General features: G+C 68.6%; 48 protein-coding genes (1 of these 48 only partly in view). 30 read left to right on the top strand and 18 right to left on the bottom strand.

Features of this window, described 5'->3' with window-relative positions; translation table 11 throughout:
* The 4 genes from gspD to V8Z80_RS16920 all read left to right on the top strand — a co-directional run.
* On the top strand, positions 1 to 1605 hold a 1605-nt coding region (gspD, locus tag V8Z80_RS16905), incomplete at its 5' end, for a type II secretion system secretin GspD (protein WP_336062836.1).
* The gene (gspE, locus tag V8Z80_RS16910; RefSeq protein WP_336062837.1) at positions 1602 to 3092 is read left to right on the top strand and encodes a type II secretion system ATPase GspE; all 1491 of its coding nucleotides are present in this window, start codon (positions 1602 to 1604) and stop codon (positions 3090 to 3092) included. The genes gspD and gspE, both read left to right, overlap by 4 nt.
* Positions 3085 to 4290, top strand: a complete 1206-nt coding sequence (gene gspF / locus V8Z80_RS16915) for a type II secretion system inner membrane protein GspF (protein WP_336062838.1) — start codon at positions 3085 to 3087, stop codon at positions 4288 to 4290. Before gspE ends, gspF begins: the two co-directional genes overlap by 8 nt.
* Before the next feature lie 298 nt (positions 4291 to 4588).
* The gene (locus tag V8Z80_RS16920; RefSeq protein ID WP_336062839.1) at positions 4589 to 5782 is read left to right on the top strand and encodes a substrate-binding domain-containing protein; all 1194 of its coding nucleotides are present in this window, start codon (positions 4589 to 4591) and stop codon (positions 5780 to 5782) included.
* A gap of 173 nt (positions 5783 to 5955) precedes the next feature.
* Here V8Z80_RS16920 and V8Z80_RS16925 read toward each other — a convergent pair whose 3' ends face one another.
* From V8Z80_RS16925 to V8Z80_RS16935, 3 genes are all read right to left on the bottom strand, one after another.
* Positions 5956 to 7053, bottom strand: coding sequence for a GSCFA domain-containing protein (locus V8Z80_RS16925; RefSeq protein WP_336062840.1), 1098 nt, complete (start codon positions 7051 to 7053; stop codon positions 5956 to 5958).
* Positions 7050 to 7826: a hypothetical protein gene (locus V8Z80_RS16930; protein WP_336062841.1), complete on the bottom strand. Its 777-nt coding sequence runs from the start codon at positions 7824 to 7826 to the stop codon at positions 7050 to 7052. Before V8Z80_RS16930 ends, V8Z80_RS16925 begins: the two co-directional genes overlap by 4 nt.
* Before the next feature lie 141 nt (positions 7827 to 7967).
* The gene (locus tag V8Z80_RS16935) at positions 7968 to 8813 is read right to left on the bottom strand and encodes a hypothetical protein (protein WP_336062842.1); all 846 of its coding nucleotides are present in this window, start codon (positions 8811 to 8813) and stop codon (positions 7968 to 7970) included.
* A 177-nt stretch (positions 8814 to 8990) separates the two neighbouring features.
* On the opposite strand from V8Z80_RS16935, the gene V8Z80_RS16940 reads away from it, so the two are divergent.
* The gene (locus V8Z80_RS16940) at positions 8991 to 21608 is read left to right on the top strand and encodes a filamentous haemagglutinin family protein (protein ID WP_336062843.1); all 12618 of its coding nucleotides are present in this window, start codon (positions 8991 to 8993) and stop codon (positions 21606 to 21608) included.
* 293 nt (positions 21609 to 21901) lie between these two features.
* Positions 21902 to 22339, top strand: a complete 438-nt coding sequence (locus tag V8Z80_RS16945; protein ID WP_336062844.1) for a hypothetical protein — start codon at positions 21902 to 21904, stop codon at positions 22337 to 22339.
* A gap of 96 nt (positions 22340 to 22435) precedes the next feature.
* Here V8Z80_RS16945 and V8Z80_RS16950 read toward each other — a convergent pair whose 3' ends face one another.
* Genes V8Z80_RS16950 through gspH form a run of 4 tightly spaced genes read right to left on the bottom strand, consistent with a single transcriptional unit; the run spans position 22436 to position 24581 of the window.
* Positions 22436 to 23173 carry a prepilin-type N-terminal cleavage/methylation domain-containing protein gene (locus V8Z80_RS16950; protein WP_336062845.1) on the bottom strand — a complete coding sequence of 246 codons (738 nt, stop codon included), beginning with the start codon at positions 23171 to 23173 and terminating at the stop codon, positions 22436 to 22438.
* A gap of 4 nt (positions 23174 to 23177) precedes the next feature.
* Complete coding sequence (gene gspI, locus V8Z80_RS16955; RefSeq protein WP_336062846.1) at positions 23178 to 23606, bottom strand: type II secretion system minor pseudopilin GspI; 429 nt, start codon at positions 23604 to 23606, stop codon at positions 23178 to 23180.
* Positions 23603 to 24043 carry a hypothetical protein gene (locus tag V8Z80_RS16960; RefSeq protein ID WP_336062847.1) on the bottom strand — a complete coding sequence of 147 codons (441 nt, stop codon included), beginning with the start codon at positions 24041 to 24043 and terminating at the stop codon, positions 23603 to 23605. Before V8Z80_RS16960 ends, gspI begins: the two co-directional genes overlap by 4 nt.
* Before the next feature lie 31 nt (positions 24044 to 24074).
* Positions 24075 to 24581, bottom strand: a complete 507-nt coding sequence (gene gspH, locus V8Z80_RS16965; RefSeq protein ID WP_336062848.1) for a type II secretion system minor pseudopilin GspH — start codon at positions 24579 to 24581, stop codon at positions 24075 to 24077.
* Positions 24582 to 24703: 122 nt separating this feature from the next.
* Between gspH and V8Z80_RS16970 the strand changes: the two genes are divergently transcribed.
* The 5 genes from V8Z80_RS16970 to V8Z80_RS16990 all read left to right on the top strand — a co-directional run bounded on the left by V8Z80_RS16970 (position 24704) and on the right by V8Z80_RS16990 (position 28759).
* Positions 24704 to 25141 carry a type II secretion system protein N gene (locus V8Z80_RS16970; RefSeq protein ID WP_336062849.1) on the top strand — a complete coding sequence of 146 codons (438 nt, stop codon included), beginning with the start codon at positions 24704 to 24706 and terminating at the stop codon, positions 25139 to 25141.
* A gap of 92 nt (positions 25142 to 25233) precedes the next feature.
* The gene (locus tag V8Z80_RS16975; protein ID WP_336062850.1) at positions 25234 to 25857 is read left to right on the top strand and encodes a transposase; all 624 of its coding nucleotides are present in this window, start codon (positions 25234 to 25236) and stop codon (positions 25855 to 25857) included.
* A gap of 377 nt (positions 25858 to 26234) precedes the next feature.
* Entirely contained in the window at positions 26235 to 26918 is a 684-nt protein-coding gene (locus V8Z80_RS16980; RefSeq protein ID WP_336062851.1) for a secretin and TonB N-terminal domain-containing protein, read from the top strand.
* Between the two features lie 73 nt (positions 26919 to 26991).
* Entirely contained in the window at positions 26992 to 27630 is a 639-nt protein-coding gene (locus tag V8Z80_RS16985) for an RNA polymerase sigma factor (RefSeq protein WP_336062852.1), read from the top strand.
* A gap of 127 nt (positions 27631 to 27757) precedes the next feature.
* Positions 27758 to 28759 carry a FecR family protein gene (locus V8Z80_RS16990; protein WP_336062853.1) on the top strand — a complete coding sequence of 334 codons (1002 nt, stop codon included), beginning with the start codon at positions 27758 to 27760 and terminating at the stop codon, positions 28757 to 28759.
* An 18-nt stretch (positions 28760 to 28777) separates the two neighbouring features.
* Here V8Z80_RS16990 and V8Z80_RS16995 read toward each other — a convergent pair whose 3' ends face one another.
* Entirely contained in the window at positions 28778 to 29551 is a 774-nt protein-coding gene (locus tag V8Z80_RS16995; RefSeq protein WP_336062855.1) for a sulfite exporter TauE/SafE family protein, read from the bottom strand.
* 123 nt (positions 29552 to 29674) lie between these two features.
* Here V8Z80_RS16995 and V8Z80_RS17000 point away from each other — a divergent pair, with 123 nt between their 5' ends.
* From V8Z80_RS17000 to V8Z80_RS17010, 3 genes are all read left to right on the top strand, one after another.
* Positions 29675 to 30619: a LysR substrate-binding domain-containing protein gene (locus tag V8Z80_RS17000; protein ID WP_336062856.1), complete on the top strand. Its 945-nt coding sequence runs from the start codon at positions 29675 to 29677 to the stop codon at positions 30617 to 30619.
* Between the two features lie 120 nt (positions 30620 to 30739).
* On the top strand, positions 30740 to 32368 hold the full coding sequence (locus V8Z80_RS17005) for a Na/Pi symporter (protein ID WP_336062858.1): 1629 nt from the start codon (positions 30740 to 30742) through the stop codon (positions 32366 to 32368).
* A gap of 159 nt (positions 32369 to 32527) precedes the next feature.
* Entirely contained in the window at positions 32528 to 32848 is a 321-nt protein-coding gene (locus tag V8Z80_RS17010; protein ID WP_336062859.1) for a virulence factor, read from the top strand.
* Between the two features lie 33 nt (positions 32849 to 32881).
* On the opposite strand, the gene V8Z80_RS17015 is transcribed toward V8Z80_RS17010, so the two are convergent.
* A complete protein-coding gene (locus tag V8Z80_RS17015; protein WP_336062860.1) occupies positions 32882 to 33745 on the bottom strand; it encodes an oxidoreductase in 864 nt (287 codons plus the stop codon).
* 120 nt (positions 33746 to 33865) lie between these two features.
* Here V8Z80_RS17015 and V8Z80_RS17020 point away from each other — a divergent pair, with 120 nt between their 5' ends.
* Together V8Z80_RS17020 and V8Z80_RS17025 are read left to right on the top strand one after the other, a co-directional pair.
* Complete coding sequence (locus V8Z80_RS17020; RefSeq protein WP_155197055.1) at positions 33866 to 34819, top strand: LysR family transcriptional regulator; 954 nt, start codon at positions 33866 to 33868, stop codon at positions 34817 to 34819.
* A gap of 111 nt (positions 34820 to 34930) precedes the next feature.
* Positions 34931 to 35590 (top strand): DsbA family oxidoreductase, encoded by a 660-nt coding sequence (locus tag V8Z80_RS17025; protein ID WP_336062861.1) that lies wholly within the window; start codon positions 34931 to 34933, stop codon positions 35588 to 35590.
* A 49-nt stretch (positions 35591 to 35639) separates the two neighbouring features.
* On the opposite strand, the gene V8Z80_RS17030 is transcribed toward V8Z80_RS17025, so the two are convergent.
* Together V8Z80_RS17030 and V8Z80_RS17035 are read right to left on the bottom strand one after the other, a co-directional pair.
* Entirely contained in the window at positions 35640 to 36260 is a 621-nt protein-coding gene (locus V8Z80_RS17030) for a LysE family translocator (protein WP_155197057.1), read from the bottom strand.
* Positions 36261 to 36281: 21 nt separating this feature from the next.
* Positions 36282 to 36596: a DMT family transporter gene (locus V8Z80_RS17035; RefSeq protein ID WP_155197058.1), complete on the bottom strand. Its 315-nt coding sequence runs from the start codon at positions 36594 to 36596 to the stop codon at positions 36282 to 36284.
* 306 nt (positions 36597 to 36902) lie between these two features.
* On the opposite strand from V8Z80_RS17035, the gene V8Z80_RS17040 reads away from it, so the two are divergent.
* On the top strand, positions 36903 to 37847 hold the full coding sequence (locus tag V8Z80_RS17040; RefSeq protein WP_336062862.1) for an ABC transporter substrate-binding protein: 945 nt from the start codon (positions 36903 to 36905) through the stop codon (positions 37845 to 37847).
* 42 nt (positions 37848 to 37889) lie between these two features.
* On the opposite strand, the gene V8Z80_RS17045 is transcribed toward V8Z80_RS17040, so the two are convergent.
* The 6 genes from V8Z80_RS17045 to V8Z80_RS17070 form a co-directional block, all read right to left on the bottom strand.
* Positions 37890 to 39152: a TRAP transporter large permease gene (locus V8Z80_RS17045; protein WP_336062863.1), complete on the bottom strand. Its 1263-nt coding sequence runs from the start codon at positions 39150 to 39152 to the stop codon at positions 37890 to 37892.
* Entirely contained in the window at positions 39149 to 39691 is a 543-nt protein-coding gene (locus tag V8Z80_RS17050; protein ID WP_336062865.1) for a TRAP transporter small permease, read from the bottom strand. Before V8Z80_RS17050 ends, V8Z80_RS17045 begins: the two co-directional genes overlap by 4 nt.
* A gap of 32 nt (positions 39692 to 39723) precedes the next feature.
* Complete coding sequence (locus tag V8Z80_RS17055; RefSeq protein ID WP_336062866.1) at positions 39724 to 40731, bottom strand: TRAP transporter substrate-binding protein; 1008 nt, start codon at positions 40729 to 40731, stop codon at positions 39724 to 39726.
* Between the two features lie 105 nt (positions 40732 to 40836).
* Positions 40837 to 41826 carry a transketolase family protein gene (locus V8Z80_RS17060; protein ID WP_336062867.1) on the bottom strand — a complete coding sequence of 330 codons (990 nt, stop codon included), beginning with the start codon at positions 41824 to 41826 and terminating at the stop codon, positions 40837 to 40839.
* Positions 41823 to 42722: a transketolase gene (locus V8Z80_RS17065; RefSeq protein ID WP_336062868.1), complete on the bottom strand. Its 900-nt coding sequence runs from the start codon at positions 42720 to 42722 to the stop codon at positions 41823 to 41825. Before V8Z80_RS17065 ends, V8Z80_RS17060 begins: the two co-directional genes overlap by 4 nt.
* 11 nt (positions 42723 to 42733) lie before the next feature.
* Entirely contained in the window at positions 42734 to 43489 is a 756-nt protein-coding gene (locus V8Z80_RS17070; RefSeq protein ID WP_336062869.1) for an SDR family NAD(P)-dependent oxidoreductase, read from the bottom strand.
* Between the two features lie 136 nt (positions 43490 to 43625).
* Here V8Z80_RS17070 and V8Z80_RS17075 point away from each other — a divergent pair, with 136 nt between their 5' ends.
* From V8Z80_RS17075 to V8Z80_RS17125, 11 genes are all read left to right on the top strand, one after another.
* Positions 43626 to 44540, top strand: a complete 915-nt coding sequence (locus V8Z80_RS17075) for a LysR substrate-binding domain-containing protein (RefSeq protein WP_336062870.1) — start codon at positions 43626 to 43628, stop codon at positions 44538 to 44540.
* A 229-nt stretch (positions 44541 to 44769) separates the two neighbouring features.
* Positions 44770 to 45585: a hypothetical protein gene (locus tag V8Z80_RS17080; protein WP_336062871.1), complete on the top strand. Its 816-nt coding sequence runs from the start codon at positions 44770 to 44772 to the stop codon at positions 45583 to 45585.
* A gap of 3 nt (positions 45586 to 45588) precedes the next feature.
* Entirely contained in the window at positions 45589 to 46632 is a 1044-nt protein-coding gene (locus V8Z80_RS17085) for a tetratricopeptide repeat protein (protein ID WP_336062872.1), read from the top strand.
* A gap of 31 nt (positions 46633 to 46663) precedes the next feature.
* Complete coding sequence (locus tag V8Z80_RS17090; RefSeq protein WP_155197061.1) at positions 46664 to 47122, top strand: lysozyme inhibitor LprI family protein; 459 nt, start codon at positions 46664 to 46666, stop codon at positions 47120 to 47122.
* Between the two features lie 129 nt (positions 47123 to 47251).
* Positions 47252 to 48571: a histidinol dehydrogenase gene (gene hisD, locus V8Z80_RS17095; protein ID WP_336062873.1), complete on the top strand. Its 1320-nt coding sequence runs from the start codon at positions 47252 to 47254 to the stop codon at positions 48569 to 48571.
* Positions 48568 to 49335 (top strand): SDR family NAD(P)-dependent oxidoreductase, encoded by a 768-nt coding sequence (locus V8Z80_RS17100; protein ID WP_336062874.1) that lies wholly within the window; start codon positions 48568 to 48570, stop codon positions 49333 to 49335. The genes hisD and V8Z80_RS17100 overlap by 4 nt, the downstream gene beginning before the upstream one ends.
* Positions 49320 to 50345, top strand: a complete 1026-nt coding sequence (locus tag V8Z80_RS17105; protein ID WP_442951993.1) for a LacI family DNA-binding transcriptional regulator — start codon at positions 49320 to 49322, stop codon at positions 50343 to 50345. Before V8Z80_RS17100 ends, V8Z80_RS17105 begins: the two co-directional genes overlap by 16 nt.
* Before the next feature lie 82 nt (positions 50346 to 50427).
* On the top strand, positions 50428 to 51414 hold the full coding sequence (locus V8Z80_RS17110) for a Bug family tripartite tricarboxylate transporter substrate binding protein (RefSeq protein ID WP_336062876.1): 987 nt from the start codon (positions 50428 to 50430) through the stop codon (positions 51412 to 51414).
* Between the two features lie 31 nt (positions 51415 to 51445).
* Positions 51446 to 52231 (top strand): HpcH/HpaI aldolase family protein, encoded by a 786-nt coding sequence (locus V8Z80_RS17115; protein ID WP_155197066.1) that lies wholly within the window; start codon positions 51446 to 51448, stop codon positions 52229 to 52231.
* A 111-nt stretch (positions 52232 to 52342) separates the two neighbouring features.
* A complete protein-coding gene (locus tag V8Z80_RS17120; protein ID WP_336062877.1) occupies positions 52343 to 52792 on the top strand; it encodes a YaiI/YqxD family protein in 450 nt (149 codons plus the stop codon).
* A 31-nt stretch (positions 52793 to 52823) separates the two neighbouring features.
* On the top strand, positions 52824 to 53474 hold the full coding sequence (locus V8Z80_RS17125) for a LysE family translocator (protein WP_155197068.1): 651 nt from the start codon (positions 52824 to 52826) through the stop codon (positions 53472 to 53474).
* A gap of 159 nt (positions 53475 to 53633) precedes the next feature.
* Here V8Z80_RS17125 and V8Z80_RS17130 read toward each other — a convergent pair whose 3' ends face one another.
* Entirely contained in the window at positions 53634 to 53828 is a 195-nt protein-coding gene (locus tag V8Z80_RS17130; RefSeq protein WP_336062878.1) for a hypothetical protein, read from the bottom strand.
* 486 nt (positions 53829 to 54314) lie between these two features.
* On the opposite strand from V8Z80_RS17130, the gene V8Z80_RS17135 reads away from it, so the two are divergent.
* Both V8Z80_RS17135 and qatB read left to right on the top strand, forming a co-directional pair.
* Positions 54315 to 56195, top strand: coding sequence for a KAP family P-loop NTPase fold protein (locus tag V8Z80_RS17135; RefSeq protein WP_336062879.1), 1881 nt, complete (start codon positions 54315 to 54317; stop codon positions 56193 to 56195).
* Positions 56195 to 56961, top strand: the 5' portion of a protein-coding gene (gene qatB, locus V8Z80_RS17140) for a Qat anti-phage system associated protein QatB (RefSeq protein WP_336062880.1). Its footprint extends 97 nt past the window's final position; 767 of the gene's 864 nt are visible here — the first part of the coding sequence; its start codon is at positions 56195 to 56197; the stop codon falls past the right edge of the window. The genes V8Z80_RS17135 and qatB overlap by 1 nt, the downstream gene beginning before the upstream one ends.

A 56961-nucleotide genomic window follows, 5' to 3' on the forward strand; every position in this document is an offset into this window, starting at 1 on the left:
GGCGCCGGCGCGGCCGGCGGCAGCGGCGCCGCGGGCGCGACACGCACCCCGGGGCTGTCGGCCGGCGGCACCGGCGCGGCCGGCACCTTGCGCGGCGGGCAGGCCGGGCAATCCGGCCCCAACGGCCTGGTGGGCGGCTCGGCCCAGGAAGCCGGCGCGTTTTCGGCCGGCGGCGTCACCGTGATGGCCGACGTCACCACCAATACCCTCATCATCTCGGCGCCCGAGCCCATGTACCGCAGCCTGCGCAGGGTCATCGACGTGCTGGACCAGCGCCGCGCCCAGGTGCTGGTCGAAAGCCTGATCGTCGAGGTCACCGAGGACAACGCGGCCGAGCTGGGCATCCAGTGGATGACCGGCAACGGGCGCTGGTTCGGCGGCGCCGCGCTGGGCGGCTCGGGCGTGAACCTGGCCGGGCGCACCAGCCTGGACGTGGCGCCGCGCGGGCTGAACATCGGCGTGATCGACGGCACCGTCAACCTGCCCGGCGTGGGCGAGGTCCTGAACCTGGAGCTGCTGGCGCGCGCGCTCGAATCGCGCAGCGGGGTGAACATCCTTTCCACGCCCAACCTGCTCACGCTGGACAACGAGCCGGCCGCCATCATGGTCGGCCGCACCCTGCCTTTCGTCAGCGGCCAATACATCACCGACGGCGGCGGCGGCAGCAACAATCCCTTCCAGACCGTCGAGCGCGAGGACATCGGCCTGAAGCTGAACATCCGCCCGCAGATTTCCGAGGGCGGCACCGTCAAGCTCGACATCTACCAGGAGGTCAGCACCCTGGACGACATGGCCTCGGCCAACCTGGGCGGCATCGTCACCAACAAGCGCGCCATCGACACCAGCGTGCTGCTGGACGACGGCCAGATCATGGTGCTGGGCGGCTTGCTGGAGGACAGCGTGCAAAACGGTACCGACGCCGTGCCGGTGCTGGGCAGCATCCCGGTGCTGGGCGCCTTGTTCCGCTACGAGTCGCGCCGGCGCGTCAAGACCAACCTGATGGTCTTCCTGCGGCCCTACGTGGTGCGCGACGCCCGCGCCGGGCGCGGCCTGACGCAAAACCGCTATGACTACATGCGCCGCGTGCAGGCCAGCAGCCAGCCGCCGTCGCACCCCTTGCTGCGCGACATCCAGGGGCCCATCCTGCCGCCGGCCGGCCTGCCGCAGGCGGGCGCGGCCGATTACGACCTGCGGCCGGCGCAATGGGAACAGACCCGCCGCCAGATGCCGCCCGAGACCGAGTCCGCATCGGCGCTGCGCCAGGCGCCGGCCGGCGGCGCGGGCCAGGGCGAGCCCGCGCCGCAGCCCGTGCGCACCCGCCTGCCGGCGGGCCTGACCATCAGCGACGATCCCGAAGCCCTGTACGGCAGCGCCGCCAGCCGGCACAACGTGATCCAGTTCGCCCAGGTGCGCGAGCAGGCCGAGGCCCTGCGCATCGCCCAGCGCGCGCGCATCAGCGGCGTCAAGGCCTATGCCCTGAGCGGGCCGGGCGGCATGGATTACGTGGTGCGCGTCGATGCGCCGCGCGATCCCCGCGCCACCGACGCCACCGTGGCCATCCTGCGCGAGCTGGGCTACAGCCCCGAGCTGGTGGTGACGCCATGAACGCCGCCTTGCCCGATTTTTCGCGCCGGGATGCGCCGCCGGCGCAGCCCGAGGCTGCCGGCCCGGGCATCCTGCCGTACGCCTGGGCCCGCGCGCAGCGCGCCGTGGTGCTGCGCGCCGGCGAACAATACCTGATCCACACCTGTCCGCGCACGCCCGGCTGGGCGGTGGGCGAGCTGCTGCGCGAATACGCGCCGGCCGAACTGCGCCCGCTGGACGAGGCCCGGATGGACGCGCTGCTGGCCAGCGCCTACGCGCAGGCCGGCGACGCCGCCTCGGTGGTCGGAGAGGTCGAGAACGAGGTCGACCTGGACCGCCTCATGCAGGACATTCCCGAGGTCACCGACCTGCTGGATGCCTCGGACGGCGCGCCGGTCATCCGCATGATCAACGCCTTGCTGATGCAGGCGGCCGGCGATGGGGCCAGCGACATCCATTTCGAGGCCTTCGAGACGCATTCGGTGGTGCGCTACCGCGTGGACGGCACGCTGCGCGACGTGGTCCAGCCGCGCAAGGCCCTGCACGCGGCGCTGATCTCGCGCATCAAGATCATGGCGCGGCTGGACATCGCCGAAAAGCGCCTGCCGCAAGATGGCCGCATCACCCTGCGCGTGGGCGGGCGCCCCATCGACATCCGCGTCTCCACGGTGCCCACCGTGCACGGCGAGCGGGCCGTGCTGCGCCTGCTGGAAAAGAACGCCGGCCGATTGCAGCTGGCGGCGCTGGGCATGGCCCCGGATACGCTGGAGCGCCTGACCGGCCTGATCCGCCAGCCGCACGGCATCGTGCTGGTCACCGGCCCCACGGGCAGCGGCAAGACCACCACGCTGTACGCGGCGCTGGGCCAGCTGGACAAGAGCACCAACAACATCCTGACCGTGGAAGACCCGGTCGAATACGACCTGCCCGGCATCGGCCAGATCCCGGTGCACGGCAAGATCGGCATGACCTTCGCCGCGGCGCTGCGCGCGGCCCTGCGCCAGGACCCGGACAAGATCCTCATCGGCGAGATCCGCGACCTGGAAACCGCCCAGATCGCCATCCAGTCCTCGCTGACCGGGCACGGCGTGCTGGCCTCGCTGCACACCAACGATGCCGTCTCGGCCGTCACCCGCATGACCGACATGGGCGTGGAGTCCTTCCTGCTGGCCTCGACGCTGCTGGGCGTGCTGGCGCAGCGGCTGGTGCGCTGCCTGTGCCCGGATTGCAAGCGCCGCGAGGTGCTGGCGGACGGGCGCGCCGTCTACCGCCCGGTGGGCTGCGCGGCCTGCGGCCACACCGGCTATCGCGGACGCACCGGCATCCACGAGCTGTTCGTCATCGACGACGCCGTGCGCCGCCTCATCCACGAAGGCGCCAACGAGCAGGCGCTGCTGGCCGCGGGCCAAGCCAACGGTATGCGCACCATGCGCGAGGACGGCCTGCGCTGGGTCGAGGCCGGCGTCACCACCCACGAAGAAATCATGCGGGTGACGCGCGATGCCTGAATACCGCTACGAGGCGGCGGACGCCGCCGGGCGCATCGAGCAAGGCCGCCTGCAAGCCGACTCGCCGCGCTCGGCGCGCGGCGCGCTGCGCGCACGCGGCCTGACCCCGCTGGAGATCGCCGAGCAGGCGCGCCCGGGGCAGGGCGGTTCGTTATTGGCCCCGCGCCTGTCGGACGTGGACCTGGCCTGGGCGACCCGCGAGCTGGCCAGCCTGCTCTCGGCCAGCCTGCCCCTGGAATCGGCGCTGACGGCCACCATCGAGCAGGCCGAGAAGAAACACATCGCCCAGTCGCTGCAGGAAGTGTGCGGCCACGTGCGCGGCGGCATGCGGTTCTCCGAGGCCCTGGCCCAGCGCCCGCGCGACTATCCGGACATCTACCGGGCGCTGATCCACGCCGGCGAGGACTCGGGCGACCTGGCGCGCGTCATGGAGCGCCTGGCCGACTACCTGGAGGGCCGCGATGCGCTGCGCGCCAAGCTGCTGACGGCCTTCATCTATCCCATCATCGTCGCCGTCGTCTCGGTGTGCATCGTCATCTTCCTGCTGGCCTACGTCGTGCCGCAGGTCGTCAGCGCCTTTTCCCAGGCGCGCCAGGAGCTGCCCGCCATCACGCAGCTGATGCTCGCGCTCAGCGGCTTCGTGCGCGACTGGGGACTGCTGGCCGGCACCTTGCTGGCGCTGGCCTTCTGGGGCTGGCGCCTGGCGCTGCGCAATCCGGCCGCCAAGCTCGCCTGGCATGCGCGGCTGCTGCGCATGCCGGTGGTCTCGCGCTTCGTGCTGGGCGCCAACACCGCCCGCTTCGCGTCCACGCTGGCCATCCTCATCGACGCGGGCGTGCACCTGGTGCGCGCCCTGGAGGCCGCGCGCGACACCATGGCCAACGAACGCCTGCGCGCCGCCGCGCTGGACGCCCTGGGCCGCGTCAAGGAGGGCGCCCCGCTGCACGCCTCGCTGCGCGCGCAGAAGGTGTTTCCCTCCAATCTCATCCACCTGGTGGCCAGCGGCGAAAAAACCGGCGACCTGGCGCCCATGCTGGCGCGCGCCGCGCAGAACCTCTCGCGCGACCTGGAGCGCCGCGCCCTGCGCATGACCGCGCTGCTCGAGCCCATGATGATCGTGGGCATGGGCGGCGTGGTGATGGTCATCGTCCTGGCCGTGCTCATGCCCATCATGGAAATCAACCAGATGGTGCAGTAGGCGGCGCGCGCCGGCCGGAAAAAAGCTCGGGAGTCTCTTGAATTTTTTATGAACCCGAGTTGTTTAGCCCGGGTTCGGCAGGGCGTGCCTGGGAAGCGTTGTTTGTGCATCGACGCAGGACCGTCACACACCCGAACATTCTTCCTTTGGGTGTCACGTGGCAAGCCCAGAATTTCCCTACCGGTCAACGGATCGGCGAGCGGGGAAACCGCCCCGCGCACCTCCGGGTGCATGCATTCCTCATGGCAAGTCTCCCTTCGCAGTTTCTTTCAGCCTTTGTGCTCTATGGAGTTCTGAAATGAAAAAGCAATTTCAACTGAAGATGGTCTCGGCCGCCGTGGCCGTCGGCCTGATGGCCGCCGCCAGCGTGGCGTCGGCGCAAGTGGTCGGTGGCGGTGCGACGCTGCCCGAGCGCCTGTATGGCGCGACGACCGCCCCCACCGGCATTTTCGTGGAGCCCTCGCTGGGCTTCACGGATTTCAGCTACACCGGCGTGGGCAGCGGCGGCGGCAAGGCCGGCTTCCTGAATAACAACCCGGCCTCGATCAACAGCACCGCGCCGAACGTGCACTTCGCCGGCAGCGACTCGGTGCTGAGCGCCAGCGAGCTGAGCACCTACGAGGCGAACCGCCTCGCTACGTGGGGCCCGCTGATCCAGGTGCCGGCCGCCGGCACCTCGGTCGTGATTCCCTTCAACAAGGCCGGTTCGAACGAAGTCAACCTGCTGCCCGCCCTGATGTGCCGTATCTTCGCCGGCACCGTCGCCAACTGGAGCCAGATTCCCGGCTCGGGCCGCAGCGGCCCCATCACCGTCGTTTACCGCGCCGGCAGCAGCGGCACCACCGAGCTGTTCACCCGTTACCTGACGGCCGCTTGCTCGGGCGTGACCCTGACCAGCTCCACCCTGAAGCCCGATGCCAACGGCACGCCGCGCTTTGCCACCACCTCGACCTTCGCGCAGCTGTTCGTGAACAACACGCCGCCCGCCAACTTCATCGAGGCGACGGGCAGCCAGGGCGTGATCGACGCGCTGGGCGCAGCGGAAGGCCGGATCACCTACATCAGCCCGGACTTCATCGAAGGCCCGCTGGACGGCGACAACATCGCCCGCGTGCGCGGCGCCGCGCCGACCACGGAAAACGTGATCGCCGCCCTGGGCACCAGCGCGCCTCCCAGCGGCGCGGCGCGTGACAACCCCGCCAACTGGGTGCCGACCTTCGCCAACCCGAGCCAGGGTTACCCGATCGTGGGCTACACCAACTTCATCGTGGGCCAGTGCTACCAGAATCCCGCCGTGCAGCAGCGCATCCTCGATCTGATCGAGGCACATGTCTTCGGCGATTTCGATGCAAAAGTGGTGGAGCATCGCTTCATCCCGCTGCCTCCCGCCACCAAGGCTGCCATTCTGCAGGCCTTCGTGGAGGGGTCCGACGGGCGTAACCTGAACGTGGGCAACGCCACCGAGTGCAACGGCGTGGGCCGTCCTTCCTGATAAGGGGAAGGGTTCTGGCGGCGGGGCCGCCAGAACTGCTTTTTTTGTCATCCAAGGCCGATGCCCGCAAAAAGGGTGTCGGCCTTGGCTTTGTTCGGGCCTGTTAGCTTTTGCCTCGCGCACATTGCGCCGCTTGCGTGGCGCGTCGCGGCTGGCGCCGGTCTGCGGACGCCTTACGGGCGGTCCAGGGCTTCCTCGTCGCAGATCACGTCCACCACGTGCTGGGCGCGGCTGTAGAAGGTATCGGCAGCCGGGGGGGCTGTCGGGCCGGCTGCGGCGGCTGCCGCCTGGCTGCGGGCCGGGGCGGGCGCTGTTGCCGCCGCATGCTTCAGGAACAGCCGCATGACGTGCTTGACCCCTTGCTCCGTGACCGACCGCAGGTCGGGGGCATAGTATCGTCCGCGCGACAGGTTGGCCGTAATGATTTCGTAGGAAGGAAAATAGGCCACGTTGCCGTGCGATTGGACGATCCGTTCGGCCGCGACTCTGAGAATGGCCTTGGACAGGGTGGTGGACACGGCAACGTGCCTGTCTTCGGCGGTGGCCATGAGCGGCACCGGCGAGACGGTGAGGATCATGCGGGCCTTGGGGTTGACCTGCGCAAGCGCCGACAGGAACTTGCCCAGGTCGGCAACCACGTCTTCCACCTCGAAATTCACGAACTTGTGCCGCGCCGGGTCGAATTCGCCGGCGATGGTTCCCGGGCAGACCGGAAACGCAGCGCCGTCCTCGGCCGAGACCCAGCATTCCGTCAGGCCCAGGGTGAACACGAAGTAGTCCAGTTCCTCGAACATTCTCCGCACCGCGGCAAAGTGCTGCCTTCTGTGCGCCAGGTATTCGGTTTCGGTGGCGAAACCCCCGGGCTCCACGCCCGGCCTGAAGGGGTCGAACCAGCGGCCGGCTTGGGTCCATGCGTCTTCTTTCGGGCTGAACGTTCCGTATGCGCGATCGAAAAGCTGGGCCAGCTGGCGGGCCGTGTAGAGGTTGCCGAACCGCGCCGTGAAGGTGCCATAGCTGAATTCGGCGGCGAGTTCGGGCGGCGCTATGGGATGTGCCGTTTCGGTGACCAGGTAGGTAAATCCCGCCGCGGACATGTGCCGGGATATGTGCTGGGCGAAGCAGCTTCCCGCCGTTGCGACCTTATCCGACTTCTCGATCCGGAAAGGGAAGGAGACCACCGGATCGAACTGGTCCAGCTTCAGCTGCGAAACGCCCTTGCGCCAGAAGGTGTAGTCGGGCCTGTCCGTGTAGAAATGGCTTTTCTTGCTCATGCCGCGTCCTTGATGTCCGGGTATTGTCTGCCGTTGGCAATGGCGCTTAGCACCTTCAGCATCTCGCCGCCGTACCATGCGTTGCCGTGGGTCGCATCGTTGGCATAGGCTTGGGGAAGCAGGTAGCCGTCCCTGTCCATGACGGACGGCGGTGTTGCGACATACCCCACAGTGAGCTTGGCGCATTCTTCCCGCATCACGTCGCAGTAGGCAAGCCAGGTCTTTCTTCGCAAGCTGGCGGGGGCAATGTCAGGCACCTGCGCCGAGGCGCCATACTGTTCGCGGAATACCTGGCCCAGGTGCAGGCGGATGAAGTCGTCGTCGGCCTTTGGAGGCGGCGGCTCGATCTGGTACAGCGGGGCGTTGATGGCCTTGCGAGCCTGGGTCAAGGTCTCGATGCTTCGCTTGACGCCCGCGCTTTCCCGCAGGGCGGCCTTGACCAGCCCGTAAGTCAGGATTTCGGCCCCCGGGTCGAGCGGCAGGCCGGGGTCCTGGGGATGTATGAAATCGAAATGGCGCGGATGGCGCATGAGGCCGATGAGGTTGTGCTCGTTGCCGCCGACCCACGAGAACCAGAACTGCCGCGACGGCGGCGACCCCTTGTCGAAATGGTCTTTCAGCATTTGGCCATCGGAGACGCCTTCCTGCTTGCGCTTGCGCAGCTCGGCGGTATCGGCAATGACGAAATGATCGCTGGCCAGAGGAGGACCTTGCTTGGCCAATGCCTTCCGGAGGCAATAGGTGTGGCTGCGACCGAATACATGGATGTTCACGTTTTCTTCCTTGAATGAAACCCGTGTCGACCTGCGATCAGTTTGTAGCACGTCGGCGTAATCCGTTGCGCAATATACCCATCATCGCGCCGCGCGTATATCGGGTCCGGTTCGCGCCGGAAGAAGCGGCCTTGGAACGCGTCACTCCGGCTGCGTACCGGAGGCGGCCCCAGGCCTGGTCAAGCGCTCGATCGCCGGACCGAACAAGCGGGCGGTGTCCTTGAAACCCGGAGGAAGATGGCCTTTGTCCGGATCGGTGTAAAGCTGCACCGACACGCGGATGTCCGGCCGGCTTGTTCCGAGATGGGAAAGGAAGGGCAAAAGGTGGGCCGTATAGTGGCCTGCATCGGCCATGTTCTGCGCATAGTGGATCGTCGCGCCCGGCTTGGCCCGGGCGAATCCATGTTCCATGACGCTGGTGCGGCGGCGCTCGGCAGGCGTGAAGCGGTGGCGCGAGTTGCCGCAGAATTCCTTCTTGAAGCGGGCGACGGCGCTTGCCCGCTCGAACAGCTCGATATCCGTCTGGGGGTTGATGACGATTGCCGAATCGGCATAACCGCAGGCCAGCGCCATGAGGGCGGCAAAACCGCCGCCCGAAGACCCCATCGCGATGAGTTCGGCCCTAGGGTTGACCAGTCCGACGATGGAGCGTATTTCGGCGATCAGCGCGGGAAAATCCTGCGAGTGCTGCCGGCCCACGAACCAGGCCAGCGACGCCTCGCTGCGGGGCGCGCAGACCAGCGGGTCCGCAACGCACAGTACCGGATGCTTGAAATACTGATGCCAGGACCAGCGGTGAAAAACGGTGCGGCCCCGCAGTTCGGGGTTCGAGACGGCGCCGTTAAAGAGCAGCAGGATGCGCGAGCGGTCGGGGTTGTCGTGGAAGTAGAAGTGGGCAAACTGGCCGTGTCCCGCCGCGATGGCTTCAGTGGCCGTTCCATATGCGGGGAGCGCGCTTGTTCCTTCCATCCGGCCGGTCCCGGTCATTCGAAACACAAGAGAAACATGGTTGGCCGAATATCCCACGGCAGGCGGCAAGCCGCTGCTACCAGACGTTTCGCAAATTGTTGGGGGATTTCCGGCCCGCCGTTCGTCCTAGCACTGCCGGAAGGTCCAGGAACATCTTTTGCCGAGTGTCGAGGCAGTGAGGGATTTATGCGTTTCATGCGTCATGCGAACGAACTGGGACAGGATTCGTCCCGTTTTCGGGGACACCCTGCCTGGGTGCTGACCCCCCTTGCGGCGGCCATCCTGCTGGCCGCGCACGGTTCGGTGCTGTCTCTGGCGCACGCCCAGCCGGCCGGTGGGGCGTGGTTCGCCGCCGGCGCGGGCGCGGGCGGGCAAGCCCGCGCTGCCCAGCGTGCGCCCGCGCCGGGCGCGGCCATCCCTGCGTCGGCCCGCCAGCAGGCGCAGGCGCGCGAGCAGCTTTCGCGTTCGATCGCCAACCTGAGCCGCACGGCCAACGCCATCGCCGCGCAGCAGGCCGCGCAGGAGGCTGCCCGCGCGCAGGCGCAGCACGATCCTTCCGTGCCCGAGGGCCTGGCGCAAGGCGGCCTGTGGGACCGCGATGCCGCGGGCAATCCGCTGGCCTGGCGCGGAGCCCAGCGCCCCGTGCATACCGTAGAGGGCGGGCGCCACCACGTAGCGATCCGCCAGACCGAGAGCCGGGCCATCCTGAACTGGGATACGTTCAACGTCGGCAAGAGCACCACGGTCGAGTTCCAGCAGCAGGCATCGGATGCGGTGCTCAACAAGGTGGTGGGCGCCGATGCCCGTCCCAGCCAGATCCAGGGGCAGATCCAGGCCGAGGGCACGGTCATGCTCGTCAACCAGAACGGCGTGGTCTTTAGCGGCACCAGCCAGGTCAACGTGCGCAATCTGGTGGCGGCGGCGGGGCGCGCCGACCAGGCGCTGGACACGCAGTTCCTGGATCACGGGCTGTATTCCAACGGCTCGGCGCCGACCTTGCGCGAGGCGGCCGGCCCGGTGCTGGTGCAGGCGGGCGCGCGCATCGCCACCCATCGGCCGGCATCGGCCACGCAGGGCGGCGGCTACGTGCTGCTGGCCGGCAGCCAGGCGCACAATGCCGGCCATATCAGCACGCCAGGCGGGCAGACGGCGCTGGCCGCGGGCGAGAGCTTCGTCATTGCGCGGGGATACACCCCGGACGGCAACCCGGCCTCGACCACGCGCGGCAACGAGATCACTCCCATCCTGTCGGGCGCGAGCCTGTCCGACCCGCAAGGCAGCGTCGGCACTGTCGTCAATACCGGGCTGATCCAGGCCGCCACGGGCGACATCACCCTGACCGGGCGCAACGTCACGCAGGCGGGGGTGGCGGTGGCCACCACCTCGACCTCGGCGCGCGGCACGCTGCATCTGGTCAATCCGGCGCAGGCCAGCGCAGGGCAAGGCCGCGTGACGCTGGGCGAGCACAGCGTCACGGCCATCGTGCTGGAGGAGACCGGCGCCGCGGCGCTGGACAGCCAGCGCGAGGCCGGACGGAGCAACCCGGAGCCGGATAGGCAGGGTCCGTATGTCCTGGACGATTTCCGCGATCTGTCGCGCATCGAAATCCGCACGGACAACACGGTCCAGTTCCAAGGCCGGGACGACGGCGCGGGCGGGGCGCTGGCCTTGGCCACCGGCGGCCAGATCGTGGTCGACGCGGTCCGGCGCAGCCTGCTCGAAGCGGGCGCCGAACTGGACGTCTCGGGCGCGGTGGGCGTGCGCGTGGCCATGGAGGCCAACAACCTGCGGATCGACGTGCAGGGCAACGAGCAGCGCGACGCGCCGGTCAACCGCGAAGGCGGGCAGCTGAACAACAGCAGCGTCTGGATCGACCGGCGCACGCTGGTGCACGTGCCGGCCGGCACCAACGGCTACGAAACCGACCGCTGGTATACCGCCGGCGGGCTGCTGGAGGTGGGGGGCTACCTGGCCACCAGCGGGCGCACGGTGGGCGAGTGGATGGCCCAGGGCGGGGTGGTGCATTTCACGGGCGGGGACGTGGTCGCGCGCGCCGGCTCGCGCATCAACCTGTCGGGCGGCACGCTGGACGTGCAGGCCGGGCGCATCCGCCAGAGCTGGCTGCGCGGCGAGGACGGCCGGCTGTACGAGGTCTCGCGCGCGCCGGGCGACCTGCTGTACCAGGGGCTGTACCGGGGCTACGAAGCGGCCAGCGCGCGCTGGGGGGTGACGCGGCATTACTACAATCCGCTGGTCGCGCCCGGCCAGCGCAGCGAGCAGGGCTATACCGTCGGACGCGATGCGGGCCGGCTGGTCATCGGCACGGCCAATGCCGTGCTCGAGGCCGATGTGCTCAGCCAGGTCTATCAAGGGCCGCGCCAGAACCAGGCGCCGCAGGCCGGGCTGGATGGGCTGCTGCAGCCGCAGACGGCGCTGGCGCGGCGCGGGGCGCTGATCGTGGGGCAGTGGCATGCGGTCTTCGACCCGGAAACGGGCCTGGCGCGCGACGGGGTCGAGGCCGGCCCGGTGCGCGAGATCGTGCTGGGCGCGCCGCCGCCGCAGGCCGAAGCGGTTGCGCTGGACGACGAGGTGGCGCCCGGGCGCGAGGGCGTGGTGCAGCTCGATGCCCAGCGGCTGTCGGCGATGGAGCTGGGCATGCTGCGCGTGGCCGCCAGCGAGCAGGTGACGGTGCTCTCGGCCCTGCAGCTGGCCGAGGGCGGGCAGATCATCCTGCACGGGCCCGGCGTGTCGGTGCTGGCGGACCTGACCGCGCAGGGCGGGCATATCGGACTGGGCAATGTGTACCAGGGCCTGGCCAGCAGCAACACGTGGCAGGACCTCTTCATTGGCGCGCCGGCCGGCGGCGCCGAGCAGGTGCTGATCGGCCCGGGCGTGCGGCTGGATGTAAGCGGCGCCTGGACCAATGCCTTGCTGCACGAGCAGGACGAGGCGCTGGCCGGCGGCTGGCGCCAGGCCTGGCGCCACGGCGGCACGGTTTCGGTGCGCAGCCGCGGGGCGGTTTCGCTGCAGGACGGCAGCGCGGTCGATGCCGCCTCGGGCGCGGCGCGGCTGGCCGACGGGGCGCTGCTGGGCGGGCGCGGGGGCGGCGTCACGCTCGAGGCCGGGGCCCTGGGCGGCGATGGCAGCCAGGCGGGCCTGGCCCTGCACGGCGCGCTGCGGGGCTACGGCGTGGCCGGCGGGGGCACGCTGGCGCTGGTCGACAGCGGGCAGGTGGTGATCGGGCAGCTGCCCGGCGATCCGGACTCGCCCTTTGCCCAGGCTGGCACGGTGCTGGAGCCGACCCTGTTCGGCAGCGGTTTTGCCGACTATCGGGTCACCGGCGGGCAGGGCCTGCTGGTGGCCCCGGACACGCAGCTGCAGGTGTTCATGCCGGTGCTGCGCGGCACCGGCGATATGCAGGCCGGCACGGCGCAGGCCGGGCTCGAGGTGTGGCTGCCGCCGGCGTTCCAGGAGGATCCGGTCTCTGCGGTCATGACTGCCCGGGGCGGGGCCAGCCTGGCGCTGAACGCGGGCACTGCGTTCAGCGCCGCGGCCGATCGGGCCCGGGTCCACGCGCACCTGGCTGGCGGCAGCCATATAGAGGTGGACGCGGGCCAATCCATCACGGTGCGCAGCATCGGCGAAATCCTCGCCCAAGGGACCGTGCGCGCCCACGGCGGGCGTATCGAGCTGAGCCAGGTAAGCAATGTGATCGAGGCCGAGGACCTGACAGGCGAAGGCATCGCGCACCAGCGCGCCATCCGCGTGGCTGGCACGCTGGATGTCTCGGGCCTGGCAGTGAGCGCGCGCTCGCGCGACGCACGCCGCTACGGCCAGCTGCTCGATGCCGGGACCATCGTGCTGGGCGGCACGCTGGACGAGGCGGCCGGCACGGCCAGCGCCTCGGACGTTTTTGTGGTGGTGCAGGACGGGGCGGTGCTCGATGCGCGCGGGGCCGCCGGCCAGTTCGACGCGCCCGGCGCCGGTGCCGGCGTCTTCGCCAGCCATGGCGGCGCCGTGTCCATCGTTTCGTACAACGGCATCGTCCTGGACGGCCAGGTGCTGCTGCAGGCCGGCGGGGCCGGCGCGCGCGCAGGCAGCCTGGCCATCGGACTGGAGTCGCCCTATTATTCCTCCCGCGCGCCGCTGGACAACGCCGTCCTGGCCCCGCGCGAGATCGTGCTTACGCAAGACGCCCCCGCGCGCGATCCGCAGGCGCCGCTGGCCTATGGCAGCGCGCGCCTGTCGGCCGAGCAGCTGGCGCGCACCGGCGCCGATGAGCTGGCCCTGTACAGCAACGGCCTGATCAGCTTCGAGGACGATGTGCGCCTGTCGGCAGCCCAGGGCATCCGGCTCTATGCCGGCGCGCTGGCCCTGTCCGAGCAGGCCGCCGAGGGCATTGCCGTGACGCTGGCCGCGCCCTACGTGCGCCTGGGCGGCGTCACCGGCGCCACGACGCAGGACAACTTCCGCCACGCCTACGTCGATGGCGGGCGCTCGGCGCGCCCGGCCACCGGCAGCTTCACGGTGCAGGCGCAATGGCTGGACGTGCGCGACCTGGTCACCTTCGGCGCGCGCAGCAGCTACCGCAATGCCCAGGACCAGGCCGTCACCGTGGACCGGCGCGGCTTTGCCGACGTGCTGCTGGCCAGTGACGGCGACATCCGTTTTCTGCGCGGCAATACCAGCCGCGCTACCGTGCTGGCCGCGCCCTTGCATCTGACGCTCGCCGGCGCGCAGGTCTATCCGGCCACCCATGCCGTGGCGCGCGTGCTGGCCGGTCCGCTGCAAGGCGGCGCCTCCTATGCCGCCGACGGGCTGCTGCGCATCGTGCGGCCCGAGGGCTGGCAGGATGCCGCCGAGCCGCCCGTGCCGCTGTCGGTGTTCGGCTCCTTGGCGCTGGGCGCGGCCGCCGTCGAGCAGGCCGGCGTGGTGCGCGCGCCGCTGGGCAGCATTGATGTGGGCACCAGCAGCCAGACGACGAGCGGGGCCGGCGACACGGCGCAGGTGCGCCTGCTGCCCGGCAGCCTGACCTCGGTCAGCGCGCAGGGCCTGGTCATGCCCTACGGCGGCACCATCGACGGCATTACCTACGAATACGGCGGCCAGGCCGTCAGCCTGGCGGGCTTGGGCGGCGTGGCGCCCGACGGCCGGCTGGCCACCGGCGTGACGCTTTCGGGCACGCACGTGCAGGTGGAGGGCGGCGCCGTGCTGGACCTCTCCGGCGGGGGCGAGCTGCTGGGAGCGGGCTTCGTGTCCGGCCGCGGCGGCTCGACCGACGCGCGCCTGCATCCGCTGGTGCGCAGCACGGACGGCGGCTTCGTGCTGCCGGGCCTGGCCGATCATCCGGTCTATGCCATCGTGCCCGGCCTGCCGGCGCACTACGCGCCCCTGGCGGCCGAGCATGGCGCGGGCGATCCGCTGATCGGCCAGACGATCACCCTGGGCCAGGGCGTGCCGGGCCTGCCGGCAGGCACCTACACGCTGCTGCCTTCGAACTACGCGCTGCTGCCCGGCGCCTACCGGGTGGAGCTGAACCTGGCCGACGCCCGGTCGCTGGGCGCGCCGCGCGCGCCGGCCGGCGCGCTGGCGCTGCGCAACGGCTCGTGGCTGGCCGGCGGGCAGCTGGGCCAGGTCCAGACCGGCGCGCGCGATGCGCGCGTGCACGCGGTCACGCTGACCGCGCCCGACGTGCTGCGCCGGTATTCGCAATACGACGAGACCAGCTACGCCGAATTCATCGTGGCCGCGGCCCAGCGCCAGGGCATTGCGCGCGCCATGCTGCCGGCCGATGCGCGCGGCCTGCAGCTGCGTTTCCTGCCGCGCGCAGCCGGTCAGGACCCGGCCCTTGCCCTGAGCTTCGAGGGCAGCGCGCGTTTTGCGCCGGCCGAAGGCGGCTATGGCAACGGCGCCTCGGTGGTGGGCAACGCGCTCGTGCGGGGCAGCGAAAGCTTCGAGATACTGCCCGAGGGCGCCGCGCCCACGGCGGGCTTCGCAGGCGTATCCCTGCCGGCCCCGGCCCTGAACGCGATAGGCGGCGACCGGCTCTCGATCGGCGGGGCGGTGGCCAATACCTACGGCACGGTCGGCAACCAGCTGCGCTTGCAAAGCGTGGATACCTCCAGCATCTTCCTGCGCGGGGGGGCCGAGCTTGCCGCGCCGCAGGTGCTGCTCATCAGCGGCGACCAGGCCGCCGGCCAGATCGTGGTCGAGGCCGGGGCGCGGATCAACACCATCGGACAGGGGGCCGTGGCCTACGACAGCACGCACGGCTTTGTCTACGTGCCCGAGACGAGCACGGTGCTGGCCGTGTCCAACGGCTGGCTGGACCTGCTGGCGCCGCGGGCGCCCGATGAATTCACCACCATCGGCGGGCAGGTCGCCGTCGGCCCATGCCCCCCGGGCGCGGCGTGCGCCGAGCCGGCGCGCCTGTATTCCGAAGGCACCATCGCCGTGGCCACCAACAAGGACATCGTGCTGGACGAGACGGTGCGCTACGGCACGCGCAACCTGGCGCTGGCCGTGGGCGGCATCAACGTGGGCTCGGCCGGCGCGCTGGCCGGCGCCGCGCAGCGCGGCGCGCTGCCCGCGGGCCTGACGCTGAACCAGGACGTCATGGACCGCCTGCTGGCCGGCGATACCGACTTCGGCACCCCGGCGCTCGAGGGCTTGTTCCTGACCGCGCGCCAGTCGGTCAATTTCTACGAGTCGATCGCACTGTCCACGCTCGACCCGGCCACGGGCCGCTCGCGCCTGCAGGAACTGGTGCTGGGCACGCCGGCGCTCTACGGCTACGGCCAGGCTGGCGACCTGGCGCTGATCCAGACCGGCGCGCTGATCTGGAACGGTTCGGCCGATGGCGCGCCCGAACCCTTGCTGCAAGGGCCGGGCCAGGGCGCCGGGCAATTGCGCATCGAGGCCGAGCGGATCGAGTTCGGCTATGCGCGGCGCGCCCAGCCTGACACCGTGCAAAGCCAGCAGCGCCAGGTGCTGGGCTTTGCCCAGGTGCAGATGCAGGCCAGCGAGCAGGTCAGCGCCAATCACAAGGGCACGCTGGCGGTGCACCAGTCCCGCGGCGAGCATGTGGCGGGCCAGGGTTTCCAGTACAGCGGGGCGGACCTGGCCATCAGCACCCCGCTGCTCACGGCCCGGCCCGGCGCCGATCTGTCGGTGACGGTGGGGCAGGACCTGCGTATCGACGGGGCCGCCGGCGCCGATCCGGGCGCGGTCGATGCCCTGGGCGGCACGCTCTCGTTCGCCGCGCGCGGCATCGTGCTCGATACCGCCGTGGCCTTGCCCAGCGGCCGGCTGTCGCTGGCCGCCGGGCAAAACCTGGTCTTGGGCGCGGGTGCGGATATCGACGTCTCGGGCCGGGCGGTGGACTTCTTCGACCAGACGCGCTACAGCTGGGGCGGCGAGGTGCTGCTGCACAGCGCCGCGGGCGACATCACGCAGGACGCGGCCTCGCGCATCGACCTGTCGGCCCGGCACAACCAGGGCGGACGCCTGTCGGCAGTGGCGCTGGGCGAAGGCGCGGGCGTGGTCGCGCTGGCCGGGCGCATCCTGGGCGCGGCCAGCGGCCTGTACGATGCAGGCGGCACGCTGGTGCCCTACCTGGGCGCGGGCATCGAGGTGCGCGCCCAGCGCCTGGGCCAGGGGGCGCTTACCGACGAATTCGCGGCGCTGAACGCGCGCTTGAACGAGGGCGAGGTGTTCGGCGCGCGCAGCTTCCAGTTCAAGCAGGGCAGCCTGACGGTGGGCGATGAGCTGCGCGCCAATGCGGTGCAGCTTTCGATCGATGGCGGCAGCCTGACGGTGGCAGGCGCCATCGACGCCAGCGGCGCGCAGGTGGGCAGCATCCGGCTGGCCGCCGCGCAGGGCTTGACCGTGGCCGGCACGGGCGTGCTCGATGCGCACGGCACCTTGCTGCGGGTGGACGGCCACGGCCAGATCATCGATGCGCCCAACCGCGCCGTGATCGAACTGGACGCGGGCCAGGGCGCGCTGGTGCTGCAGGCCGGCGCGCGCATGGACCTGCGCCACGGCACGGCGCCGCAGCCGGGCGCCGCGTCCGATGGGCTGGCGCGCGGCACCGTGCAGCTGAGCGCCCCGCGCCTGGGCGCCGATCCCACCGTCGCGCAGGTGGCCGTCCAGGCCGGCGGGCCGCTGGCGATCGAGGGCGCGCGCAGCATCGCCCTGAACGCCACCTGGCGCTACGGCGACGACGGTCCCGATGCGGTGATCCGGCCCGGCTCGGAAACCACCGAGGGCCGGGATTACCGCCTGATCGACCAGGCCTATCTGGACGCCCGGCATGCCGAAAGCGCGGCCTTCATGCAGGCGGCGCTGGCGCAGATCCGCGCCGGCGGGGCGCTGGCCGGCCAGACGGCCGGCCTGCGGGCGTATGCCGACGCCTTTCATCTGCGCCCCGGCGTGCAGATCGAAACCGTCCACGACCTGCTGGTGCAAGGCGACCTGGATCTATCGGGCCATCGCTACGACAGCCTGAACCCGAACGTCAACGCTTTTGTCCCGGGCAGCCGCCCGGGCGAGGCGGCCTATGGGGCCGGCGAGCCGGGCCGGCTGGCCATGCGCGCCCAGGGCGATCTGTACGTGCACGGCAGCATCACCGACGGCTTCACGCCGCTGCAGACCGATATCGACACCGCCGGATGGGTGCTGCAGCCAGGCGTGCAGCCCTTCGAGGCGGACGTGGTGATCCCGCGCCTGGGCATTGCCTTGCAGCAGGGCACGACATTTCCGGCCGGCAGCACGCTGAACTACGACCTGCCCGTGCAAAGCCTGAGCCTGCCGGCCGGCACGGTGCTGCCGGTGGCGGCCGAACTGGCCGCCGGCTTCGACGTGCCGGCCGGCACGGTGCTGCCCGGCGCGGTGACGGTGCGCCTGGCCGACGGCAGCACGCAGCTGGTGCCGGGCGGGCAACCCTTCGCGGCGGGCATGCGGGTGCTGCCCGGGACGGTGCTGCCGGCCGGCACGCGCCTGCCGTTCGATACCCAGGTGCGCAACCTGACCTGGCCGCGCGGGGTGGAGCTGCCGGTGGCCATGACGCTGCGCGGCAGCCTGAGCCTGCGCATCGGCGCGGTGCTGCCGGCCGGCAGCAACCTGGTGCTGAACCTGCCGGCTGGCCAGGAATCCATAGCCCTGCGCGGCACGCCCACGCACAACTGGGCGGCGGCCCCGCTGCTGCCGGCCGGCAGCCTGTCCTGGGGCTTGCGCCTGGCGGCTGGCGCCGATCTCCAGGCCGCCGACACGCGCGCCGTGCGGCCCGATGCCGGCGCGGGCAGCATGGTGCTGGCCGATTCGCACTACTCGGTGGTCATGACGACGCCGCCGCCCGGCCTGCAGCTGGTTTGGAAAGCCGATAATCCGTATGGTCATCCGGAAAACACGATCGTCCATCCGGCAAGCCAAGCGGGTTGTTTGCGGCGCGATATCTGCCATTGGGTCGAGCTTCCTTCCGTACCGTCGCCGAGCCTGTTGGGCCAGGGCTTTAGCGTCGTGCGCACAGGCGTCGGCGATCTGGATCTGGCCGCGGCCGGAAACCTTTCCCTGCGCTCGGCCTTTGGGGTGTATACGGCGGGCGTCGAAGCTGCGGGACAGGACGCGTTCTCCGTCCCGGCGTTCTACCAGCCGCGCGGGGCCAGCAACGATGGCGCGGTGCTGGGCGGCGGCTTTGACCAGGAGTCGCTGGTCGATGGCGGCGCCCACAGCGTCTACCAGGCCTGGTATCCGCAGGGCGGCGGCAACGTCCACGTGGCGGCTGGCGGGGATCTGCTGGGCTATGCCCGCACGGACAACTTCTCCGCGCGCCTGCAGCCGACCAGCGCCGCCGTGGGCAACTGGCTGTGGCGCCAGGGCACCGGCACGGGCAGCGGCGCCGACCATGTGCCCACCGCCTGGTGGATCAACTTCGGCACCTATGCGGTCGAGCCCTTCCTCCCAGGCACCGATGAAACGCGCCGTCCCCATCTGGTGGGCTTTACCGGCATCGGCGCGCTGGGCGGGGGCAACGTCACGATGGACGTGGGCGGCCATGCCGGCGTCATTGATCCTTCCGTGCAGTTTCCCACCCATAGCCAGGCGCTGGTGGTGGCGGTGGGCGGCACCGGCCGCGTGCTGCAGGACGGCAGCCTGCGCCTGACCGGCGGGGGCGACATCCTGCTGCGCGCCGGCGGCAGCCTGAACGCCCTGAAGCCGCACGCGCCGATCGATGCGAGTTTTTCGACCGACAACCGCGTGGGCGGCGCGCTGGTCAACCTGCGCGGACACGTCCAGGTCCAGGCCGGCGCGCTGGGCGCCTTGCAGGCTTTCTACCTGGGCGGCGGGCAAAGCGGCGACGCGCAGCGGCCTATCGACTTTTACCGCGCCATGTCGGCCAAGGCCCTGGCCGGCACCGTCTTCGTGCCGGGCGATGCGGTCTTCGACGTGGCCGCGCGCGGCAATCTGGTGCTGGGCGGGGTGGGCGACCCCGGCCGGGTAGCCCAGCGCAGCGCCGTGCCTTTCACGGTTGACGGCGTATCCTATCCGGGCGGCCAGTCCAGCTTCTCGCTGTGGACGCCCCATACGGCCATCAACCTGGCCTCGGCCGGCGGCAGCCTGACGCCCTCCACCCAGATGGGCGAAAGCACGGGGCCCTCCATCAGCACCCTGCGCACCGGATACGACTATTCCGCCACCGACGGGCGCTTCGTCTATCCCTCGCGCCTGGCGGCCGTCGCCTTCTCGGGGGACATCTATGCCGGCGATGCCGCCATGCAGGGGGTGGACGCCGCCCGGCGCTATGGCCACTACGGCCTGCTGCTGGCGCCCAACGGGCAGGGCGCCGGCTACCTGGACCTGCTGGCGGGCGGGTCGCTGTACGGCGGGGGCTACGTCATCAGCCGCTCGGGCGCGGCCATCGAGGCCACTTCCTCGCCCTGGCGCCCCGCTTTTGTCGGACGCAGCGCCATCAACACCATCGTGGCCAGCAACCGCAGCGCCCTGGGGCCTTACCAGGCGGCTTCCGAATCGCTGGCCCCGCTGTTCGCCTTCGGCAGCCAAAGCGCGGCCCTCGCGCCCGAGCTGCTGCTGATGCCCACCCGCTTCTATGCCGTCGCGGGCGACGTCGTGGCCCTTGCCACCGGCGGACAGCTGAGGTTCTCCACTGTCTCGCCGCGCAGCGGCGCGACCTGGTATGAAGGCGCCGGGCCTTTGCGTTTGCTGGCGGGCGGCGACATCGTCGCGGTAGGCCACGGGCTTGGGCAAAGTGCGCTCATCCCCGGCGAGATGGGCGGTTCGCGTTCGGGCGACGCCGACCGGTTCGTCTCCGGCCTGATCGTCCACAGCCACGACACGGACGTGTCGGTGGTCTCGGCCGGGCGCGACATCCTTTTCAGCAGCTTCAACGTGGCCGGCCCCGGCGTGCTGGAAATTTCGGCGGGCCGCTCCATCCGCATGGACGATCGGGCCTCGGTCACCAGCCTGGGGCCGGTGGCGCCGGGCGATACCCGCCCGGGCGCCTCCATCGTCATGCAGGCCGGTTTCGGCGCCGCCGGCGCAAACTACACGGGCTTCCTGGCGCGCTACCTGGACGCGGCCAATCTTGCTGACCCGGATACGCCCCTGGCCGAGCAGCCCGGCAAAGTGGCCAAGACCTACGAAGAGGCGCTGATCGAGTGGCTGGCCGCCCGCTATGGCTTCCAGCCTTCGGAAGGCGGCGATGCCGCGGCGCAGGCGCGCGCCTATTTCGCCGCGCTGCCCGCCGAGCAGCAGCGCATCTTCGCGCGGCAGGTTTATTTCGCCGAGCTGCGCGAGGGCGGCCGCGAATACAACCAGGCCGGCGGGCCGCGCTTTGGCAGCTATCTGCGCGGGCGCCTGGCGATTGCCGAGCTTTTTCCCGAGACGGATGCGCAGGGCCAGGCGATGGCCTACCAGGGCGACATCACGATGTACGGCGGCGCCGGCGTGCATACGCTGGTGGGCGGCGACATCCAGATGCTCACACCCGGCGGCGGGCAGACCTTCGGCACCGAGGGCGAAGCCCCGCCCGCCAGCGCCGGGGTCATCACCCAGGGGCAGGGCGACATTGCCTTGTATTCGCTCGAAAGCATCCTGCTGGGCCAGAGCCGCATCATGACCACGTTCGGCGGCAGCATCCTGGCCTGGTCGGCGCAAGGCGACATCAACGCGGGCCGCGGTTCGAAGACCACGGTGGTGTACACGCCGCCGCGGCGCGTCTATGACAGCGTGGGCAACGTGACCCTGTCTTCGGACGTGCCCAGCACCGGGGCGGGCATCGCCACCCTGGCGCCGATTGCCGAGGTGCCGCCGGGCGACCTGGACCTGATCGCGCCGCTGGGCACCATCGACGCGGGCGAGGCGGGCATCCGTTCTTCGGGCAGCGTCAACGTGGCGGCGCTGCAAGTGGTCAACGCGGCCAACATCCAGGCCCAGGGCGAGACGGTAGGCGTGCCGGCGGTCGCGGCGGTCAACGTCGGCGCCCTGACCGGCGCCAGCGCGGCCTCCACCGCCGCGGCCGATGCGGCGCAGGAGTCGGTGGCGCGCACCCGCGCGGCCGCCCGCCAGAACCTGCCGTCCATCATCAGCGTGCAGATCCTGGGCTTTGGCGACGAGGCGGCGGGCGGCGAGGCCGGCGCGGCAGCACCCGCCGGCACGGGCTCGCCGCAGGTCCGCGCGCCCGCCTACGACCCGGCCAGCCCGGTGCAGATGGTGGGCAGCGGGCAAAACTACGACGCCCGGCAGGTGGCCAGGCTGACCCCGGAAGAACGGCGCGCCTTGCAACAGTCGCCTTGAGGCGGGCATGCCTGGGAATCGGCCTGTTTCCTGTCGGGGAACAGGCCGTTTTTTTTCGTGCCCAGACGCGAGACGGCCCGCCAAGCCTATATGAATAGACGGAAATTACATGGAAGCATGGATTGAATAAAAAATGCGGGGGTTTTGCCGCTTGCCAATCGTCTTAGCAGCGTGTGGGGATTCATCGGCACGGACAGGCATTCGGCACTACCCCCTTTCCGGATGGGCATCCGTTGCGATTTGGGAGCATGACCATGATCTCGTTATGGCGGGTATGTCATTTTGGTGTTCCTTTGGCGCAAGACATCAAGCAGGCGCGCTGGTTCCAGGTTTCCGGTCCCATCGCCACCTGCGAGGGCTCGGCCGTGGCGGCCATGTACGCCCGCCTGGTGGCGTGCATGCAACCCAATCCCCGCGCCTTGCCGCTGGTCGATCACATCTTCGAACTGCAGGTGCCCGGCGATTCGGTCCAGGATGCCCGCCTGTCGCGCCGCTGGTTCCTCAACCGTCCCGAGGTGCGCGCCTGCGTCGACGAATGGCTGGCGCACGAGTCCTCCCTGGTGCTGCGGGTGCCCTCGGTCAGCGGCTCGCATCAATATCTGCTCAACCTTCGGCATCCCGGGCTGGGCCAGTGCCGTGTGTTCGACCGGGGGGCGTATCCCTATTCCAAATACCTGCCGGCGGTCGAGTCGGCGCTGGCAGACCCCAGCAAGTGGCTGTGCCTGCAGTAGCGCGCCGGCGGCCATGTTGAACCCGGCCTTATCCAGGCGAGCCCGCGTGCCGGCCAGGCGCATCCGGCCCCCGGCGCGCCGGCCGGATGCGCCGCTTCATTGCAGCGGGATGGCCCGGCGCAGCGGCCCGGCGCCGCTGCCCGGCGGCGGCTCCAGCACGATCTCCAGCCCCGACGCGGCATATAGGCCCAGCCCGGCGTGCGGCAGCCTCAGCCAGCCCTGGCCGTCGCGCCAGGCCCTGACCTCGAAGCCGCGCAGCGGGCCCAGCAGGGCCACCGCGTCGGCGCGGCCGGGTTCGGCCAGCGGGAACACCGCCGAGGCGGGGCCGGCGGCCCGGTACAGCGTGCCGTCGCTGATCCACCACTGCACGCGCTGCCAGTGGCCCGGCTGGGCCGCTGCGGCGCGGATGATCTCCAGCAGGAAGGGCCGCTGCGGCGTGCGCGCCACGTGCAGCGAGGCGGGCAGCAAGGGCTCCGTCAAGTCGGCCACGACGCGCCCCGAGGCGTCCCGTTTCACGCGTGACGATTCGTTTTGCGATTGTGACGCTGTTTCGTTTTGCGATGGGCCCGTGGCGGTTTCCGCTTCCACCCGCGCGATCTCGGCCGGCGCAAAGCCCGGCAGTTCCACCGTGGCGCGCTGCGCCACGTCCTGCTCCAGCTGCTGCAGCACGCGCATCCATAGACTGTCCCGGCGCGCATGCTCGGTCAGGCTGGCGTCCGAGCGCTCGACGCTTTCCAGCCCGCGCCATGCGATGACGCTGATGACCGCCATGATAAGTATGGCGATCATTATCTCGATCAGGGTAAAGCCTTGTTGTCGGCGCGGCATGGTCATGGGGTCAGCGCTTTTGCAAGGTGGCCAGCGTGGCCAGGGCGCGGTCCGGCTGGTCCTGCAGGTAGACCTCCACGATGACCGCGTTCATGCCCGCCTCGGCCGGTTCGATGCGCGTCACGCACAGGAACGGCCGCCCCTGCTGGGCGCAAGGGCGGGCCGGTCCGCCGGCCGCCGCCCCCGCCACCATCAGTTCGCCCATATGGGTATCGGCGGCAAGCAAGGCCAAGGCCCGGGTCTGCAGGATGCCGCTGGCCGTCGTGGCGGTACCTACGGCCCGCACCGCGGCGGCCAGCGCCACGCCGATGATGGCCAGCGCAACCAGCACTTCCAGCAGCGTGAACCCGGCCTGCGCCGGCGTGCCCGCATCAAGAGCCGCCGTGGCGCGCTGCCGGCCGAAATGCGGCGGGCAAGGATGCCTGGCCGCGCGGTTCATGGAGCAAGCCTTTGGGGATGGATCCGACTATGCGTAGACGAATGGATTTTGTCATCTCGACCGGACCGGTTTGTTCCATCTCGTGAAACCATGCCCGGCTCCTGCCAATCAGCGTTGCCGAGTCTATTCAAAAAAGAATCAACTTCTGCTGGCGAGCCGGGATCGTCAAACTCATGCAAGTTAGGGGCGTTAGGCTTATGCAATTCAGGATCAATCGTCCAATACCGCAGATTGGAAACGAAAAAATCATGCGAACTGGAGCCAGCCAGTTTGCGCCGCGCGGAGACACGATGCCTATTCAGAAAAGGGTCGGTTTCTGTATGCGAATCGGCATCGACAGGATTATGCGAAATGAGATGGGCCGGCCTATCCAGAATAGGATTATTCAGATCGGCAACGGCCGGTCTATCCGCATGTGGATCGAGTCGAGATTTCATAACTGAATCTGCAGATCTTTTCATATTTGGATTACCTGACGACATAGCCGCCGTCGGCGGCGCGTTCGATCGTGACGCTGGCCTGGCCATGGCGCAGCACCAGCTGCCAGGGCTGGCCGATCCATTCGCTGCCGAGCACGACCGGCCCGGCCGGCGACGCGTCGGTGGGTGTCAGGCGCCAGCTGCGCGGGCGCAGGGCATCGTTGCCGGAAAAGTCGTCCAGCGCTCCGTCGGTCATGACTTCCGGGACCACGCCGCCTGGCGGCAAGCGCCAGTTGCCGCGCGTAAAGCGGTAGCCTTGGCCGTCGGCGCGCCAGGCGACCAGCCTGCCGTCGGTGCGCACCGCCTGGTGCGCGGCTTCGAACTGCTGCGCCAGCTGCCGCGCATCCTGGCGCAGGATGCGCTCGGGCGAAGGGCTGATGCTCAGGCCTACCGCGCCGGCCGTGATGCCGATGATGACCAGCACCACCATGATCTCTATCAGGGTGAAGCCGCGCTGGCTGCAAACGGCAAGGGAAGGCGCGAACGGGGCGGGCATGGCGGCGGGCGGGTAAAGGCTCAGGAGCGGGGCACCCCGCGCATCCTAGCCCTTCAATGTGATGCTGCAATGAAACCTACACCTGGGTTTGATAAGCCGCCTTGCCGGTTGCGGGGGGGCGCATGCGCCTAGGCTTGCGGGTCTCTGCTTCTTTCGCCGCCGCCCTGCTGGGGCTGGGGCTGCTTCTTGCCGCCTTGCTGTATTGGGCGATGGCGCTGCGCCAGCCGCTGCCCGCCGCGCCGCAGGCGGCCAGCGGCCCGGCGGCGGCCGATCCGGCCGCCCAGGCGCTGGCGCAATGGTTCGGCCCGGGCGAAGTCCGGATGGACGTCGAGGTCAGCGGCCTGCTGCGCTCGGCCGGCCAGGCCGTGGCCGTCATGGCGGTCAACGGACAGCCGCCGCGCACCTATCGGGTGGGCGACGAGGTGGCGCAGTCGGCCACGGTCGCGGCGATCGAAGGCGATGCGGTGCTGGTGCGCCGAGACGGGCAGCTGGTGCGTTATCGCGTGCCGGCGCCGCGCGGCGCCGATGCCGATCAGGACGGCATCGTGCGCCGGCCTTAGCGGCTTTTTTCAGTGGCAGTGTCACGAGACAGCATCGCGCTTTCACAAGAGGCGCGGTGCCGAAAACAAAGCTGAGCAGGAGCAGTACGACAATGATGAAAGTAGGCATGCAGGACCTGGATAAATCCCTGGCCAAGATCGTCGATCACGCGCGCAACGAACCCGTGCAGGTGCTGCGCTACGGCCGCCCGTGGGTCTGGCTGGTGGGCCATGCATTGTGGGACCGGCCCTCGCAGGTGGCCGACCTGGTGCCCGAGCGCCATCCGCTGCGCGAGGTGCGTTTGCCTACCGATGCCGCGCTGTCCGAATCCATCACCGAACTGTATCGCCTGGCCCAGGTGATGGACCTGGCCTTGCCGCTGGAATTCGTTGTCCGCGCCTTGCTGCTGCAGTTGCTGTATGCCGTGCGCGACGAGCAGGAGCTGGCCGAGCGGATCGGCTACGACTTGACGTTCCGCTGGTTCGTCGGGATGGAACTGGAGCAGCCGGTGCCCCAGCCGCAAGCGCTAAAGAGCAGCCTGCAAGCCGCCTTGGGGCAGCTGCTGGTCGTGCGGCTGCTGCAGCGCCTGATGGTCGGCGTGCTGCCGCGCGAGGCCGGGCAGGCGCTGGGCAGGCTGCACCCGGATTATGGCTTGCTGAGCACCTGGATGGCGCCATTCCTGGAACAAGGCGGGACGGAGCTGTTCCTGCACATGGAGCCGGGCCGGACGGTTTGAGCGTACTTTCGGCAAAGCCGGCAGCGGCCCACGGGCGGCTGCCGGCTTATAGGGGCGTCAGGGGCTTGAGGGCGGGCATCGACCCATACGCTGGCATGATCGCGTTGATCAATGCATTCAGGAATGTTTGGTCTATCTAAAGATGAATAGCCGGGCCATGCATCGAGAGTTGCCTCGATCATCCAGCCCAGCGTCGATATTTTCCATATATATCAGAAGCTTGCTTTCTTTTTGGCAGCACTAAGACAACCTTAGCTCCCGTTGCGCTTCCGCCTTCATCTTGTCATGAAGTGGTCACGGGGGACTGCGACGATGGCACCCTTCCCAACGGTGCCAGAATTTTGCCGAGCCGATCGACTTCCTTGATTCGCCGGGGCATGGCCTTGTGCTGGTTCTGCGGGCTTGCGGCCACGGCATGGGCCCAGGGCATACAGTCCGGCGCGCCTGGGTTGGTGGGCACCTCGGCCCGGCCGCAAGAGCCAGGCGGTTTACTTACCTTCGACATTCCCGCGCAACCCTTGGCGGCGGCCTTGCATCGCTACGCGGAAATCTCCGGCAGGCCGGCGCTGTTTCGCAGCGAACTGGTCGAGGGCCGGCATTCGGCCGCGGTACGAGGGCGTTATACGCGCAGGCAGGCCCTGCGGGCCTTGCTCGAAGGCACGGGCCTGACGGCGCATGCGGCGCCGGGCATGGCCGCCGGGGTCTTCGTGCTGGCCCAGGCGCAGGCCCGGGGCCCCTCGCCGGCGCACGGGACGCAGCAGTACGGCGCCCTGGTGCAGGCGCGGGTATGGGCGGCCTTGTGCGCCGATGCCCGCACGGCGCCGGGCGCCTACCGTTCTTTGTTTCGTTTCTGGGTGGATGATTCCGGCCGCGTCGCCAGGGCGCGGCTGCTGACCTCGACGGGCGCCGCCGACAGGGATGCGGCGCTGCTAGGAGTACTGAATGACGTGCGTATCGAGCGTTCTCCTCCGCCGGGCCTGGAGCAGCCCTTGACCCTTATCGTGCTGCCGCGCGGCCAGGGCGATGCGCCCGATTGCGATACCGGGGCTGGGGTGAAATGACCCCTATGCCCGGTACGTTTGCTGCCTCCCCAGGGCGCGCGCCGGCCCCTTGGGGCGGCCCGGCGAGGCTGGCATGAGCGCCGTCCGCCCGACCGAAGGCGTGCCCGCCGGCGCCCCGCAAGGCGAAGGCGGGCCCACGCGCGAGGTCCGTGCGCCCGAGGCGGCGCCGGCTGCCGGGCGCCCGGCCGAGGGCCAGCGCGCCAGCGAGCCGGCGCGCCCGGACCTGCTGGATTTCCTGGCCAAGCGTTATGAAGACATCAAGCTGCGCCTGACGCGCCTGCTGGGCAGCGACGAGCTGGCTGGCGATGCGCTGCAGGACACCTGGCTGCGCCTGCACGCCCGCGAAGAAGCCGGGCTGATCAAGAGCCCCACTGCCTACCTGGTGCGGATCGCGGTCAACATCGCCGTGGACATCCAGCGCCGCCAGGGCAAGTCCCTGCCGCTGGACGAGGTCAATGCGCTGATGGAAATGGCCGACCCGGTGCCGGGGCCGGCCCGTTCGGCCGAGACCCGCTCGGAGCTGCAGGCGGCCATGCGCGTCATGGAGCGCATGCCCGCACGCCGGCGCGAGATCCTGCTGATGGTGCGCTGGGAAGGCCTGCCGCAAAAAGAGGTGGCCCGCCGTCTGGGGGTGACGGTGCGGACCGTGGAGCACGAACTCAAGCGGGCCCATACCTATCTGGACGAGCAGATGCGGCATGCCAGAAATTAGTTGGGGGATTTGCGCCTGCCGGTTCGTCTTAGCAAAGAGAGCGCCAATGGATGGCGTCTTGCCTATCACGACGCGGGCCGGTGCGGGGATTGCGACGCAAGCCACCTTGCCTGCGTGACATGACATCATGAAGACTTCCGTCGAAGACTCGGGCCTGGGCAGCAGCCAGCTCGAACAAGAAGCCAGGGCCTGGCTGCGCCTGCTCGCGTCCGGGCAGGTCAGGCAATGGGATGCCGAGGCGTTCAAGCGCTGGCTCGATACCAGCGTGGCGCACCGCCAAGCGTTTGCGCAGGTCAAGCGGCGCTGGGACCTGCTCAAGCCTGCCGCGGGCGAATACCTCTATCGCCATCCGCTGGAGGCGGCCCGGCACGAGCAGGCCATGGCGCGCCGGCCCGCCCGGGCGGGGCGCCGCGCCTTCCTGGGGGCGGCCGCCGGCGCCGCGGCCGTGGCGGGCGTGACGGCTTTCACGCCGGCGGGCCGGCTGCTGCTCTCGCCCGCGCAGTGGGGCGCCGACTATCGCACCGGCACGGGCGAGCAGCGGTCCCTGCAGCTGGCCGGGCGGGTCAACGTCATGCTCAATACCCAGACCAGCATCCGCCAGCAGGCGGGCGCGCCCGATGGGGCGGCCGGCATCGACCTGCTGGCCGGCGAGGCGGCCATCGACCTGCCTGAAGGCAGCGCGCTTTTTGCCGTGGCGGCGGGCGCGGGGCGCAGCCTCTCGGGCGCCGGCAGTTTCGAGGTGCGCTATCTGGACGGCATCGTGTGCGTGAGCTGTATCGACGGCCAGGTCCAGGTCGAGCATCCGGCCGGCGGCGGCCGGCTGCTGCCGCGCCAGCAGCTGTTGTACGACGCCCGGCACGTCAGTGCCGTGGCCGCCATCGAGCCGACCAGGGTTTCGGCCTGGCGCCACGGCGAACTGGTGTTCGAGCGTACCCGGCTGGCCGAGGTCATCGCCGAGATCAACCGCTACCGCCAGGGCCGCGTGGTGCTGATGAACGAGGCCGTGCGCAACCAGGCCGTCAGCGGACGCTTCCGGGTGGCCTCGCTCGATGCCGCGCTGCAGCAGCTGCAGCACACTTTCGCGCTGTCGGCCCGCAGCCTGCCGGGTGGCCTGATGGTGCTGAGCTGAGCGGCCAGCGGGACGACATCATCCCGCCTTGACAAGTCCTTCGTACACGATCATGTGCAGGCCCAGCAGCGCCAGGCTGGCAAGAAAGCACTTGCGAAATACCGCCGGCGAGAGCCGCTGGCGCAGCGCCTGGCCCAGCTGCATGCCGGCCAGCGCAGGCAGCAGCATCAGCATCGACAGGCCCAGGGCCGCGGCGTCGTAGCGCGCATTCATGTAAAGGCCCGCGGCCAGCGCGATGGTCGAGACGGTGAACGAGGTGCCCATGGCCTGGATGAGGCCGTCGCGCCCCAGGTTCAGGGCCTGCAGGTAAGGCACAGCAGGGATCACGAACACGCCCGTGGCGGCGGTGACCATGCCGGTGGCCGCGCCCACCAGCGGGCCCATCCAACCCTGCCTGCCGGCCGGCACCGAGACCTGCATGCCGCTCAGGCCCCACAGCGCATAGGCGATCAGGGCCGCGCCCAGCGACACCATGGCCCAGGCTCCGGCGGGCGCTCCCCACAGCCAGGCGCCGGCCAGCGTGCCGGCGAAGACCCCGCCTTGCATGGGGGCGAGCCGGCGCAGCAGCGGCAAGGCGGCGCGCCATGGCCGGACCTGCCAGACGTTGGTGACCAGCGACGGTATGATCAGCAGCGCCGCGGCATGCGCCGGCGTCATCATCAGGGCCAGCAGTCCCATGGCGATGGTGGGCAGGCCCAGCCCCACCACGCCCTTGACCAGCCCGGCCAGCACGAAGACGGCGGCGGCGGCCAGGGGCAGCAGCCAGGGCAGGGCAGCGGTTTGTTCGAACATGGACGGCATCCGGCAAGACGATAGCCCGATTCTGCGCGGACCACGCGCGCCGCCGCGAGCGGGAAATGCCTGACATTGCCTCAGGTGCAGCCATAGGAAGTCTGTGCTAGTGTTGCAGCCATCATGCACGTCGACCTGACCGACCTGAGGCTGTTCCTGAACGTTGCCGAGGCCGGCACCATCACCGGCGGCGCGCAGGCCACGCACATGACGCTGGCCTCGGCCAGCGAGCGCATCCGCGGCATGGAGCAGGATCTGGGCACGCCCTTGCTGCTGCGCGAGCGGCGCGGGGTCACGGTCACGCCTGCCGGCCGCACGCTGCTGCACCATGCCCGGCAGGTGCTGCGCCAGGTCGAGCGCATGCAGGGCGAGCTGGGCGACTTCGGCAGCGGCTTTCGCGGCCATGTGCGCATGCTGTGCAATACCTCGGCCATCAGCGAGCACCTGCCCAAGGTGCTTTGCGGATTCCTGGCCGCGCATGCCGGCATTTCCATCGACCTGCAGGAGCGTTCCAGCGACGAGATCGTCGATGCGCTGCGCAATGACGTGTGCGATCTGGGCATCGTTTCCGATTCGGTGGCGCTGCACGGCCTGGCGCATTATCTGTTTCGCGCCGATCCCTTGTGCCTGGTGGTGCCGCAGGGCCATCGGCTGGCCGGGCGCCGGGCGCTGAGCCTGGCCGAGATCGCCGACGAGCAGTTCGTCGGCCTGGCCGAGGGCAGCGCCTTGCACGAGCACCTGGCCCAGCATGCCCGCAGGCTGGGCAAGCGGCTGAGCTACCGGATCCGTTTGCGCGGGCTCGAATCGCTGTGCCGCGTGGTCGGCCACGGCATCGGCGTGGGCATCGTGCCCCAAGCGGCGGCGGTGCGCTACGGCAGGACTGCCCGGATCAAGCGCGTGCCCCTGTCCGATCCCTGGGCGACGCGCAACCTGGTGCTGTGCATGCGCAGCCTGCAGGAACTGCCCCAGCACGTGCAGCTGCTGGTGCGGCACGTGCTGGGGCAGCCGGCCCGCGCCGCCAGGGCTGCAAAGCGGGAATCGCCTCAGCAAGCCTCAGGCTGGGCCTGAACTGAAGGGCAGGCGCCTTGTCTCGAAAACGTAGCAAAACTTGCCTATATTCCCGCGATTTCTTCCTGCCCGGCCTGCCTAGATGCCCGCGTCCGTTGCTCCGTCCACCCGGTGCCTTCCATGATCCTGCTCGCGCAGCTGCTGGCCGGGCTGGGCCTGTTGTTCATCGGCATGCGGCTGATCGGCCAGCATCTGCGCGTGGCCGCGGGCCGGCGGGTGCGCGCGGCGCTGGTGCGCGCCACGGTCTCGCGCTGGAGCGGCCTGCTGTCGGGCATGGCGGCCGGGGCCGTGACGCAATCGAGCAACGCGGTCACGCTGATCCTGGCCAATCTCATGGCCAGCCGCGCCCTGTCCATCGGCCAGGCCGTGCCCGTGGCGGCCGGGGCTACCGTGGGCTCGGCCCTGATCGTGCTGATCGCCACTATCGACATCAGGCTGGTGGTGTTCTACATGCTGGCCCTGGGCGGCTTCGCGCTGCTGTTCAAGCTGGACCAGCGCGTGGCCTGGCGCGACTGGATCTGGGCGGGCCTGGGCCTGGCGCTGCTGTTCCTTGGGCTGGGCTATATCAAGCACGCGCCCACGGGCCTGGATGCGTCCGACTGGGATGCCCTGTTCACGGGGCTTTCGCCGGCGCTGGGGGTGCTGCTGGGCCTGGCATTCGCCATGGTGACGCAATCGGCGCTGTCCATCGTGATCCTGGCGGTCACGGCGGTGCACAGCGGCTTGCTCGACCTGGGCGCCACCTTCTGGATCATGACCGGCGCCAATCTGGGCAGCGGGCTGGCGCTGCTGGTCTCGGGCAGCGGGCTCAAGGGCAGCGGCAAGCGCCTGTGCCAGGCCTATATCGCCGTCAAGCTGGTAGGCACGCTGCTTGTGGCCGTGGGCTGGCTGGCCTATCTGCGCTGGGGTACGCCCGCCGGCCAGCCGGCCTTCGCGCTGGATTCGGCCGCACGGGTGCTGGCCCTGCTGTTCCTGGCGCAGCAGGCCGCCGGGGCGCTGGCCGTGGTGGGCTGGCGCGACCAGGTGCTGGCGCTGACGGCGCGCCTGACCGCGGTCGATCCGGTCGAGCAGGCCAGCCAGCCGCATTACCTGTACGACCGGGCCATTGAGGATCCGCTCAACGCCGTCAGCCTGGCCGTGCTCGAGCGCGAGCGCCTGGTGGCGGCCCTGCCCGGGCTGGTGCCCGACCTGGATCATCGCCAGGCCGACGACCCGGCCGCCCGCCGGCACCTGTGGGCGGGTCATCAAAGCGTGCTGAACCAGACCAGCCAGTTCCTGGTGGCGCTGATCGGCACCGGCGAACTGGGCAAGGAACTGGTGACCGTGCTCAACGAGCAGCTGCAGCTCGAATACCTGGACAAGCTGCAGGACACGCTGTACGAGTTCAGCGGCCTGGTGGACGAGCTGCAGCCCATGCCGCCGCTGCTGTTCAACCTTTCCGAGTCGCTGCGCACGCTGGTGGGGCTGCTGGCGGACACGGCCCCGCAGCCGGGCCGGCCTGCGGCCGACCTGCTCGACGTGCAGACCCTGGTGGCCTTGACCGAAGACCGCGGCGACCTGCTGGACCGGCTGCGCCGGCGGCTTACGCCTGCCGTGGCGCAAGCCGCGCCCTTGCCGGTGCCGGCCGCCCAGGTGCAGCCCTTGCTGGCGGCCACTTCCTTGTTCGAGCGGGCTGTGTGGCTGGTGCGCCGCCTGGCGGTGGCGCGGCTGGCGGCGATGCAGGGCGCCGAGACCGCGCAGCAGGCCTAGGCGGGGCCGGGCGGTCTGACAGGCAAGCAGATGTTACGGCGCCCTGGGGGCTGTAGCGTTTTGTCGCGGGTCGAATGTTTCGCTGCGCTTCAGGCCTGACACAACCCTGAATCCATCGCGTTTAATAGCCTCGAACGTGCAACCGCAAGAGGTGTGATCATGAAACGTTGGCTCATCGCCGCAGGCATCCTGGGATGCCTGGCCGCCGGACCGGCCGCCGCCCGCGTGGACGTGGGGATTTCCATCGGCATCCCCGGCGTCGTGCTGGGCGCCCCGGTCTACTATCCACCCGCTGTGGTGTACCAGCCGGCGCCCGTCTACGTGGCGCCGCGCCCGCGCGTGGTGCATCCGCCCCCCGTCGTGTACTACCCCAAGGTCCACTACGGCAAGCCGCATCATCACAAGCACCGCGGCCATTGGGGCCACCCCGGCAAGGGCAAGGGCCACCATCACCACGGCCGGCGCGGCTGGCGCGACTAGGATGCGGGGCGGCCGCCTTTGCGCGGCGGCTGCCTAGCGAGCAAAGTCGGTGCTGCGCGCCAGGTCCTGCCAGGCCTCGGTTTCCCAGGCGACGTGAGCCTGCTTCTCGGCTATCGCCTGCAAGGTATCCGAACCCAGCGGCAGGCGCAGCGGCGGGCGCGGCGCATCGGCAAGCTGCAGCATCGCCAGGGCCAGCTTTTCCGGATCGCCGGGCTGCCGGTGGTTAAGGGCGCCGGCGGCTGCCCGCACGGCGCCGGCCGTGGCGGCATAGTCCTCGATGATGCGCGACGCCACCGCCAGCGAGGCGCCATCCAGGAAGTCGGTGCGGAAATAGCCCGGCTCCACCACGGTGGCATGGATGCCCAGCGGCGCCAGCTCCTGGTGCAAGGCCTCGGTAATGCCCTCGATGGCGAATTTGGTGGCGCAATAGACCCCGAAGCCCGCCGCCGCTCGCCAGCCGCCGATCGATGAGAGATTGATGACGTGGCCCGCGCCTTGCGCGCGCATGGCCGGCAAGACGGCCCGCAGCACGTTCAGCACGCCGAATACATTGGTTTCGAACACCCGGCGCACCGCTTCCTCCTCCGATTCCTCCACCGCGCCCAGCAGGCCGAATCCGGCGTTGTTGACCAGCACGTCGATGCGTCCGAACGCCTGCAGCGCCTGCCGGGCCGCCTGCTCGGCCTGCCGGGCGTCGGTCACGTCCAGGGCCAGCGGCAGCAGCCCGGGCGCCGGCCCCAGCCGGGCGGCTACCGCCGCCGCGTCGCGTCCGGTGGCCACCACCGCGTTGCCGTCCTGCAGCGCGGCGCGCGCCATCAATGCTCCCAGTCCGCGCGATGCCCCGGTAATGAACCACACGCGCTTGAAGTTCCTGTCTTGGATCTGTGTGTCAGCCATGTCTTGCTCCTGTTCGAAATAGTGGGATGGCGGATAAAGCTTAGGCTTGCCGACTGGCAAGAACTAGCTGTCTTTGGCTAGACTGATAATCAAGAAAAATTTGCCAATAGGAGGCCTGCCATGAACGAGGTGCGGGCGATCACGCTGTTCGTGCGCGCGGCGACGCTGGGCAGCCTGCGCAAGGCCGCCGTCGACCAGGGCGTCACCCCGCAGGCCGCCAGCCATGCCGTCATGCAGCTGGAAAAACAGCTGGGCGTGCGCCTGCTGCACCGCACGACCCGCAGGCTTTCCTTGACCGAGGAAGGGCGGCGCCTGCTCGAAGGCGCCACCCCCGCGCTGGCCATGCTCGCATCGGCGCTGGATGACGCCCGCCAAGCCAGCCATGCGCTAAGCGGCCCGCTGCGCATCAGCGCGCCGGCTTCGGCCGGGCGCGCGGTGTTCTGGCCCTGCATCCTGGCCTTCGCCCGGCAGCATCCCGAGGTGACCCTGGACGTGCGCTTCGACGACCAGTTTTCCGATCTGGTGGCCGGGCAGTTCGACGTGGGCCTGCGCGGAGGTGCGGCGCCGGCGCCCGGCGCGATCGCCCGGCGCCTGATGCCCATCCAGCTGATCGTGTGCGCGGCCCCGGCCTATCTGCAGCGCCATGGCGCGCCCCGCACGCTGGACGAACTGATGCAGCACCGCTGCACCGGCTACCGCCGGGCCAATACCGGCAAGCTTGCACCCTGGGAGTTTCGCGTCGGGCAGGAGACGGTGTACCGCGAGGTGCCGGCCGTCTTGTGCGCCAACGACCTGCAAGCCGAAACCGAGGCCGTGCTGGCGGGCCTGGGTATCGGCCAGCTGGCCAGCTTCTCGGCCGCGCCGCACCTGCGCGCCGGCCGCCTGGTGCCCTTGCTGACGCGCCACGTGGCCGAGCACGACGCCTTCTACGTCTACTACCGCCGCCGTACCGAGCAGCCGTTGCGCGCCCGGGCATTCATCGAATTCATGGTCCAGCGCCTGGCCGGCAATCGTGATTTCTTCCTGCCGCCGGCCGAGCTGCGCGCTTTGGCCGGCCAATGGCGGGCGAGGTGATGCTGCGCGCCCTGAAAGCGCGTCATGGCCTTCCTTGTCCGTGGTCCGGTTTGGGTCTTGCTGCCTTTATCGGCGATGATGGAGGCTTGTTCCCGTGCCGGAGGTGGCGCCATGACAGCAAGAATCAAGATCGACTTTGTCTCCGACGTGGCCTGCCCGTGGTGCGCGGTAGGCCTGGGCGGCCTGCTGGCCGCCATGGAGCGGGTCAAGGACGTGGCCGAGGTCGAGCTGCGCATGCAGCCCTTCGAGCTCGATCCCGACATGCCTGCCGGCGGCCAGAACACCGTCGAGCGCCTGATGCAGAAATACGGCTACGAGCGCGAGCAGGTCAACGCCAACCGCCAGCGCATCGCCCAGCGCGCCGCCGAAGTCGGCATGCCCATGCGCATGAGCGAGGACGACCGTTCGTACAACACCTTCGATGCGCACCGGCTGCTGCATTGGGCCGGGCTGCAGGGGCCGGCGCAGCAGCTGGCGCTTAAAAAGCGCCTGCTGCGCACCTATCACCATGACAACCAGGACACCGCCGATGCCCAGGTGCTGCTGCAGGCCGTCTCGGACGCCGGGCTGGACGTGGAGCAGGCCCGCGAGGTGCTGCAAAGCGGGCGCCATGCCGAACAAGTGCGCGCCGAGCAGGCCAGGTGGCTGGAGCAGGGCATCTCTTCGGTCCCGTCCATCATCATCAACGGCGAGTACCTGGTGACCGGCGGCCAGCCGATAGAGGTGTTCGAGCAATCGCTGCGGCAGGTGGCGGCGCAGGCGGGCGGGTAGGCGAAAGGCGTTCCTTGCCGCGGCCGCTCAAGACGCACAAACGCATGGCCTAAGGCCCGCGCGAGGTCAGGATCTTGATGCCCGCCGCGGCGAAGGCCGCCGCGAAGGCGGCCTCGAAGCCGCGCCGCAGGCGCAGGTAGCAGCGGATCATGCGGCCGCTGGAGAACAGCAGCGCATAGCCGTGAAAGAGCAGGGTGTTCTGCAGGGCGATGGCCGCGATCACCCAAAGCAGGTCGCTGGCCGGCGCGTCGGCCGGCACGCCCAGCGAATACAGCGACCCGAAGAACAGGACGGCCTTGGGATTGGTCAAGTGCAGGGCCAGCCCCCGCCGGAAGGCGCGCCGGCCCGAGGGCGGCGCCGGCACCGCCTGTTCGCCGCGCGTCATGGCCCGCCGTGCCGACTTCCAGGCCAGGAAGATCAGGTAGCCGGCGCCCAGGTAGCGCGCCAGCTCGAACAGCCAGGCATGGGCCAGCATGACCGCGCTCAGCCCGAAGGCGGCCAGCGCCGACCAGCACAGCGAACCGGTGGTCACGCCCGCGGCCATCGCCAGCCCGGCCCGCCGGCCATGCGCCATGGACGTGCCCGCGATGCCCAGCGTGGCCGGACCGGGGCTGCCGGCGGCAAGCAAGGCGGCGGCCAGGATGAGGGTCAGGTTGATCTCGGAGGACATGGTCTTTGCTCGGCGCTCGGGTCAGGAAGAGAGCTTCATCATCACCAGGCCGGAGACGATCGTTACGGCCGCGACGATGCGCATGGGATTGGCGGGCTCACCCAGCACGAACACGCCCACCAGGAAGGCGCCCACCGCCCCGATGCCCGTCCAGATGGTGTAGGCCGTGCCCAGCGGCAGCGACCGCATGGACACGGACAGCAGTGCAAAGCTGGCCACCATCGTGGCAATGGTGACGATCGAGGGAACCAGCCTTGTGAAGCCATGCGATTGCTTCATGAAGAACGCCCACACGATTTCCAGCACGCCCGCAAAGACCAGCCATATCCAAGCCATGTCGGCTCTCCTTTGATCAAAAAGAGCCGGGCCGTCCCGGACATGCTTCCCGCAAAGGGGGGAGGTCGTGGCCTCCTGCTGGCCGCCAGGCAGGGCCAGCGGCCATAACTCTATCATGCGGCGGTCCTGCTTCCGGAGCGGGCAGCAGGGCCGCCGCGCCCGATGATTCCGGCGATGCCCACGGCGGCCCGGGCCTTGCGTAACACATTGCAGTATCTGCGTGATCCGCCAGGGCAGGGATGCGAACAAGCCCGTCCCCGAGCATGATAGGTTAGTGGTTCTCATTATCCCTATCCTGGAAGAAACATGATGCGCACCCGCCTTCGCGCCCTGGCTCTTGGCGTTTCTCTTCTCGCGGGCACCGTTGCCAACGCGTTCGAACTCGTGCACGACGAGGGCACCTTGAAGCTGCCGGCCGTGCCCGAAACCATCGTCAGCTTCGACCTGGGGGTGCTGGACTCCCTGAACGCGCTGGATATTCCGGTGGCGGGCGTGCCCAAGTCCAGCTACGAAGGTCCGCTGGAGCGGTTCAACAGCGCGCCCGTCGTGGGCACGCTGTTCGAGCCGGATTTCGACACGCTCAAGCAGATCAAGCCCGACCTGATCGTTGCCGGCAGCCGTTCGCGCCCGGCGATCCCGGCGCTGTCGGCCATCGCGCCCACGGTAACGCTGGGCGCCGATACCAACGATTTCGTGGCCACGTTCAAGGCGGACAACCTGGCTTTGGCCCGGGCCTTCGGCAAGCAGGCGCAGGCCGAGGCGGCGCTGGCTCGCATCCAGGAGAATCTCGACGCCTTGCACCAGGCCAACCAGGGCAAGACCGGCGCGTTCCTGTTCGTGGTCAAGGGCAACGTCATGGCGCACGCGCCGGGCGACCGCTTCGGCTACGCCTATGAGCTGGCCGGCCTGAAGCCGGTGCTGCCGGCGCGCGATCCGGCCGCCGCGACGGCCGAGCGCCCCGCCCCCGATTCGCCGCAAGCCAAGGCCCTGGCGGCCAGGCGCGCCGCGGAAATCGCCGCCATCGCCCAGGCCGAGCCCGACTGGCTCATCGTGCTGGACCGCGGCGCCATCAACGGCGCCGAAAAGACCGCCGCCAAGACGCTGGCGGCCCATCCGGATCTGTCCCGGACCCGCGCCTTTCGCGAAGGGCGCGTCTACTATGCCGAGCCCAATCCCTGGTACGTGGTGGGGACCGGGCTGGCGAACCTGGAAGCGATTTCGGACAATATGCTGAAGGCGATGGGGCAGTAGCCGCAAGGCGCCCGGCCCGTTGCCGTCCGGGTTGCGGCTTTGCTAGAACCGCAGCGTCAATGCGGGCACGTAGCTGAACAGCGCTAGCACCGTCAAAGCACCCAGGTAGTACGGCCAGAGTTCCTTCATTACCTTGAGCACCGGCACCTTGGCGATGGCGCTGGAGATGAACAGCGTGGTGCCTACCGGCGGCGTGAACAGGCCGATGCTCAGGTTAAGCACCATCATGATCCCCAGTTGCATGGGATCCAGGCCGATCTGCTTGGCCAGCGGCACGAAGATGGGGCCCAGCAGCAAGATGGCGGCTGGCAGGTCGATGAACATGCCCACCACGAGCATGATGAGGTTCAGCACCAGGATGATGGCCCAAGGTTCGCGCAACGTTTCCAGGCACCATGCCGCGAAGGCCTGCGGCACCTGCGCGAAGGTCACCAGCCAGGCCACCACGGTCGAGCCCATGATGACCAGCATGACCACGCCGGTGGACACGCCTGCCGCCACCACGGCCTTGACCAGGGCCGCCAGCGTCAGGTCCCGGTAGACCAGCCACCCCATGGCCAGGGCATACAGCGTTGCCAGCACCGAGACTTCGGTGGGCGTGGCAAAGCCAAAGCGCAGCAGCACCAGAATCAGTACGGGCAGCAGCAGGGCTGGCGACGCCTTGGCCAGCAGCGGCCAGAATCGCTGCCAGTCGAAAGGCGCCCGGTGATAGGGAAAGTGGCGGAACCGCGCAGAGAGGTTGCACACCAGGATGAACACCGCGGTGATCATCAGGCCGGGCAGCACGCCCGCCAGAAACAGCCCGCCGATCGATACGCCCGAGACCAGGGAATACAGGATCATCGGGATCGAGGGGGGAATCAGCACGGCGATCATCGATGTCGCGGCGTTGTTGGCCGCGACGAAACCAGCCGGATAGCCTTCTCGCTTTTGCCAGGGAATCAGGACCGCGCCCAGGGACGTGGCGTCGGCCACGGCAGAGCCTGAAACGCCGCCCATGGTGGCCGAGCCCAGCACCGAAACCGAGGCCAGCCCCCCGCGGTAGCGTTGCACCAGGACGGTGGCGAAATCCACCAGGTGCCGTCCGAGGGTGCCGCTCATCATCAGGGAACCGGCCAGGATGAAAAAGGGCAGCGCCAGCATCGGGAACGACTGCGAAGGCCCGAACAGCTGCTGGATGATGAGGTTGTATGGAAGGAACTCGCTGGTGCTGATGGCCGCGCCCGAGGCGATGACCAGCACGTGTCCTACGGGCACGGCCAGCAATAGCAAGGCCAGGAAGGTGATGATCAGCATGGGCATCATGAGCCGGACTCCTCGCGGTCGGGCTGGGGCAATGCCGTCGAACCCTGCAAGAGCACCCGCACCGCGATGAACAGGCTGCACGCAGCCGTGCCCAGGGCCGCATAGGCGAGCGCGCCGTAGGCCCAGGCGGCGGACAGCTTGAGCATGGGGCTGGTCTCGATGGATACGACCTCCATCATGTTCATCACCGCGCCGAACAGCCACAGGTAAGTCGCCACGACAAGCAGGTTGATGCAAACCGCCCAGGCCGTGCGCAGGCGCTCGGACAGCACGGCGGTCAGCACGTCCACGGCGATATGGGCGCCGCGCTGCACGCCCAGGACGATGCCCGCCGCGATCATCCAGGGAAATAGGAAGGCAGACAGCTCGCCAACCCAGGACAGCCCGCCCGCTTGGTTGAAATAGCGTACGAAGACGTTGACGGACAGGCAGGCCAGCAGAACCAGCGTGGTGGAGAGGACCACGAATGCGGAAAAACCGGCAATGAGCCGGTCCATCCGCATAGTGGCCCCCGCAAGCGATTGCTTGAAGGGCGTCATTGCAGTTCCTGTTTATCGATTCGACCGGCAGCTCAGGCGCTCGCGGCGTCCACGAGGCGCGACACGAACTGGCCGACTCCCTTCCGGTTGCGCCAGGCCTGGACGACCGGCGCGGTGGCTTCGCGGAAAGGCGCCGGATCGACCTCGTTGACATGCAGGCTCGTGTCGGCCCGGTACTTGGCCAGCAGCTGCGTGTCGGCCTCGCGCATCAGCTGGCGCTGCAGGGCGCCGGCTTCCTGGGCGGCCTGCCCGATGGCCTGCAGCTCGGGCGCGCCTACCTTGGCGCGCGCGATGCGCGACATCAGGAATGGATTGCTTTGCCATACGTGGCCAGTCAGGCTGATGTAGCGGTTGACTTCGTAGAGCTTGGAGCTCTCGATGTTGGCCAGCGGATTCTCCTGGCCGTCGACCACGCCTTGTTGCAGGGCGATGTACAGCTCGCCGAAGGCGATCTGCTCCGTGCTGGCGCCAAGCGCCTTGAAGATGTCCATCAGCATGACATCGGAAGGGACACGCAATTTCAGGCCCTTCAGGTCCGCCGGCGTCTGCACGGCCCGCTTGCTGTTGGTGACATGGCGGATGCCGTTGTCCCACCAGCTCAGCAGCGTCATGCCGGCCGGCTCCATCCGCTGGGCCAGTTCCTGGCCCACGTCGCCCTCGAGCACTTGCGTGGCCTGGTCGGCGGTCTGGAACAGAAAGGGCAGCCCCAGGGCGTTGATCTCCGGCACCAGATTGCCCACGGGTCCCTGGCTGTTTATCGAAAAATCCAGCGCGCCGGTGCGCAGGCTGGTCAGCATGGCGGCATCGCTGCCCAACTGCTCGGCGCCGGCGATATTCACGCGCACTGCGCCCTGGGTCTTGGCGGCCACCAGTTCGGCGAATTTCTCGGCCGCCACGGCGCGAGGATTGCCCGGCGCGGCGCCGTGGCCCAGCGTCAATGTCACCGCCGCGTGCGCGGGACGCACCAGGGCGGGAAAGAAGGGGGCGGCGGCCGCCATGCCGGCGGCGGCAAGGAAGTGGCGTCTGCTAGTGTTGGACATGCTGTCTCCTGTCTCTTGTTTGGCTTTGGGAATGTACCCGCGCGCGGCGCGCGCGGTCCTGGCGCGTCCCTTGGGACCGGGGCGGACCGTGCCGCCCCGGCCGGGTCAGAGCCACGACTTGATCGACGCGGCGATGGCCGAGGCCGAAATGCCATAGCGCTCATGCAACGTGGGCAAGGCGCCTGCGTCCAGGAAGGCGTCGGGCAAGGCGATCTGGCGAAAGCGCGCGGGCGCCACGCCTTCGCGCAGCAACAGGCCCGCGACGGCCTCGCCCAGGCCGCCGGTCACCGAGTGGTTTTCCGCCACGACCACCAGCCGGCCGCCGCGCCTGGCCTCGCGCAGGATGGTCTGCTCGTCCAGGGGCTTGATGGTGGGCGAGTGCAGCACGGCCACGTCGGCGGCGCCGCCGGCCAGCGCTTGCGCGGCTTCGAGCGCACGCATGGTAAGGATGCCGCTGGAGATCACCAGGACATCCTTGCCGTCGCGCAGCAGCTTGGCGCGGCCCAGTTCGAACCGGTAGTCGTACGCGTCCAGCACCAGCGGCACCTTGCCGCGCAGCAGGCGCATGTACACCGGTCCGCGATGGGCGGCGATGGCCGGCACCGCCTGCTCGATGTCCAGCGCATCGCATGGGTCCACGATCGTCAGGCCCGGCACGCCGCGCAGGATGGATATGTCCTCGGTAGCCTGGTGGCTGGGACCATAGCCGGTGGTCAGCCCAGGCAGCGCGCAGGCGATCTTGACGTCCAGGTTTTCCTCGGCGATGACCTGGTGGATGAAGTCGTAGGCCCGCCGGGCCGCGAACACCGCATAGGTCGTTACGAACGGCACGTAGCCTTCCTTGGCCATGCCGCCGGCCGCGCCCATCAGCAACTGCTCGGCCATGCCCATCTGGAAGAAGCGCTCGGGATACTCCCGCGCGAACAGGTGCAGGTCCGTGTACTTGGCCAGGTCGGCGGTCATGCCCACGATGTCGGGCCGCTGTGCCGCCAGTTCGACCAGGGCATTGCCGAACGGCGCGCTGCGGGTGGGTTGCCCTTCGGCGGCGATGGAGGCGATCATGGCCGAGGTGGTCAGCCGGACGGCGGTGCTCATGCGCGTTCTCCTGCATGCAGGCGATCCAGGATCTCGATGGCCTGGCGCCATTCGGGCTCTTCGACCCGGATGAAGTGGTTTTTCTCGCGTTCTTCGAGAAAGGGCACGCCCCGTCCCATCAGCGTATCGAACAGGATCACGCGAGGCTGCGGGCCTTCGTGCGCGCGGGCCCGGTCGAAGGCGCCCAGCACCGCTTCCAGGTCGTTACCCGGCGCGCGCTGCACGTGCCATCCAAAGGCGGCCCATTTGTCGGCCAGCGGCTCGAAACCCAGCACCGCGCTGGAACGGTCGTCGGCCTGCTGGTTGTTGATGTCCACCAGGCAGATCAGTTTGTCGAGCTTGTAGTGCGCGGCCGACAGCGCCGCTTCCCATACCGCGCCCTCGTCCAGTTCGCCGTCGGACATGGAGTTGTAGACGAAGGCGGGGTTGCGCTTGAGCCGCAGGCCCAGCGCCATGCCCACCGCGATGGTCAGGCCCTGGCCCAGCGAGCCGCCGGAGATCTCCATGCCGGGGGTATAGGCGGCCATGCCCGACATGGGCAGGCGGCTGTCGTCGCTGCCGTAGGTTTCCAACTCGGCTTCGGGAATGACGCCGGCTTCGATCAGGGCGGCATACAGGGCGATGGCATAGTGCCCGTGCGAGAGCAGGAAGCGGTCGCGGCCTTCCCAGTCGGGATCGTCGGGACGCAGGTTCAGGGCGTGGCCATAGGCCACCGCCAGGATCTCCGCCATGCCCAGCGCCTGGCCGATATAGCCTTGACCCTGGACTTCGCCCATGCGCAGCGCATAGCGGCGGATGCGGTAGGCCGCCTCCCGCAGCCGGGCGATCCGTTCGCCGCGGCTTGCGTCCGGGGGCGCCCGGCGCGCCGTGCCTTGGGAGGATAAGGTGTCGGTCATGGTCTCGCTCCTTAGCCGTGGATGAGCATGCCGCCATTGACGTCGATCACCCCGCCCGTGACATAGGCCGACAGGTCCGACGCCAGGAACAGGTAGGCGCTGGCCACGTCGCGCGCCTGGCCCAGGCGCCCGAGCGGGATCCCCTTGAGAATGTCGGCGCGCATGTCCTCGGTCAGCTTGCCGCCGGTGATGTCGGTCTCGATCAGGCCGGGCGTCACGCAGTTCACGCGCACGTTGTCGGGGCCGAGTTCGCGTGCCATGGCCTTGGCCAGTCCCAGCACGCCGGCCTTGGCGGCGGAATAATGGGGGCCGCCAAAGATGCCGCCGCCCCGTTGCGCCGACACCGAGGACATGCAGGCGATCGAACCGGCGCGCTGCTTGCGGAACTGCGGAATGAAGGCCTGGCTGAGCAGCAGCACGCCGCGCAGGTTCACGTCCATGATGCGGTCCCAGCTGGCCTGGTCGATCTCCATGGTCTTGACCGGCTGCGTGATGCCGGCGTTGTTTACCAGCGCGTCGATGCGCCCATATCGTTCCAGAACGGCCTGCGCGGCGTCCCGGCACGCGGCGGCGTCCGTGACGTCGCACGCCAGGCCAAGGTGGCCTTGTCCTGGCAGCGCGGCGGCGGCCGCGGCGCTGGCTGTCTTGTCCAGGTCCAGAATCACGACTTGCGCGCCTTGCTGGGCAAAGAGGCTGGCGGTGGCGTAGCCAATGCCGCGTGCGCCGGCGGCGCCGGATATCACGGCAATCTTGCTGTCGAGCAGCATGCTGTCTCCTGTGCTCTTGTGTGGGAGGATGCGTCACGCAGGGTGCGCACGAGATGAATCCTATCCACCTGTTTGCGGCTCAACAAACGGTAATATTGCATCTGTAGATGAATCTGATTCATCATAGGGAGAACAAATGAACGCCTCCCGGCAAGGCGCTGCGGACGCATTGCGCACGTTGCCGCTGTCCATGCTGCGCACTTTCGAGGCGGCCGCGCGTACCGGCTCGTTTCGTGCGGCCGCGCACGAACTTTGCCTGTCGCCCAGCGCCATCAGCCATGCCATCCGGGGGCTGGAGGATGCCTTGGGCACCAAGCTGTTCTTGCGCACGGGCCGCGCCATCGCGCTGACGCCCAACGGCGAGACGCTCTTTGGCCACGTCGCGCGCGGGCTGGACGAGCTGCGCATCGGCATGGAACTGGTGGCCAGCCACGGGCCGGCCATGCTACGCCTGCATTCGGCGCCCAGCTTCGCGGCGCAGTGGCTGCTGCCGCGGCTGCCGCAGTTCCTGTCGGCGCATCCGCAGATCGACTTGCGGCTGGCTGCCAACACCGACTATGCGCGCTTCGAATACAACGAGTTCGACCTGGACGTGGTCTATGGGCAGCCGCGCAGCGAAGGCCAGGTGGTCGTACCCCTGGGGCAGGAGTTGCTCACGCCTCTATGTTCCCCGGCGCTGGCCCAGCGCATCCGCGCGCCGGCCGATCTGCTGCACATGCCGCTGATCCAGAGCGACATCAAGAAAATCCGCTGGCCGGCTTGGTTCGAGCTGAACGGCCTGCCCACGCCGGCGCTGCATGGTGCACGGCTGGACCGCAGCTTCATGGTGATCGCCGCGGCGGCCGACGGTTTGGGGGTGGCGCTGGAATCGACCCTGCTGGCCGAGAAGGAAATCCGCAGCGGCCGGCTGGTGCGGCCGCTGGCAGGCATGGAGAAAGAGATTCGCTACACGGGGCATTTCCTGACCTACTCCAAGAGCACGCGGCGCAAGCATGCCATCGAGGTGTTCAAGCGGTGGATGCTGGAGGAGTTGGGAAGGTCGCTGCAGTAGGACGCGCCGGGGTTGTTTAAGACAAGGATGGAAACTATGATGGGTCCGGTCGTAAGCAGATACTTCCATCTCCTGTTGCTGTTTCGCTTGGCGCCGTAAGGTGCCACAGCTGCAACCGAAGCGTCGCGCAACAGGCTCGCAATCATAAGGATGTGCGATGCCTAAGCTTCGTCTGCCTGCCTTCTTGCTTTCAGCGCTTGCACGGGCTGCGTGCCTGCCTGCGGTCGGCTTGATCGCGAGTTTTAGCTGGCATGCTGCGGCGCAGGCCAGCGCCTGCTCCGTCTCGCTCGAAGGCATATCGGGCGCCACTGCGGCCGAGTACGGCATGCGCAGGACCGCCGGAGGCTATGCCTTCGACGTTGCCGCGCTGGCGCAACGCAGCGGCGGGGCCGGGGTGTTGCTGGCGCAAACCAATGAACAGCTTGCCGCCAACATGAAATGGTTCCAGGCGATGGAATCCATCGTCGCCGACCCCGACACCCCCATGCTGGCCAACATTCAACTGCTCTACGAGCAAGGCCGCGAAGCCCACGAGGTCCAATTGGCCCTGGCGCGTTCGCTGCAATGCCAGCTGGGCATCGCCAGCGGCCCGCAGCGGCGCCCGCAAACCGTCGCCAGCCTGCAGGCTTCCCATGACGCCCGCGTGGCGCAAGCCCGCGCGGCCCAGGTATCACAGGCGCGCAGCGAATCGGCCTCGCAAGGCTTCTGGAACGCGCTGGGCACCGTCGCCAACGTCCTGGGCGCGGTTGGATCGTCGATGGCGGGCATGCAGCAGAATGCTCCGGCGCAACGGCAATCCGGCTACCAGCAGGAGCAACGCACCTTGCAGCAGATGCAGCAACAGCAGGCCGCACGGCAAGCGCAGCAGGCGCGCGACGATGCGGCACGCCAGGCAGAGCTGCAACGACTGCGCATACAGCAGATGACGCTCGATGCCCGCGAAGGTACAGGTACCGGAGCGGGCTCAACGTCCCGGGATAACTGCGGCTGGACGTCGCGCCCGGGGGGCGGCGGGTACTGCGAAGTGGTAGACCCGGGACGCTGAGCCGTGAAAAGCGCCACCCTCCCAGTGCTGGCCACGCTGATGCTGGCCGGCTGCGCCGGCCAAGGCGGGTTGGGCGTAACGAGTCTTTCCCTCGACAGCTTGCTTGGCGGCATGCGAACCGCTGCTCCGCAGCCGGTGGCCGAGATCCAAGCCACTGCGTGCGACCGCGAGGCCGCCGCCGAGGATGACAGCCAGCGAGCCCAAGGCGTGGTCCCTGTCAAATGGGACGACCTGAAGGCATCCGCCGCCATCGCGGCCTGCGAACAGGCCTTGTTGGATCATCCAGGCCATCCCCGCCTGCTGTACCAGTTGGGGCGCGGCTACCAGAAAGCCTATCGTTATGCGGACGCCGCGGCTGCGAACCGGCAGGCCGCGGCAGCCGGGTATACCTACGCTGTCTACACGATGGGCTGGTTCCATGAGCAGGGCTACGGCGTGCCGCGCGATCTCGGCATGGCGGAGTCCTGGTATAGAAAGGCCGCCGCCATGGGGCATGGCGCCGCCTGGAAAAATATCGGACAGCTGTACCTGGTGCACGATGAAAACCGCAACCTGGACAAGGCGGCCGATGCCTTCGCGCACCCGGCAAAAGCGGGAGACCCCGTGGCGATGGGGGTTCTGGCTTATGTCTTGAGAGAGCGCGATGGCCGGGGCGACAAGGAGCGGGCGTTGGACTGGAGTGTCAAGGCTGCGCAGGCAGGCAACACGACGGGCATGCTCCTGGCGGGCCATTACTACAACGACCGGAAGGACCGCCAATCCGCGCTGCGCTGGTATCAGCAGGCAGCCGACAAGGGGCAGCCGACGGCAATGTATATGGTTGGCCAATATTGGCACTATGGCCTGGGTGTCCCCAAAGACACCAGGCGCGCCTTGCAGTACTACGAACGTGCCGCCAATGAAGGCTTCGCGACGGCAGCCGTGCAGGCGGCAATGATCCACGCCAAGGGAGACGGTGTGCCGAAAGACGAAAGAAAAGCCATGCACTGGCTGCAAGCCGGCGCACCCAGCAAGCCCGCGGCAATCCAGGAGGGCCGTGCCCCTTGACGCTGCATTCCTGCCCTTGCCTGACGCAGCCATGAAGGCCGGCACCAAAGCGATGGACATTGCCGCGCATGGGGTGGCGGCCGTCTGCGTGGCCTGCGGCATGGCGCTGGCCGGTCAGGCCGCCGCCCAGGATGATGTGGCACAAGACGTTCGCCAATGCCGCGAAGACCCGCGTTACCGGGAAATCGCCGGCGCGATGATCGGCGATTGCCTGCTGGAGATCAGCAGCCAGGTCGATGCACAGATCGAGCGCATTCTTGCTCGCTCGGCGCAGGCCTATTGCCATGCGGAAGACCGCGCGCTGCTCGCTCAATCACAGCAAGACTGGCTTGCCTACCGGCAAGGCTGGTGCAAACTGGTTGAAAATTCGCCGGGCAATACGCAGGCCTACGTGAATTCCGCAGCCTGCATGCTGAAAACGGGCCGGGATCGCTTGGCGGGTCTAGTCTATATCGTGGACTACGGCCAGCCCCGTTGTCCTGTGCTTTGAGTCTGGACAGGGTGGGACGCTAGGGTGTCAGGCCAAGTGTGCGGGTTTTTCCCTATTTGCATACGTATGCAAAGCATCAAAAGTGCCGGTCACTTTGCCGACTAACCACTTTTGCAGGGCCAGCCAACCATGATCCGCTATTTGAAGCGCGGCCGAACCGCCGCCGTAAAGACCGACGATGACGCCAAGGTGCGCGCCACCGTCGAAGGCATCATCCGCGACATCGAAACCCGTGGCGACGAAGCCGTGCGCGAGTACAGCCGCACCTTCGACAACTGGGACCCGGCCGACTTTCGTCTGTCGCGCGCCGAGATCGAGGCCGCGCGCAAGCAGCTCTCGCCGCGCGAGATCGAGGACATCGCCTTCGCGCAGAAGCAGGTGCGCAACTTCGCGCAGATCCAGCGCGACTGCATGAAGGATGTCGAGGTCGAAACCTATCCCGGCGTGGTGCTGGGGCACAAGCACATCCCCGTGAACGCGGTGGGCTGCTACATCCCCGGCGGCAAGTACCCCTTGCTGGCGTCCGCCCACATGAGCGTGCTGACTGCCAAGGTGGCCGGCGTGCCGCGCGTCGTGTCCACGGCGCCGCCCTACCAGGGCAAGCCTCATCCGGCCATCGTCACGGCCATGGACATGGCCGGCGCCGACGAGATTCTGGTGCTGGGCGGCGTGCAGGGCGTGGTGGCCATGGCGGTGGGCACGCCCAGCGTGGCGCCCGTGGACATGCTGGTCGGCCCGGGCAACATGTTCGTGGCCGAGGCCAAGCGGCAGTTGTACGGCCGCGTAGGCATCGACCTGTTCGCCGGCCCCACGGAAACGCTGGTGATCGCCGACGACAGCGTGGATGGCGAGCTGTGCGCCGTCGACCTGCTCGGCCAGGCCGAGCACGGCCCGACTTCGCCCGCGGTGCTGCTGACCAATAGCGAGCAACTGGCCAAGGACACGCTGGCCGAAGTCGAGCGTCAACTGGCCATCCTGCCGACGGCCGGCATCGCGGCCAAGAGCTGGGCCGACTGCGGCGAGGTGATCGTGTGCGACACCGATGAGGAAATGCTGCAGGTGGCCGACGAGCTGGCGTTCGAGCATGTGCAGGTGATGACCCGCGACCCGGACTACTTCCTGGACAACATGACCAACTACGGCGCGCTGTTCCTGGGGCCGCGCACCAACGTCAGCTTCGGCGACAAGGTGATCGGCACCAACCACACGCTGCCGACCAACCGCAATGCCCGCTACACCGGCGGCCTGTGGGTGGGCAAGTTCCTGAAGACCTGCACCTACCAGCGCGTGCTGACCGACGCGGCCAGCGCCACGATGGGTGAGTATTGCTCGCGCCTGTGCCACATGGAGAACTTTGCCGGCCATGGCGAGCAGGCCAATATCCGCGTGCGCCGTTACGGCGACCGGCCCGATCTGCCGTGGTACCAGCCCGTCGAGGCCAAGGCATGATGGCGTTGCCGGTCGGACCGAGTTTTCGCGTGGAGGGCCGCCGTGCCCTGGTGACGGGCGGCAGCGGCGGCATCGGGCTGGCAGCGGCCGCGGCCCTGGGCCGCGCGGGGGCGCACGTCACCGTGGCCGCCCGCCGCCCGGCCGAACTTGAGCAGGTCTGCGAAGCCCTGCGTGCCGAGGGGATCGGCTGCGCGGCGCTGGTGCTGGACGTGACGGATTCCGGCGCGGTCGAGCGCGCGGTGGCCAGCGCCGAGCCCTTCGACATCCTGGTGAACAACGCCGGGATGAACCGCCCCAAGCCGCTGGTCGAGCAGTGCGACGAGGACATCGACGCGGTGCTGGACCTGAACGTGAAGGCCGCCTTCTACACCAGCCGCGCCGTGGCGCGCCGGTTGCTGGACGCGGGCCGGCCCGGCTCGATCATCAACGTGTCCTCGCAGATGGGCCATGTGGGCAGCCCCCGCCGGACCTTGTACTGCGCGAGCAAGCATGCGCTGGAAGGCATGACGCGGGCCCTGGCCTGGGAGCTGGGCGCCGGCGGCATCCGCGTGAATACCGTGTGCCCGACCTTCATCGAGACGCCCATGACCGCCGGCATGCTGGCGCAGCCGGGCTTTCGGGATTGGGTGTGCGCGCGCACCGCACTGGGGCGCGTCGGCCGGCTCGAGGAGGTGATGGGCGCCATCGTCTTCCTGGCCAGCGATGCCTCCAGCCTGATGACTGGCAGCGCGCTGATGCTGGATGCGGGATGGACGGCCGCGTGAAGACCTCGCCGCGCGCCCAGGACGTGGCGGACCTCGCGCAGGTCTCGCAATCGGCCGTCAGCCGCACGTTCACGCCTGGCGCCAGCGTATCGGAGCAGACGCGCCGCAAGGTCCTGGCCGCCGCGCAGAAGCTGGGCTATCGCCCCAATGCGCTGGCGCGCAGCCTGATCACGCGGCGCAGCCGCATCGTGGCGCTGGTGATGAGCTACCTGGAAAACCAGTTCTACCCGCTGGTCATCGAGAAGCTCTCGCAGAAGCTCCAGAAAGAGGGCTACCACGTGCTGATGTTCATCGCCGAGGTCGACGAGGCGGCTGACGGCGTGCTGGCCGAGATCCTGCAGTACCAGGTCGACGGCATCGTCATGGCCTCGGCCATGCTCTCGCCGAACATCGCGCGTGGTTGCGCCGAGGTGGGCGTGCCGGTGGTGCAGTTCAACCGCGTCTCCATCCTGGGCGGGCTGGCGCGCTACGCCAGCAGTTCGGTGACCTCGGACAATCATGCCGGCGGGCAATTGGTGGCGCGGCTGCTGGTCGAGCGCGGCTATCGCCGGTTCGGCTTTCTGGCCGGGCTGGAAGATTCTTCCACCAGCATCGAGCGCGAACGCGGCTATCGCGACGCATTGCGCCGGCTGGGGCACGACGTGCATTGCCGCGAAGTGGGGCACTACGACTTCGACCGCGCGCAATCGGCGGTGCGCCGCCTTTTTGCCGGCGAGCCGCCGGATGCGCTGTTCGCCGGCAACGACCACATGGCCATCGCGGCGCTGGATGTGCTGCGCCAGGAGCTGGGCTTGCGCGTTCCCGAGGACGTGGCGGTCGTCGGGTTCGACGATGTGCCCCAGGCCGCCTGGGGCGCCTATCGGCTGACGACGGTGCGCCAGCAGGTCGAGCCGATGGTCGAGGCCACGGTAAGCCTGCTGCGCGAGCAGATGCACGCCGAATTGCGTCCGCGCGATATCGTCGTGCCTTGCGAACTCATCGAACGGGCCACCGTCAGGGCGGCGCCGTGAACGCTTTTTTCCTTTCACGATTTCCACAACCATGAACCGGGTGCGGACCCGGTCTATGACTTCATCTACAGGAGACAACCGCATGCGCAGCACCTTTGTACGTACCCTGATCGCCACCGTGGCGCTCGGCTTTGTGGCCGCCCCGGCCCACGCCCAGGACGGCGCGGGCGCCTGGCCGACCAAGACCATCCGCTATATCGTGCCGTTCTCGCCCGGCGGCGTGTCCGACGGCGTGGCGCGGCTGATGGCCGAGCAACTGAGCGCACGGCTGGGGCAGTCGGTGGTGGTCGAGAACAAGCCGGGCGTGTCGGGCATCATCGGCACGCAACATACCGCCCGCGCCGAGCCCGACGGCTACACCATCATGGGCGGAACCATCACGACCCACGCGGTCAATCCCTTCTTCATCAAGTCGCTGGGCTACGACCCGGTCAAGGACTTTACGCCAGTGGCCTTGGTCGGCATGGTCAGCAACGCGCTGGTGGTCCGGGCCGACAGCCCCTTCGACACGGTGCAGCAGGTGATCGACGCGGCGCGCGCGCAGCCCGACGCGCTGACCTACGGCACGGCCGGCGCAGGCACTTCGCAGCACCTGTCGGGCCAGCTGTTCCAGTCCATCTCGGATACCCGCCTGCGCCAGATCGTCTACAAGGGCGGTTCGCAGGCGATGGTGGACCTGATTGGCGGGCAGATCGACATGGTGTTCGAGACCGTGGCCGCGGCCCGGCCGATGATCGATTCCAAGCGCGTGAAGGTGCTTGGCGTGACGGCGGCCTCGGTGCTGCCCGACCTGCCGCAAGCCAAGCCGCTGGCCGAGCTGGGCCTGCCGGGATTCGAAATGCAGTCGTGGCAGGGCATCTTCGCGCCCGCGGGAACGCCCGCGCCGGTGGTGGATCGCCTGGCGCGCGAGATCGCGGCCGCGGTCCAGGATCCCGAAGTCCGTGCCAAGCTGCTGACGCTGGGCGTGGCGCCCGACGGCCGGGGCTCGGAGGAATTCACGCAGTTCCAGCGCAGCGAGATCGACAAATGGGGCAAGGTGATCCAGGATGCCGGCATCCAGGCCGATTGATCCTGCCCTGCCTGGCTATATGGAGACATACATGAGCGATACCCGTTTTCCCCTGGATGGCCGGCTGCCCGGCATGCTGCGTAGCGGCAAGCCGCTGCGGGCCGTGTTCAACGGCCTGCCCAGCCCCGCCATCGTCGAGATGTGCGCGTTTGCCGGCTTCGATTTCATCATCCTGGACAACGAGCATGGCAGCGCCGACCTGGGCGCGACCGAGCACATGCTGCGCGCGGCTCGCGCCGCGGGCATCGTGCCGGTGGTGCGCTGCTTCGAGCACGACCTGCCGCGCATCCTGGACATGGGCGCGAGCGCCGTGCAGGTGCCCATGGTGCAAAGCGCGCAGCAGGCGCGGCGGCTGGTGGACATGGTCCGCTATCCGCCGCTGGGGCGGCGGGGCAGCGCGTTCAGCACGCGGGCGGCGGGCTATGGGGCGTTCGGCGGCGCGGCGCACACCCAGCGCAGCAACGAGGGCATCGCCTTCATTCCCATGGTGGAGACGCCGGAGGCGATCGCCGCGGCCGCGGAAATCGCCGCCGTGGACGGCGTGGATGCGGTGTTCATCGGCCCCAACGACCTGGCCCACGCCATGGGCCACGGCAGCGACTGGAACGCCGAGCCGGTGCAGCAGGCCATCGCGCAAGGCCTGAAGGCCATCGCGGCGGCCGGCAAGTGCCCGGGCATCATCGCGCTGACGCCGGCCGACGAGCAGAAATACGGCGCCCTGGGCGCGCGGTACTTCGCCAATGTGTCGACCAGCATCATCACGAGGGCGCTGGCCCAGGCGGCGTCGGCGGGCAGGGAGGCGTCGTTGCGCTATTGAAGCGGGGCACGCTGTCCGGGCCACGAGGCGGCAGGGCCAGGACGTGGTAAAAGCTCATCACCCCGGCGCGTGTGCGCCGCGGGCAACAGCCGATTCCTTCAGGCCTAACGCATGCACATCTGGGTTGACGCCGACGCCTGCCCCGCGGTGATCAAGGACATCCTGTATCGCGCGGCGCAGCGCTGGCAGCGGCCGCTGACGCTGGTGGCCAACCAGATGCTGCGCACGCCGCCGTCGCCGCTGATCCGCGCCGTCCAGGTGCCGCGCGGCTTCGACGTGGCCGACGACTACATCGTCGAGCACGCGAACGCGGGCGACCTGGTCATCACCGGCGACATTCCCCTGGCGGCCCAGGTGCTGGAGAAGCAGGCGCTGGTGCTCAGCCCGCGCGGCGAGCGCTATACCGACGACACCATACGAGAGCGCCTGTCGATGCGCGATATGATGGAAGAGCTGCGCAGCGCCGGCGTGGATACGGGCGGCCCCTCGGCGCTCAGCCAGGCGGATCGGCGCGCCTTCGCCAATGCGCTGGACCGGCTGATGGCCGCCCGTCGCCCCTGATTCAGCTTCGTTCCTGTTGCCGGAGCCGTCCATGGAATTCGTGATTCCCAATCCCGCAAACCTGGCGCTGTTCGTCAGCGCCGCGCTGGTGTTGCTTGTGATTCCCGGCCCGTCGGTGCTGTACATCGTTGCGCAGTCGATCGAGCAGGGCCGCCGAGCCGGGCTGGTGTCGGACCTGGGCATCCATACCGCGACGCTGGTGCACGTGGGGGCCGCCGCGCTGGGCTTGTCGGCCCTGCTGGCGTCCTCGGCGCTGGCGTTCGGCATCGTCAAGTACGCCGGCGCAGCCTATCTCGTGTGGCTGGGCCTGAAAAAGCTCTGCACGCCGCCAACGCCGGCCGCCATCGACGCCGCACCGCGGCGGCGGCGCTACGCGCGCCTGTATCGGGACGGCTTCATCGTGAATCTGCTCAACCCCAAGACCGCCTTGTTTTTCCTGGCGTTCCTGCCGCAGTTCGTCGACGTCGGGCGTGGTCACGTGGCCATGCAGATCGTTTTCCTGGGCTTGCTGTTCACCGCGCTCGGGCTGGTCAGCGACGCCTGTTATGCGCTGGCGGCCAGCGCGGCGGGGCGATGGCTGCGGCAAAGCCGCGGCTATCTGGCCGCCGAGCGTTATCTGGGCGGGGCGTTGCTGATCGGCCTGGGGATCACGGCGGCGTTCACGGGTAGCAGCAAGAAATAGATCACGTTATGTCGCTGGCGTGGTGTTGATGCGATGGGCCGCTGGGGGGCGGTCAGGTCTGCGTTCAGGTTGCCGTGATGTGTGCGAGCTTGTTGGGGTTGTGTTGCGCTGGCACCTGCGGGATGCGCTGGTCGTTGGTTTCGTAGGATTGCACGGACTTCAGGCGGCCGTCGATGAAAAACGCGGCAAGGCCGGTTGGCCGTTGACCTTGGCTACCTTCACGCGCGGCGCCTCGCTAAAGCGGCGCTTGCAGGTATAGAAGAGCTGCGGCAGGCGCTTGCCGCCGACCAGCGGGGCAACGCTAAGGGCCTTGGTTGCTACGCTGACATCATGGATCGAGCCAATCGTGCGCATGTGGCGGTTCTCCAAATCCCGGAGGGTGTCATTCCTATTGTTGCGTGAAAGCCGCATGAAGCTTGGGCTTTTCGGTTTTTCGTATGAACGCATACCCCCAAAACTACCCCTCAAAGACTTGGCTTCTCTTGGACGGATTTGGACGCAAAGAGCAGACGTGCTGATACCGGACGGGATGAGATAACGCGCTCTATGCTGAACCCAAAAAGATGTCTCATGAGAGTGCCGAGGGGACTGCGTTCTGCAAGCAGCCCGTAACCTGCCCTGGGAGCTTTCCCCAGTCACAAACGTATCGTTGACTCTCACTTTCGAGCCGTTGGGATCGTTCTGCACGTTGTAGCAGAATGACCGCTCCCGACCCACAGCGGTCGTAGGCTAAACAGTCTGTCCGGAAGTGGACGTTCAACGTTCTTGAGAGCGCCGCGTGCCGTCGCGACAGATCAGAAGTAATATCAGACAACTCGGCAGAGTCAGATACAATTTGAAATGTGGTCAGATAACGAAACGACCGTCGACTACTTGAATTTTGGTGTCGTAGCGGACGCGTGCGCGAAACTCCTCCAACAAGCGAACGGCACACCGATTTCGGTCGGCGTCTCTGGCGGCTGGGGTGTCGGCAAGACCTCGTTGGTCAGGATGATTGAAGGCCGGCTGAAACAAGCCGATGCCCCGGGGACCAACACCTACGTCATTGTCACGTTCAACCCGTGGCTTTACCAGGACTTCGAGGGTGCCCGAGGTGCGCTGCTGCAGCTGGTTGGCGATGAGGTCCTGCGGCTGGCGGCCAAGAACGAGCCCCTGCTAAAGAAGGCGAAGCGCCTCCTCAAGCGCATCAACTTCCTTCGCCTCGCGCAGATGGGTGGTGAAGCCGCCGTGACGCTTTACACAGGTGTGCCTGTCGGCAGCATCGGCTCCGCGGTCATGAAGGCTGCTGGGTTCTTCGGAGTTGGCGGGGACGGCGACGCGAAGGAGTCGGGCGACGGAGAAGGCGAGAAGAAGGAAACGGGCACCGACAAGGGGATGCCCAATGATCTGCTCAAGCCCGCAGAGCCGGTCTCATTGCCCAATGAGATTCAGGCGTTCCGCAATGCCCTCGAAGAACTGCTCGAAGAGCTGAAGGTCACGTTGGTCGTCTTCGTGGACGACCTAGACCGCTGCCTGCCCAAGACCGCCATTTCCACGCTGGAATCGATTCGCCTCCTCCTCTTCCTCAAGCGCAGCGCGTTCGTGGTGGCGGCCGATAACGAGTTCATTCGAGGCGCGGTGCGGGTGCACTTCGAAGGGACCGGCATCTCGAGCGAAGTTGCAACGAACTACTTCGACAAGCTCATCCAGGTTCCGCTGCACGTTCCGCGACTCGGTATCAATGAAGCAAAGGCATACCTAGCCTTGCTGTTGATGGAGCGTGCCCATGCTGACGGCGTTTTCGAAAAGGTCGGATTCGACGCAGCAAAGGAAGCTATCCCAAAGCGCCTGCAAAGCAGCTGGAAAGGTGACGCCGTCACGTCCGAATTCTTGCAAAGCCTTGTCGGCTTGGGCAACACAGCCATGCTCGAGTTGATGCAACTTGCTGAAGGGTTGGCTCCGCTGCTTACCCAGTCGAGCGCCGTAAACGCGAACCCGCGGCTGATGAAGCGATTTCTGAACACGGTCTACCTCCGGTCGGCCTTAGCTGCCCCGCAGGGCATCGACCTCGACATCCCTTCTCTTGCAAAGTGGCACCTTGTCGAACGATGCGACGAGACGCTGGCCAACGCCCTGGCTGCAAGGGTCTCGGCGGAAGCTGACGGGCGAGTGACAGTCTTGCGTGAAGCGGAAGCCGCGGCGGCGGCCGGCACGCCCCTCCCCGAGCCTTTCAAGGATGACCCCTTTTCGTGCGAATGGCTGCAGCTCAAACCGCCGCTCGGTAACGTAGACCTCCGCCCCCTACTGCACTTGAGCAGGGATACGGCGACTCGGGACTTTGGCGCGGACAACATGACCGACCAAGGGCGAGCGTTGCGCGACGCCCTGGTCGCTGCAACTGCATCGAACGCACCGCTCACAGAGGCCATCCGAGCCGCTGGCGCCATCCAGGCAGGGATGGCCATGGGCAAAGCTTGGCAGCTGAAGGCCGCGATGCGGACGTGGCGCTCGGGTGAGGACGTCGTTCCGCTCATCGAGCCCTGTAAGGTTTACCCGGAGCTGGCTGCCCAGGCTGCGGCACTCTTGGCAGAAGCACCGGTCGGGAAAGTTGGTCCTGGCGTCGTCCCCCTCCTGTACTCGCAGACGTGGGCACGCCCCACCCTCGAGAAGTGGGAGGCAGACTCTTCGGTGGAGAAACCCACTAAGGCGGCCATCCAGCAGGCGAAGCGGGGGACCCGATAGTGGGAACCTCAACGTCAAGCTCCGGCGGCAAAGCCGGCTCGCCGTTTGACCCGGAATGGCTGACGCCAGAACCGGCGCCTGCCGGCGGCGACGATGCCGCCGACGGCTCAGGCGATGGTGGCGACCCCGAGCCTGCTGACACGGGCACCGAAGCCGGAGCCGAGGGGCCCGCCGCAGCCGGCGAGCGAGCGGCGCCGGATGAGGCTTTCGCGCCCAGTCGCCGGTTCGCCGACGCGCGTTCCAAGATGTCCGCCGCTCTTGGCGGTGGCGGACGCGACTCGTTGCGCGCCGCGGCCAAGAGCATGGTTACCAAGGGCATGGGCGGTGCGCGGCGCGCGGCTTCCACCATGCGAGGCACGGCTCAGGGCGCAGGTGCCCTGGGGCAGTTCTTGGCGTCCGCCCGCGATGGGTCTGACCCGCAGGTTGTTGACTGGGTAAATCGAACACGCGCTGCGAGTCTCGCTGCTGACGACCTCATCCTGGAACTGGTCAAGGAGGTCATGCCCGATACAGGCAGCGTGGACGACGAATCGCTGCGCAACGCCGCAGCCGAGGCGCTTGGGTTGCTCTACGAACTCAATCCCGACATCGACGTCTTCAACCTCACGGATGCGCAGATTCACGATGTCATGGCCATCACCATCGCCAACGATGTCTGCAATCGAATGGACCTACAGCTTGGTCAAACCTACGAGCGGCTGAGGCACGACCCGCAACAAGTCCAGCTCTTTCGGAAGGATGTGCGGGAGTACGTGCAATCGGAAGT

This window comes from Orrella sp. JC864, assembly GCF_037026685.1.
In the GTDB taxonomy this organism is placed as follows: Bacteria; Pseudomonadota; Gammaproteobacteria; order Burkholderiales; family Burkholderiaceae_B; genus Orrella.

Excerpts from the sequence above, each read along its gene's own strand:
- V8Z80_RS17035 (WP_155197058.1), bottom strand. The coding sequence starts at position 36,596 with ATGGCTTGGATATGGCTGGTCTTTGCGGGCGTGCTGGAAATCGTGTGG.
- V8Z80_RS17075 (WP_336062870.1), top strand. The coding sequence starts at position 43,626 with ATGAACGCCTCCCGGCAAGGCGCTGCGGACGCATTGCGCACGTTGCCG.
- hisD (WP_336062873.1), top strand. The coding sequence starts at position 47,252 with ATGATCCGCTATTTGAAGCGCGGCCGAACCGCCGCCGTAAAGACCGAC.
- V8Z80_RS17055 (WP_336062866.1), bottom strand. The coding sequence starts at position 40,731 with ATGTCCAACACTAGCAGACGCCACTTCCTTGCCGCCGCCGGCATGGCG.
- V8Z80_RS17000 (WP_336062856.1), top strand. The coding sequence starts at position 29,675 with ATGCACGTCGACCTGACCGACCTGAGGCTGTTCCTGAACGTTGCCGAG.
- V8Z80_RS16920 (WP_336062839.1), top strand. The coding sequence starts at position 4,589 with ATGAAAAAGCAATTTCAACTGAAGATGGTCTCGGCCGCCGTGGCCGTC.
- V8Z80_RS17105 (WP_442951993.1), top strand. The coding sequence starts at position 49,320 with ATGGACGGCCGCGTGAAGACCTCGCCGCGCGCCCAGGACGTGGCGGAC.
- V8Z80_RS17115 (WP_155197066.1), top strand. The coding sequence starts at position 51,446 with ATGAGCGATACCCGTTTTCCCCTGGATGGCCGGCTGCCCGGCATGCTG.
- V8Z80_RS16995 (WP_336062855.1), bottom strand. The coding sequence starts at position 29,551 with ATGTTCGAACAAACCGCTGCCCTGCCCTGGCTGCTGCCCCTGGCCGCC.
- V8Z80_RS17045 (WP_336062863.1), bottom strand. The coding sequence starts at position 39,152 with ATGATGCCCATGCTGATCATCACCTTCCTGGCCTTGCTATTGCTGGCC.
- V8Z80_RS16980 (WP_336062851.1), top strand. The coding sequence starts at position 26,235 with ATGGCCTTGTGCTGGTTCTGCGGGCTTGCGGCCACGGCATGGGCCCAG.
- V8Z80_RS16950 (WP_336062845.1), bottom strand. The coding sequence starts at position 23,173 with ATGACCATGCCGCGCCGACAACAAGGCTTTACCCTGATCGAGATAATG.
- V8Z80_RS17015 (WP_336062860.1), bottom strand. The coding sequence starts at position 33,745 with ATGGCTGACACACAGATCCAAGACAGGAACTTCAAGCGCGTGTGGTTC.
- V8Z80_RS17110 (WP_336062876.1), top strand. The coding sequence starts at position 50,428 with ATGCGCAGCACCTTTGTACGTACCCTGATCGCCACCGTGGCGCTCGGC.
- V8Z80_RS17135 (WP_336062879.1), top strand. The coding sequence starts at position 54,315 with ATGTGGTCAGATAACGAAACGACCGTCGACTACTTGAATTTTGGTGTC.
- V8Z80_RS16925 (WP_336062840.1), bottom strand. The coding sequence starts at position 7,053 with ATGAGCAAGAAAAGCCATTTCTACACGGACAGGCCCGACTACACCTTC.
- V8Z80_RS17010 (WP_336062859.1), top strand. The coding sequence starts at position 32,528 with ATGAAACGTTGGCTCATCGCCGCAGGCATCCTGGGATGCCTGGCCGCC.
- V8Z80_RS16970 (WP_336062849.1), top strand. The coding sequence starts at position 24,704 with ATGCGCCTAGGCTTGCGGGTCTCTGCTTCTTTCGCCGCCGCCCTGCTG.
- V8Z80_RS17005 (WP_336062858.1), top strand. The coding sequence starts at position 30,740 with ATGATCCTGCTCGCGCAGCTGCTGGCCGGGCTGGGCCTGTTGTTCATC.
- V8Z80_RS17060 (WP_336062867.1), bottom strand. The coding sequence starts at position 41,826 with ATGAGCACCGCCGTCCGGCTGACCACCTCGGCCATGATCGCCTCCATC.
- V8Z80_RS17065 (WP_336062868.1), bottom strand. The coding sequence starts at position 42,722 with ATGACCGACACCTTATCCTCCCAAGGCACGGCGCGCCGGGCGCCCCCG.
- V8Z80_RS17070 (WP_336062869.1), bottom strand. The coding sequence starts at position 43,489 with ATGCTGCTCGACAGCAAGATTGCCGTGATATCCGGCGCCGCCGGCGCA.
- V8Z80_RS17130 (WP_336062878.1), bottom strand. The coding sequence starts at position 53,828 with ATGCGCACGATTGGCTCGATCCATGATGTCAGCGTAGCAACCAAGGCC.
- V8Z80_RS17025 (WP_336062861.1), top strand. The coding sequence starts at position 34,931 with ATGACAGCAAGAATCAAGATCGACTTTGTCTCCGACGTGGCCTGCCCG.
- V8Z80_RS16985 (WP_336062852.1), top strand. The coding sequence starts at position 26,992 with ATGAGCGCCGTCCGCCCGACCGAAGGCGTGCCCGCCGGCGCCCCGCAA.
- V8Z80_RS17090 (WP_155197061.1), top strand. The coding sequence starts at position 46,664 with ATGAAGGCCGGCACCAAAGCGATGGACATTGCCGCGCATGGGGTGGCG.
- V8Z80_RS17030 (WP_155197057.1), bottom strand. The coding sequence starts at position 36,260 with ATGTCCTCCGAGATCAACCTGACCCTCATCCTGGCCGCCGCCTTGCTT.
- gspI (WP_336062846.1), bottom strand. The coding sequence starts at position 23,606 with ATGAACCGCGCGGCCAGGCATCCTTGCCCGCCGCATTTCGGCCGGCAG.
- V8Z80_RS16960 (WP_336062847.1), bottom strand. The coding sequence starts at position 24,043 with ATGAAATCTCGACTCGATCCACATGCGGATAGACCGGCCGTTGCCGAT.
- V8Z80_RS16935 (WP_336062842.1), bottom strand. The coding sequence starts at position 8,813 with ATGACCGGGACCGGCCGGATGGAAGGAACAAGCGCGCTCCCCGCATAT.
- V8Z80_RS17040 (WP_336062862.1), top strand. The coding sequence starts at position 36,903 with ATGATGCGCACCCGCCTTCGCGCCCTGGCTCTTGGCGTTTCTCTTCTC.
- V8Z80_RS16940 (WP_336062843.1), top strand. The coding sequence starts at position 8,991 with ATGCGTCATGCGAACGAACTGGGACAGGATTCGTCCCGTTTTCGGGGA.
- V8Z80_RS17020 (WP_155197055.1), top strand. The coding sequence starts at position 33,866 with ATGAACGAGGTGCGGGCGATCACGCTGTTCGTGCGCGCGGCGACGCTG.
- gspE (WP_336062837.1), top strand. The coding sequence starts at position 1,602 with ATGAACGCCGCCTTGCCCGATTTTTCGCGCCGGGATGCGCCGCCGGCG.
- V8Z80_RS16975 (WP_336062850.1), top strand. The coding sequence starts at position 25,234 with ATGATGAAAGTAGGCATGCAGGACCTGGATAAATCCCTGGCCAAGATC.
- V8Z80_RS17100 (WP_336062874.1), top strand. The coding sequence starts at position 48,568 with ATGATGGCGTTGCCGGTCGGACCGAGTTTTCGCGTGGAGGGCCGCCGT.
- V8Z80_RS17050 (WP_336062865.1), bottom strand. The coding sequence starts at position 39,691 with ATGACGCCCTTCAAGCAATCGCTTGCGGGGGCCACTATGCGGATGGAC.
- gspF (WP_336062838.1), top strand. The coding sequence starts at position 3,085 with ATGCCTGAATACCGCTACGAGGCGGCGGACGCCGCCGGGCGCATCGAG.
- V8Z80_RS16990 (WP_336062853.1), top strand. The coding sequence starts at position 27,758 with ATGAAGACTTCCGTCGAAGACTCGGGCCTGGGCAGCAGCCAGCTCGAA.
- V8Z80_RS17125 (WP_155197068.1), top strand. The coding sequence starts at position 52,824 with ATGGAATTCGTGATTCCCAATCCCGCAAACCTGGCGCTGTTCGTCAGC.
- V8Z80_RS17120 (WP_336062877.1), top strand. The coding sequence starts at position 52,343 with ATGCACATCTGGGTTGACGCCGACGCCTGCCCCGCGGTGATCAAGGAC.
- gspH (WP_336062848.1), bottom strand. The coding sequence starts at position 24,581 with ATGCCCGCCCCGTTCGCGCCTTCCCTTGCCGTTTGCAGCCAGCGCGGC.